Genomic DNA, 52,994 nt, shown 5'->3' with positions numbered 1-52,994 from the left:
TCAAACTCTCCATAAAAGTTAAGTTTAAATCTTGTATTGCTCAAAAAACTAATAATTGACGTTTACTTCATGTTTTGTTTAGTTTTCAAAGTTCACCTTGTCGCTCTGAGGCGACTTAAACATCTTAACATTTTCTTTCGAATGTTGTCAATGTTTTTTTAAAAGTTTTTTTCGTTGTTGTTTCGTATTAACGTGACAACGTTTAATAATATACCACCTATAAAAACAAAATACAATAGGTAAATTTAAATTCTTTTTATTCTGATATTTATAATCAGATTCCAATAAATAAATGATGTCCTTATTCTTCTAAAAAGATACATCAAAACGTAAAAAAAGCTGGCTTAAAAGTACTCTTTTAGCCAGCTTTTCAACTTATTTATTTATGTCTCATTAACGGGAATAATAGAACGTCACGAATTGAAGGAGAGTTAGTTAATAACATAACTAATCTGTCTATACCAATTCCTAGACCTCCAGTTGGTGGCATACCATGCTCTAATGCTTCGATGTAATCATCATCCATCATATGAGCTTCGTCATTACCAAGTTCACGTTCTTTAAGCTGTGCTTCAAAACGTTCTTTTTGATCAATTGGATCGTTTAACTCTGTAAATGCATTAGCATGTTCACGTGCTACGATAAACAATTCAAAACGATCAGTAAAACGTGGATCTTCTGCGTTCTTTTTCGCTAACGGTGAAATTTCAACTGGGTGGCCGTAAATGAAAGTTGGTTGAATTAACGTTTCTTCTACTTTTTGCTCAAAGAATTCGTTAATAATATGACCTACAGACATATTCGCATTAATTTCTACATTTTGTTCTTTAGCATATGCTCTCGCTTGTTCAACTGACATTTCAGGCCAGAAATCTACTCCACAAGCTTCTTTAATCGCGTCTACCATATGAAGTCTAGTCCATTTTGGCTCTAAGTTTACAGTGTACTCGCCATATGGAATAGTAGTAGTACCTAAAACTTCTTTAGCTATATGAGCAATTAAATTTTCAGTTAGTTCCATAATATCAGCATAATCAGCATAAGCTTCATATAACTCAATCATCGTAAACTCCGGGTTATGACGAGTAGAAATACCTTCATTACGGAATACACGACCGATTTCATAAACCTTTTCTAATCCACCAACGATTAATCGTTTTAAGTGTAACTCAATAGCAATACGCATATATAATTCCATATCAAGCGCGTTATGATGTGTAATAAACGGTCTTGCAGAAGCTCCACCTGCAATTGCATGTAGCATAGGTGTTTCTACTTCTAAATAACCTTGGTCATCTAAATAGCGTCTCATAGATTGGATAATCTTGCTACGTGCAATAAAAGTCTGACGGCTATCCATATTCATTAAGTCTAAGTATCTTTGGCGGTAGCGTTGTTCTACATCTTGTAGACCATGGAATTTATCAGGAAGTGGTAATAACGCTTTCGATAGGAAAGTATATTCTTTAACTTTAATAGATAATTCCCCTACATTTGTTTTAAATACCACACCAGAAACCCCAACAATATCACCTAAGTCAGTAATATCAAAGATTTCATATTGCTCTTCGCCTACAGCATCTTTACGTACATAGATTTGAACTTGTCCATTTAAATCTTGAACATGTGCAAATCCAGCTTTACCTTTTCCACGTTTAGTCATTACTCGACCTGCAAAAGATACAACAATTGCTTTTTCTTCTAATTCTTCTTTAGAAAATTGATCAAATTGTGCTAATAAATCATTTGATGAATGTGTGCGCACAAATTTTTTACCGAATGGATCGATACCTTTTCCTTCAAGTGTTTTTAATTTCTCCCTACGTATTAGGGCTTGATCATTTAATTCTTCGTGACTCATTTTCTCAACTCCACGCTATTTTAAGTATTTAAATACAATATGAACTTAATAGAAAAACTGCCAGTAATTCGATCTGGCAGTTTTGTTTACTATAACTTATTATATTTTGTCAAGCGAAACCTGTCAAACTTACAAAGCTTGGGCAGCTTTCATTTTTGTTTCAACTTCATTTACGTACGTCATTAATAGTTCAACCATTTGAGCACGAGTGCTAGCCTCGTTAATTTGGTTGCGTACTAATGCAGTACCTTTCAAACCTTTTAAATACCAAGCTGCATGTTTTCTCATTTCCAATACAGCAACATGTTCATTTTTCAAGTCAATTAATCGATCTAAATGCAATAAACATACATCAATTTTTTCACGCGCGGCTGGTTCTGGCATTAATATACCTGATTCCAAATACTTAACAGTACGGTAAATCATCCATGGGTTTCCTAACGCAGCGCGACCGATCATTACACCATCGCAGCCTGTTTCATCTAACATACGTTTAGCATCCTGAGGAGTCTCTACATCACCATTACCGATTACAGGAATCGAAACCTGATTTTTAACTTCTTTAATCCAGCTCCAATCAGATTTTCCTTCGTACATTTGGTAGCGTGTGCGACCATGAACGGCTACAGCTTTACCGCCCGCTGCTTCTACTGCTTTTGCATTGTCTACAACGTAAATGTGGTCGTCGTCCCAACCAAGACGCATTTTAACCGTAACTGGCTTACTTACATTCTGTGCTACAGCATAGACCATCTCATGAATCTTATTTGGGTCTAATAGCCATTTAGCTCCAGCGTCTACTTTTGTAATCTTTGGGACAGGACACCCCATGTTAATATCTATAATATCTGCATTCGTGTTTTCATCAACGTACTTAGCAGCTTCAACTAGTGAAGATTTTTCGCCACCAAAAATTTGTAAGCTTAATGGCTTTTCTCGCTCATCCATATAAAGCATCTCTAACGTCCTTTTGTTATTGTTAAGAATTGCTTTATCACTTACCATTTCTGCGCATACTAAACCTGCACCAAACTCTTTTACAGTTAGACGGAAGGCTGAATTACAAACTCCGGCCATCGGCGCTAATACGACGGGATTTTTCATCTCGATGTCACCAATTTTTAGCACATCCCATCCTCCTTCTTACAATACTTTAACCATCTATATTGATAATTCCTCAACACTTACTTTTAACTGTTTTGCGCAATCATGCAAAAACTGTTCAGTTGGCATACGATTTCCTCGCTCTACTTCACCTAGTACCGAAACAGAAACGCCAAGATCTTTCGCAAAGCCTTCTTGGGTGTAACCTTTTAATTTTCTAAAAGCCCTAATCCGTCTCCCCCACTTTTCAGCTTCCATAATCGAACTCCTTTATCCTCTAAAAATTTAGTTTCAATCTCCAATGATTGGTTTATTTCGTTTAAAGGGATTAATACAAAGCTTCTTTCAAACATTCTAGGGTGCGGTATTCTTAGGTTCTCAACTTCTATATTCTCGTGATTATAGAGTAAAATGTCAAGGTCTATAGTCCTAGGACCCCAACGTAATTCCCTTTTTCTACCAAGACTATTTTCGATTCCTTGAGTAACATCAAGTAATTGTAGTGGAGTCAAATTGGTAGAAATTTTAATGACTAGATTTAAAAACGGATCTTGGTCTACGTAACCAACCGGGTCCGTTTCGTATATAGAAGATATTTGTTCTACTTGAATATCGGAATGCTCAACTAATTCCTTAATGGCCTTTGTAAGAAATCCTTCTCGATCGCCTATATTCGTTCCTAAACTTAAATACGACTCATTTTTCATATGCGACCTCTTGTTATCTCAACTGCTACGAAATCATAATGTCCTGGTATTGGCGGGTCTGGTTTTATCACTTTTACAGTACATTGTTGGATTAATTCGTATGTATTTAATATTTGTTTAGCAATTTCTTCAGCTACAGATTCAACCAAATCATAAGACTTACCTTGAACAACTTCCTCACATGTTTTAAATAAATCTGCGTAACTTACTGAATACGCCAAATCATCTGTTTCTCCTGCTTTTTTTGTATCTAATTCGACAATTAAATCAACATTAAATCGTTGGCCCAATGTTTTCTCTTCTTTAAAGACACCATGGTATCCATAAAATTTCATACCAGTTACATAAATTTTATCCATTATTTACTCCAATCTTTAACATTGCATCCATCATTTTAGTCATACGAGAAATTGCTAGTACATCATGTACTCGTACAATTTCGCATCCTTTCGTAATGCCTAAACAAACTGTTGCACCCGTTCCTTCCATCCGCTCATGCACATCCGTACCAAGAACTTCTCCAATAAATCTTTTTCGTGACGTACCAAGTAACACCGGATAATCCAATGCTTTGATTTGTTCCATCTGATTTAACACTTCTAAGTTTTGCTCAGCAGACTTCGCGAAACCAACACCAGGATCCAATATAATCATTTCATCCTTTACACCTGCGCGCTTTGCAATTTGAATACTTTCAACTAGATCACAGACAACATCGCTCATCAAACTATAATAATTTTCGTCAGTTCGATTATGCATTAAGCAAATTGGAACATTGTATGCTGCCGCAACTTCTACGATTTTAGGGTCTTTCTTCGCACCCCAAACATCATTAATGATTGTAGCTCCTGCTTCAACAGCTTGTTTAGCTACTTCAGATTTATATGTATCTATTGAAATCGGAACATTAATTTCCGTCGACAAAGCTTTAATAATAGGAACTACCCTTTTTAATTCTTCTTCCTCATCAACTATAGCAGCTCCAGGTCTTGTTGATTCTCCACCAACATCAATAATTTTTGCTCCATCTGCAATTAATTTCTTTGCATGCTTTATCGCTAATTCAATTTCATTATATCGACCACCATCAGAAAAAGAGTCTGGTGTCATATTTAAAATACCCATTACAATCGTCTCATTCTGAATTGGTAATGAATAGTTTCCACAAATCAACGGTTTCGTTGCTCTTCTCAAGTTAGTTCACTTCTTTCCATTTCATTCATACTGAATAAAGAATTACGATAAGATTGATAATCCTTCTGCAAATCTCTAATGATATTACTTTCACTAACATTATAAAAACGCTCACCAATTACTGTAACAGGAATAATTTCTTGAATCGAGTTTGAGATGAATATTTCATCCGCTTCATTCAACTCTTGCTCTGTAAAATACCCTTCCTCAACCGAAACGCCTTTTAATTGTGCCCAGTGGATTACAAATTGCCTCGTTATACCATTCAATATTCCCGTATCAACATGTGGCGTGTATAGTTTATTTTGTTTAATAAAGAACAAATTTGAGACAATTCCTTCTGAAAGATAACCATCTTTATTTAAGAAAATTCCTTCTATGCTAGGTGAATTGCCGATTTCTTTTTTCCCAATAATATTATTTAAATAATGATGCGACTTTAAACGTTCCTTGCCCTCGGGAGAGTTTCGAGGGGTATTTAAAATTACCCCTTCCTTCTCCACTATCTTACTTTCATGCATCAGTTTAATAAAAATAATCGTATTTGGATTTGTATAATTCCCCGTATATAGACCGATTTCTCCTGCCCCCGCTGAAACATTCAAACGGATATAAGCATCTTTTAATTTATTTAACTCCATTAACCTATTCAAAATCGACTGGATTTCCTCATCCGATAAATTCCATTCAATATTTAAGTTCAATAACGAATTTCTTAAGCGGTTTAAATGGTCAAACAACAAGAATGGATGTCCATTATAGATTCGAAATGTTTCAAATACACCTAAGCCATATAAAAAACCATGATCATATGGAGAAATCTTCACTTCATTGTCATTTAAGAATTCTCCATTATAATAAATTTTCATATTGTACTCCTAGAAGGTTTGTATGCATTTAGGAAGTTTCTAAGCATTTCTTTACCGAACTGCGACATAATTGATTCCGGATGAAACTGTACGCCTTCTATTGGTAATGACTTATGTTTTAAAGCCATGATTTCTCCTTCATTCGTCCATGCAGTTACTTCAAGTTCTTTAGGGAATGTCTCTTTCTTAACAATTAAAGAGTGGTATCTCGTCACATCAATCGGTGATGGTAAGTCACTAAATAACCCTAGACCTTCGTGCGTAATCGCCGATGTTTTTCCGTGCATTAAGCGTTCAGCACGTACTACATCTCCACCAAATACTTGAGCAATTGCTTGATGACCTAAACAAACACCTAAAATTGGAATTTTTCCAGCAAAGTGTTCAATTGCTTTTAAACTGATTCCAGCTTCATTCGGTGTACAAGGACCAGGTGAAATCATTAAGTAAGAAGGATTTAGCTCTTCAATTTCATCCAATGTAATTTCGTCATTTCGCTTTACAAGTAACTCTTCTCCTAATTCACCTAAATATTGAACAAGATTATAGGTAAATGAATCATAATTATCAATCATTAATATCATTTTACATTCCCACCTAACTTAGCTTTTTCTTCACTTACTTTCTTAGCTGTCCATAAAGCTTGAGCTTTTTTTAGGCTTTCTAAATACTCATGTTTTGGATTAGAATCGATTACGATACCAGCGCCTGCTTGTACATACGCCTGCTCGTCTTTTGTAATCATCGTTCGAATCGTAATATTTAGTTCCATATCACCAGTAAAACCGATCCATCCAACCGACCCTGTATAAATACCGCGTTTAGTCGGCTCTAGTTCCTCGATGATTTCCATTGTTCGTATTTTAGGTGCCCCAGTAATTGTACCTCCTGGGAATACTGCTTTTAATAAATCAAATGAATCCTTGTCCTTTTGCAGATTTCCTCTTACATTTGAAACAAGGTGCATTACGTGTGAATATTTTTCAATTACTAATAATTCGTCTACTTCAACTGTTCCATATTCACATACTCTACCTAAGTCATTACGCTCTAAATCAACTAGCATGATATGCTCAGCTTGTTCTTTTTCATTTGAACGTAATTCTTCCATTAACTGTTGCTCTTCTTCGATTGTATTACCACGTGATCTAGTACCCGCAATCGGTCTTGTCCAAACTTCTTGATCACGCTTTGCGACTAATAACTCAGGTGAGCAACTTACGATTTGAAATTCTTCAAAGTCTAAATACGACATATATGGTGATGGGTTAATCTCTCTCAGCTGTTCATAGATATAAAGAGGATCTGTAACCAATGTCTCAGACTGCAGTACAGATAAATTCACTTGGAATACATCCCCTGCACTGATATATTCTTTTACATTTCCAACTGCATCTGTAAATTTTTGTTCAGACATGTAAATTGTTTTTTCCACTTCCGTTTTCGAAGTTTGTTTGGTTATATCTATATTTTCCACTTCATTTATGAAGAATTCTTCAAGTGACTCTAAACGACCCTGTGCTTTTTGTGCATTTTCCGATTCATCTAATACGATAAAATATAGTTCATTTTTTTGATGGTCAAAAATAATTACTTCATGAAAAATTAAAAGATACACATCTGGTATGTTATATACATCTTCGGCTAACGATGGTAGTTCCTCGATATAGTGATTACAATCATATGTGAAATAACCAATCGCCCCGCCTTGAAATGGTGGTAGGTCATCTCTTTTTTTCACTGTGTAATTAGATAAATACTTTTTAGCTAAGTCGATTGGATTTCCTGTATATTCGACTTTCCCCTTTTCTTCTTCAATGATTAATTTATTATTCTTACCGTATAACTTCGCAACAGGATTTGATGCCATGATTGAATATTGCCCGTCTCGTCCACTTTCAAGTAGCACGGCATTCTTTTTCTCTTTTGCCGTTTCTACAAAGTGTTTAAAGAAAGGTGTTGTATAATTGATTACTTTTGAAAAGATTTCATAATTCACGTAAATATCCCCCTCTGATAGCGCTTCTTTTTTCATTTTACACAAAAAGTAAGAACTATACATCAAAGCATTTTATGGAAAAATAAAAAATCCCTTGCACAAATCAAAGGGATTTTAAAAAATGATCGTATTATTTATTCAAATTGAAATAAAGCTGTACTTAAGTAACGTTCCCCATTACTCGGAATAATCGCAAGTACCTTTTTACCTTTTCCAAGTTTTTTAGCAGCTTGCAGCGCAGCACTAATTGCAGCACCTGATGATATTCCTACAAGTAACCCTTCTGCTTTTGCTACATTTCTAGCTGTCTCCATTGCATCATCATTATTAATTTGAATGATTTCATCATAAACTTCAGTATCAAGAGTTTCAGGAATAAATCCTGCTCCAATACCTTGAATTTTATGTGGACCCGGTTTACCTCCAGATAGTACAGGAGAATCTACAGGCTCAACAGCAATAATATTAATGCCAGGATAAGCTTCTTTTAAAACAGATCCTGCACCAGAAATTGTTCCTCCAGTACCAACACCTGAAACAAACGCATCAAGCTGATCTCCCATTTGTTCAACGATTTCTGGACCAGTTGTTAAACGGTGAACTTCTGGGTTTGCAGCATTATTAAATTGTTGTGGAACGAAGTAGCCATTTTCTTTTGCTAGTTCGTCTGCTTTACGAATCGCACCGCCCATTCCTTCAGGTCCGGGGGTTAACACTAGTTCGGCACCGTAAGCACGTAAAAGATTTCTTCTTTCAATACTCATTGTTTCAGGCATTACTAGTATTGATTTATATCCTTTTGCAGCTGCTACCATCGCTAAACCAATTCCAGTGTTCCCACTAGTTGGTTCGATAATTGTATCGCCAGGTTTAATTAAACCCTTTTTCTCAGAATCCTCAATCATAGCAAGAGCAATACGATCTTTAACACTACTACCAGGATTCATAAACTCTAATTTTAAGTAAACATCCGCGCTGTTTTCATCTACTAATCTGTTAAGTTTAACGATTGGAGTTCTACCGATTAATTCGTATACTGAATTTGCAACTTTCATTTCATCCACTCCTAATTCCTAGTATATTGACCTGTTTAATATACATTATGTTAAAAACAAAAGAATCTGTCAATTACTTTCTTCTATACATAACTTGTATGAATATCTTCATTAATTATGAAAAGAAAGTTCGACAAATTCTTCGTTCTTCACCTACAATTGGTTAATTAATCCTTGTATTTGCTCGCCAGTGAAGTGATAAGGCTCATTACAAAAATGACACTTAACTTCTGCCTCTCCGTCCTCTTCTAGCATTAATTGTAATTCATGTTTTCCTACACTTAAAAGAGCACCTTCAATTCTTTCTCTTGAACATTGGCATTGGAATTTAACATCCATTGTCTCCAATACTTTAACTTCTTCCTTCCCTAATACTTCATATAGTATTTCTTCCGGAGAAAGCCCCTCTTCAATTAGTGTAGACACTGGCTTAATTGATTTTAATCGGTTTTCTATCTTTGTGATACATTCATCACTAGCACCTGGTAGGATTTGAATAATAAACCCACCACTTGCTAAAATTGAATGATCTGGATTTACTAATACACCTACACCTACAGATGAAGGAGTTTGTTCAGATACAGCAAAATAATAAGTAAAGTCTTCACCAAGTTCACCTGACACAATCGGCACTGCCCCTGTGAATGGCTCTCTCATACCAATATCTTTAGCAACAGAGATTGTACCTACAGTACCAACAGCTTTAGCAACGTCAATTTTTCCGTGTTTGTTACGTTCGGATTGAACATGAGGATTCAATACGAATCCACGGACTTCACCTTTTGCATTACTGTCAGCAAGAATATAGCCAAGGGGGCCATTCCCCTCAACCTTTAATGTTAATTTTTCCTCACCCTTTAACATTGCACCCATCATCGCGGCAGCCGTTAGGGTACGACCTAGTGCAGCCGAAGCATCTTTCCATGTATCATGACGCTCCTGAGCTTCTCTTACGATATTAGTTGATCTCACACTATATGCACGGACTTCACCGTTAAAAGCTAATGCTTTTACTAAATAATCTTTCATGATATACCCCTTTTTAAGAATTTCGTTTATATATTAAATGCAGACCTTTTAACGTAAGATACGGGTCCATTATATCAATAATATCTGATTCCTTAGATATTAATGATGCTAGGCCACCTGTCGCTATAACAGTAGGTTCTACTTTCGCTTGAGCTTTCATTCGCTTTACAATACCTTCAACTTGTCCTACGTAACCATAAAGAATTCCTACTTGCATTGCCTCTACAGTTGTACGTCCTACAATATTAGACGGTCTCGAAAGTTCAATACGAGGTAATTTTGAAGCCTTTGTATAAAGTGCCTCTGTTGAAATATTAATCCCTGGTGCTATGGCACCGCCGATATAATTTTTATTTTCATCTATATAACAATATGTAGTAGCAGTTCCGAAGTCTACAATGATAAGCGGACTTCCGTATTGTGCTATACCAGCAACCGCGTTAACAATTCGGTCAGCTCCTACTTCTTTCGGATTATCATATTTTATGTTTAAACCTGTTTTTATACCTGGGCCTACGATTAATGGTTTTTGTTTGAAATACTTTGTAGCCATTCTCTCCAATGAAAACATAATTGGTGGAACAACTGATGAAATAATGACTGCATGAAACTCATCGAATTCGATCCCTGCATATTCAAGTAAGGAACCAATCATCATACCATACTCATCTTCTGTTTTATATCGGTTCGTTTCAATTCTCCAGTGATGTATTAACTCATCTTCTTGGTAAACACCTAAAACGGTATTTGTATTACCTACATCGATTACAAATAACATAATCCATCGTCTCTCCATTTCGAAAATTAAACTTTTTATATTTTTAGTTTCAAGTACATTTTTTATCACTATAAAAATAATGATAACACAAGTTGTTCTTAGTTTAAAAATAGATGACTCCTATTTCAGAGCTGGATTAATGAAAGCCTGAAATGAAATCGAAAGAGCTTTTATAACGCTATTAATACCGATAAACAAAAGAAAGAGTGTCTTGGAAGACACTCTTTACTATTATTCAGTGATTTTCGGTTCAGTTGGTTGATCATCTTTTTTAGAGATGTTGACCTTAATCTCATCATTTGAAGTTGGAGATGGAGGAAGTGTACCTTGGTTCCAAAGACTATTAATTCCTTTTGCATCTAATGTTTCAACTTCTAATAATGTGTTTGCAAGCAGATCCAGTTTATCGCGGTTTTCCTTGATAATATCCGTCGCTTTTGCATAACACTCTTTAATAATTCTTTGGATTTCCACATCGATTTCATAAGCAATCTTATCACTGTAATTTTGCTCATTGTTAAAGTCTCTACCAAGGAATACATTTCCACCTTGAGATTGACCAAATTGAAGTGGACCTAATTTATCACTCATACCAAACTCTGTAACCATTCGGCGAGCAATACCTGTCGCACGTTGGAAATCGTTATGAGCTCCAGTACTTACTTCACCAAATACTACTTCTTCAGCTACACGTCCACCAAGTAGACCTGCAATTTTATCAAGTAATTCTGGTTTCGTCATAAAGTATCGATCTTCTTTTGGAAGCATGACTGCATAACCGCCAGCTTGACCACGAGGTACGATTGTAACTTTGTGCACCACTTCAGCATCGTCTAATACTTGACCTATAACCACGTGTCCAGCTTCATGGAATGCAACAATTTTACGTTCTTTTTCAGATATAACTTTATTTTTCTTAGCAGGACCAGCAATTACACGATCCGTTGCTTCATCAATATCAAGCATATCGATTTTCTTTTTATCACGACGAGCAGCTACTAATGCCGCTTCGTTTAATAAATTCTCTAAGTCTGCACCAGAGAATCCAGGTGTTCTTTGAGCGATAGCCTTCAAGTCTACCTCTTGTGATAATGGTTTATTTCTTGAATGTACTTTTAATACCGCTTCACGTCCGATTACATCAGGGCGATCAACAGTGATTTGTCGGTCAAAACGACCCGGACGTAATAACGCTGGGTCTAATACATCAGCACGGTTTGTTGCAGCGATGATAATAATACCTTCGTTAGCACCGAAACCATCCATTTCAACAAGTAATTGGTTTAATGTTTGTTCACGCTCATCGTGACCTCCACCTAAACCAGCACCACGTTGACGACCTACAGCATCGATTTCATCTATAAATATGATACATGGAGCGTTTTTCTTCGCATTTTCGAATAAATCACGAACACGAGAAGCACCAACCCCAACAAACATTTCAACGAAATCAGAACCACTGATTGAGAAGAATGGAACTCCAGCTTCCCCAGCAACAGCTCTTGCTAATAATGTTTTACCTGTTCCAGGAGGTCCTACTAAAAGTACCCCTTTAGGTATTCTTGCACCTAACTCAGCAAATTTACGAGGATCTTTTAAGAACTCTACAACTTCAACAAGTTCTTGTTTCTCTTCATCTGCACCTGCAACATCTTTAAATCGTACTTTCTTTTTCTCATCATTATAAAGACGAGCTTTGCTCTTCCCAAAGTTCATAACACGGCTTCCGCCACCTTGTGCTTGATTCATTAAGAAGAAGAATAGAATGAAAATAATTACAAATGGAATGAGTGAAGTGAAGATTTGCACCCATGCACTTGTCGTTTCAGCTGGATCCCAATTAGCCTTGATTTTATAGTCAGCAACCGCTTTGTTAACTATTTTTGTCGTTTCGTCACTAATTGGTACTTGAGTTTGGAAAGATTCGCCTTTTTTTACATCTGTAAAGTGACCTCTTACTATGTACACTCCATTTTTAGGTTGGATAGATGTTAAACTGCTAACATCTCCACTTTGCAACTTAGTATAAAATGTATCGTAACTTACTTTCTTAACTTGAGATTCTGGCCCATTGAAATATGTAACAACACCGATCACAACTAAGAAGATTAATATGTAAAAGACTGTATTACGGAAAATTCGATTCAATTCCAAACCTCCTCTCTTTCAATTTAATTACTTTATATAGTAGCATAGTTATACTATGTAAACAAACGAATAAAACTTGACTTATTTCGTGTATACCTCAGGCTTTAAAACGCCAACATACGGCAGATTTCGATAACGTTCAATATAATCTAAACCATATCCTACTACGAAAGCATCAGGTACTTCGAAGCCAACTAAATCAGCCTCAATATTTGCTTTACGTCCACTTGGCTTATCTAATAAAGTTACGATTTTAACTGTATTAGCTTTTCGATGTTTAAATAGTTCAACTAAATAGTTTAAAGTAAGACCGCTATCAATAATATCTTCTAGAATGATGACATCTCTTCCTTCTACAGAAGTATTTAAATCTTTTACAATTTTAACTTCACCAGAAGAAACTGTGCTATGTCCATAACTAGAAACATCCATAAAATCAATTTCGATATATGTATCAATATGCTTGATCAGATCAGACATGAACGGAAGAGCTCCTTTTAAAACACCTACTACTAATGGAAAGCGTTCTTTGTACTCTTCTGTTAGTACTGCGCCTAATTCTATTACCTTTTGTTGAATTGCCTCTTCACTTACTAATACTTGTTGAATGTCTTGTTTCATCTTTTCCTCCTAGAAACTCTTAGAAACCACCTGTATTGCAATGAGTGACTCATCTGTCGAAAAATTTCTTTCAAATACAGATTTTTTTACGAAAGGTACCCATAATATATTATTTTGACTATCCGTAATTATTGGCCATTCATCACGTAATGATTGTTTCATTTTTTCATCAATAAATATATCTTTTAACTTTTTTGACCCATTCATACCCTTTAATGACATTCGATCACCATTCTTTCGATTCCGAACAACGAGTGGAAAGGAAACATCCTTGGCAGAACAAATAAACGTGTCGTTTTTTGGTTCAAGACATTGATTGTTTAATTCAACTTTTATCGAAAAACCATTTGGTAGTTCATATACGCCTGGCTCATTAATAGAAATAGTATAATACTTCACATTCACTTGCTCGAATGTAAATGTGCATTCATTATATGAGCGTTTGACAAAAAGTCCTTCAGGTAAATGCTGTTCCCATGTGGATTTCTCATTTTGTAATAAAGTCAGAATTGAATTAAGATGCCCTTGTGTCAAGCCTTCAGGTATAGATAGGTAGACATATTCTAATATTAGTTGAATACATCTTCTTTGTAAAGATATAGGCACATTTAAAAACTGTTTAACATCAATCGTGACTGCTTGTTTTTGTTTATGTTTTATAACTGTATTCATTACATCTTCAGTTAATTCCATTAAATATAGTTCATCTTCTATCTGTTGTCTACTAAAGTGTTGGAATCGCTTATGTGCAGTTGGATTTTCTTCAAAAATAAAAGGTAATAGATGATGTCTAAATCGGTTTCTAGTGTATACGTCTTTCTCGTTACTTGGATCTTGTCTTGGAATTATATTTTTTTCGTGACAATATGTAATTAAGTCGTGTTTCCTCAGTTCTAAAAATGGACGAATAATTTCACCAGTACTAAACGGCCGTTTTTCTCTAATTCCCGCGTAGCCCATCGGTGAGCTACCTCTTACTAATCGCATTAAAATTGTTTCGACTTGGTCTTCCCCATGATGACCGAGTGCTAAATAATCTGCTTGGTATTTCATCATAATCTCTTCAAAAAAACGATATCGACATTCCCTCGCTGCTAATTGGCTACTTAATCCCGTTTCTTCGATATATTGATTTACATTTATGCTCTTACCTTCAAAATGTACGTTATTCAAAACACACCAATTCTTGACGTATTCCATATCATCTAGAGACTCTTGTCCTCTAAACATATGATCTACATGTGTAAGAATAATTGTAAAATCGTATTCATCTCTGACTGATAAAAAAGCATGAGCCAACGCCATCGAGTCTGGCCCCCCGGAAACACCAATGACAATTTTACCGCTACTAATAATATTGTTTTTCTTTATAAATTCCTTTAATTGATTAATTACCATTTACCCATACTCCTAAATGAAAGTATAATTCATACCTATATGTTAACATTCCCATCCATGGAGTACTATGATTTAAAGCTGATAGTAAAAATATAAAACATATGCTAGTCCCATTAATAATAGAATTGTAGATGTTTCGAACCAATGACTTCTTTTTTTCTTTTTCTTCACGTACACATTGTTCGCCGATCTTGACTGCGTTGATTGGTTAGGCATTTGATTCTGATTTTTTGATTGCGTAGTTTGATTTGTTGCTTGGTTATGTTTTTTGGAGTGCCTTGATTGATTTGTAGCTTGGTTTTGCTGTTTTGACTGTCTCGTTTGGTGGACCGAGTTGTTTTGTGCCGCTGTAGCTTGTTGCGCTTTATTTTTCTTTTTTGTAGCATTTATCTTTTGTTCATACATCAGCAACGCCTGTTTCATTGCGTTTGCACTGACATACTCACCTTTTAACCCTCTCATCAGAAACTCTTTATATGGAGTAAGGGCTTGTGTTTGATCGATCACCTGTTCAATTTGCTTTATGCCTTGGCCGTTCTTTAGGAACTGTTTTTTACAATGCAGGTGAATAAAAATCATTGTCACAGCAAATAAGTCATAGGAGATTTCTGCTTTTCTAGATCCCAAGCCCCAGTAACCACGATCAAAGAACTCAGTAAACTCTTTAACCGCTCGTCCGATTTGGGTAACTCCTCCAAAGTCAATCCACTGGATTCTATTTGGTTCTTTCGTTACTAGAAGATTATCAGTTTTTAAATCCCCAAATATATACCCCTTATGGTGCAATTTATCTAATAGAGATAGCACTTGAATGATAAATATACTACTCCACTCAATTCCATTTCTCTCTATAAATTTTGGTAAACTAACTCCATTTACGTACTCCATTACATAAAAGTAGTAGCATTCTCTTGATACAGAATCTATATAATCGTCTACATCGATAAAAGAAGGCCCAAGGAAAGTATCCTGGACCTGTGTGATTTTTTTTAGTACATTCACTTCATTCGTAATATTAGTGGAATCCTTACTCAGCTTAAGGGCAACATTGCCATTTTTCCCAGAAGCAAGATAAACTGTACCGTTAGCGCCATTTCCAAGTAAACTTTTAATTTCGTATTGGTTTTTATTCCACTTTCCAGTAATGAAAGTCCCAGGTGCTAGACTAATCTGCCCATTCAATTGATTGTTCATCATCACCATTATTACCTCTATCATAATTTTGTTCGTTGAAATAATTCAATGCTTCGCGTAACGCAGGACCAGTTGGGGTCATGCCACCCATTGTTAATTTAGGAAAGATCGTATTGAGCTTTTCTAATTTAGGTGTCCAGTCTAACAACTTGTCAACATCGTCACGTTTCCCGGGAAATATAAATAACGAGTAGGCATTTTCGCCTGTTCTAGAGTTTAAACTTATTTGCAGATCAAATAATGATTCTTTAACAGTCTCTAGCTTATCTTTCATACTAGCACTCGTATCTACTAAAATAATAACTTCTAAACCTACAGTTTCTCCAATATCCTCTACAACCTCATAAACTTCTTCTCGCTTTGAAGGAGGAAGTGATTCAATTGAATTACTTGAGCCTAAAATTTGCTTTAATTCCTTATTAACAAACCCTTGAATTGTTTGTGTCATTGCTTTTCTAGTAACCATTTGGACAGTTTGAGAGAGTTGTTTTGTATAAACAACCTGACTTATTCCTCCACCTGCTCTAGCAATTTCTTCAATTTCCTTCAATCCATCGCCGTTTTGGACATTTTCATCTAAAATTCCAATTACATTGACAGTAATACCATATTCTTGCGCCAAGCTTGAAACAGCTAGTGGATCTTCTCCATGATTTGAATAACCATCTGTAATTAATAAAATTTGCTTTAATTTTCCCTTATACATACTAAATCCCCTCCGCATAAAAGTTGTTACCATTTTGTCCAAATACGGGAGGGGATAAACCTTTATTTAATTTATTTTACTAAGCCATCGCACTATATGATGCGATTGATGACCACTCAGGCATATTTCGTTTTACAACAGCAACTACGACTGTCATATCATCATTAATATCGCCTGTATTTGTTCGAATTACTTCTTCAAGTAATAATTCTGCTACTGCTTGCGGATCATCCGTTTCAAATTCACTAATTTTACGTTTCATCCACATTTCATAGTTTTCGACGTGTCTAGGACCTTCAAAAATTCCATCACTCATCATAATCAATAAATCACCGGCTTTAAGTTGTTCACTTACAACTTCTACGTCAAATTCATCAATGATGCCGATTGGTAAATTACTGCCTTCTATTTTTATAACTTGCTTTCCTCGTTTAACAAAACTTGGAGAAGAGCCAATTTTTAAGAATTTCGCTGAGGCATCATGTAAATCTACCATTGCCAAATCTAGCGTAGCAAATACCTCTTCAGTAGTACGTAAGGAAAGAATCGAATTAATCGATTTAATTGCGACTGTTTCCTCTATGCCTGAATTTAATATCTTTTGAAGTAGTTTTAGTGTCTCATTACTTTCAATATGAGCGCGTTCACCATTACCCATTCCATCACTAATTGCAATGGCTTGTTTTCCTGCTCCTACATCCATTATTTTAAAAGCATCACCAGATATAAATCCGCCACCTTTAGCTGCTGTCGCTACTCCGGTCTCAATAACAAATGCCTTATCGGAACCAAATGTAACTAAGTAATTCCCTCCGTTTGGAATTGTTGCCGATTCTTCTTTTAAAACGACAATTGTCTCCTTTAAAATATCAGATAGTATTGGCGCAATTAACTTTTGACACTCTCCATATTCATTTTCAAAAGGAATTAAAATATCAATATCAATGTTTCCTTGTTCTAGGTTATAGATTTCAACTTGGCTAACATCAATACCAAAGTTTAATAAAGCCTGTAGAATTTGATCCTCTTGCAATTGATGATTCTCTTTTTCTCGTTGAATCTCTTTTGCAAAATCAACCATTACTTTCGATACCCCACGCAATTGCTCTGCTACTAATCTTCTGCTCTCCTGAACTTGTTTTTTTAGTCTTTGGTTTGCACGGAAATAGAAAACCTCTTGCTTCATTAAATCCGCCATTTTAGAAGAACGCTGGCAATATTTTTCCCATTCTCTCATAAACTGACCGTTCTTAATAAGCTGATCCTTTTCTACTAAATGCATCATATTCTCCATGTATTGATATGTTCGGTCTCCATTATTAGACCAGCAATGATCTTTTTTCATACAACTACTACAGCATTTATTGGAAATGCTACAAATAAATAGTTCTTCATCAGTCAATTCGTCTTCAATTTGTGCAAATTGACTAGGCTGTGAAAAGCTCGCAGACAATGCTTCAAACACATTTGAGAATTGTGTAATACGATTAGCAGTCAAATCTCTGATTTTACGCAAATATTGCTGCTGATCTGTAGAATGCTCCTCTGTTCCCGGGACTAGTTTAGCTAATTGCTTTAATAGGAAAGATGGCGTTAGTAAGAATAATACAATCGCAATGACAGATTCAATAATTGAAAAGATAATATCAGACTGCTTTTCTGCATAGAAACTTATTAAGCACGTCCCAATTAATAGTCCAGCCGCTGCACCTAATCTCTTGCCTTCTTTTAATAAGCCTCCTAGCAATCCAGAGAATGCTAATAAGCTCATTTGGTATAAGCTCGAAACACTCGCTAGACTTAATATTAGGCCCGTTACAACTCCTACTGTACACCCTACCGTTCCTCCCGCTACGAAGGCGAATAGTAAAACAATATATCTAGTAACGATATGCTGAATTGATAAATCTTGAATATACCAGTCAGTTGTCCCCGTCACAACTGAAGCTAAAAGAATAACTAAACACACGATTTCTTCAACACCTAAAAGCTGTTTTCTCTTAGGAATCGCTAGTAAAGGTACACTTTGGAAAAAAATCATTGTTAGGATAAAACTTAATCCTGCTTCTACAGAAGCCATTAAAACATCATACATTAGAACTTCTTGTTGGAAAGCATAAGCGATTAATAAGTGACTAATGAATACTGATAAAAATACTTGAAAAGGTACTAGACCTATATAATGTCGTTTAACTCTAGCAAAGAATATATTGAGGATAAAAAATAAGATAACAGTGGCAAAAGCATAACTAACGGTTTCAATCGACACCGTTAGTGAACCAATCATAAGAGCGACAAACGCTACTCCAGTCCGTTCTCTTTTCATCATATAAACAGAAGCAAAAAATGGTAAGACAAACGGAAGAATATGCGATAAGATCAACGCTCTCCCTAATAAAAATCCCGTCAAAAAGATTAGAAGACCCCAATCAAAAAATGCTTTTTCTAGTTTAGTCTTGATTGATTTAGAAGATTGCCGAAAAACTGATTGAAACCCGTTAGTAGGGACCAAGCTAGCTGAAGAATTTGAAGATCCTCTTTCCAGTTTCGTCATATTTCCACCTCATCCGATTTGGTTTATTGAACATATTTTAACTTGTCCATTTGAAGGAATATGTCAAAATGACAAAGGTAAAAAAAAGTTTTCTTCGACGGAAAAAGCTTTTACGTACAACTGTTTTACAAAATATGAGAAAAGCTAGCAGCATAATTTCTCTAATAGGGTAAAAGAAACGCAATTATTAAATTTTATGTCAATCGAAATGTGGGATAGAAAGGTTTAAGAGCGAAAGTGGCAGTTTTTAAGAGCTAGTAAGGTCATGATTAAAAATCAGGTTAAGAGTGGCAATAGATTTAAATAGTTTAGATTTGGAAAGCTTAATTGATTTGAGATTCATTTTTAGAAGTTAAGTGGGATTGAAAAGAAAAAAACGCCTAGCCTCTTTTAAAGAGACCAGGCGTTTTTGATGATGACCCGTACGGGACTCGAACCCGTGTTACCGCCGTGAAAGGGCGGTGTCTTAACCGCTTGACCAACGGGCCGTCAAAGGGAATGGTAGCGGCGGAGGGAGTCGAACCCACGACCTCACGGGTATGAACCGTACGCTCTAGCCAGCTGAGCTACACCGCCATTATCTTTAAACGACAAGATTTATCTTACCATGGTACAAATTGACCGTCAACAGTTTTTTTATATTTTATTTTATAGTTTTTTTCATACAAAAAACGCACTCATTAAGAGTGCGTGTTCTATATAAGCATTTATGTCCAAACAAGGTAGTAAATTAACCTCGACGAGCTCCGCGGCCACCACGCTTAGATTCTGTGTTGCGTTTTAAAGAAGCTAGACGATCTTCACTGTCTTTTAAAAATTTACTCATTTTTTGATCAAATGTTTCTTTGACTGGACGTTGATCTGAACGGTTTTGGCTTCTACCACGATTTCCACCATTGTTTCCTCCATATGAAGGTCTGCTAGTGCGAGGTCTTTGCTCACGTTCTCCCTCTTTAACCGGTGGACGTTCTTTTGCTTTTTTAATTGAAAGGCCGATTTTACCGTCTTTCTCAACATTGATTACTTTTACTTCGACTTCATCGCCAACTTTTAAATGTTCGTTAATATCTTTAACATAGTTGTCAGCTACTTCACTAATGTGAACAAGTCCAGTTACTCCTTCTGGTAGCTCTACAAAAGCACCAAAATTTGTAATACCTGTAACTTTCCCACTAACTTTGCTGCCTACCTCAATTGACATAAAAAAAATGCTCCTCCTTAAAATGTTTAACTGGATTTACTATATTATATAAAATTATAAAAACAAGTGTCAATGAAACGATAATTACTTAATATTTGGGAAAATTATTTCTCCTTTTTTAGAAAAAAATAAGTTTTTCCTAGCAAGCTCAATAATATATTGATCATCGTTCAATTGGTCAATCATGCGTTTTGAATCTTCTACCGTAACTTTTGTTTTCTTTAAATCAACCTTTGCTAGTTTTAATTGCTTTACTTTAGAAGAATAGACGTGCTGCTGCGCTACGTAGTGAGATTGTAATAAAAAGTATACGGGCACTGTTAAAAAACAAAATAATGACATACGTATTAAAAACTTTTTAAAACTTCTTCTCTTAGGTTTAATCCCCTGTTCTTCAACTAAAGTAATATTTTGTTTATCCTGAACTTGTCTACTTAGGTCCAACTGTCTCGCATGTTCCACCTATCTCTTCCTCCTATCTAAAAAATCTTTTACTTTTTTAATAGTAGTAAGGAAGATATTCTTGAATTTTCCGAAAACTCCTTTAAATTGTATTAAATAGTTTTTGACTCGTTTTGGCACAAAAAACCAACATACTCTGCCGAAAAACAAAAGAATAGATAAGACAACGTTGTAAAGTAATCGGATCAGTCGAATAAGGAGACCATAAATAAACAAAAGTATCACAATTATTAGCTGAATAATACCCTTTATAGGTTTAAAAATAAATATTATGATTAATTTTACTATAATGCGGTAGATTCTAATAACTAGCTGAATACTAAATTCTAAAACTTTTTTATAAATAGTTCGCAGTAGACTTTGGTATGCTGCATAACCGCATAGTAGAGCTAACAGGAGATAAAACCTTAGTGCACCTTCGTTAACTAAGTATAAAACATAAAACACTAGTAGAGCCTGAAATACCCAAAATAAAATATCGGTAGCGAACACAATCAGTCGATTACGAGTACCTCGATATAAAAAACGATGGTATGTATCTAGTGCCATACCAAGATAAGCACCCATACCGACCATCGCTATCATTGAGTAGAACTGAACGTTTAAGCTCATTTAAATAGCTTGCTAAAGATCCCTTTAGCTTTCCCTGAGTTGTACTCGTCAATATAACAAAGTTCATTAATTTTTCCCTTTATTGCTACATGACCTTTTTCTACATCGAGGTTTTTCATTTGTAAATTATGACCTTTAATATGCAAAAAGCCTAAAGCTGTTTCTAAAAGGAATTCTTCACTATCAAAGCTCTCTACCTGCTTAACTCCAGTAATTTCAAGATACCTTCTACTTTTTAAGGACAAATCCTGCTCGATTATTTGGCTTGTATTTTTCGCATTTAAGTCATACGGATTATTCATACTAGTCCCTCCATTTACATAAACTGTATCTCTTTATAACAAGTTCTTAATACAGTGTTATTTGTAAAAGTATATGAAGGGACAACTTTTTTAGAACAAGCTATCTGACAGTTTTTCCTCGCTTATGATTGTATACATTGCATCTGCTTCTTCTTTTCGTACAGTTTCTTTAAGTAGATTGATCTTTGCCGTCACAATTTTCTGTCCGAAGCGAATTTTTAATTCATCATTTACTTTTACTTCTGTAGATGCTTTTGCTACCGCTCCATTTATTGTTATTCTTCCTTGATCAGCCACTTCTTTAGCAAGTGTTCGACGCTTAATAATTCTCGATACTTTTAAAAATTTATCAAGTCTCATAATTTATTCTCCTTAATTCTCATTGATCATTCGAATTTCTTAGCTTCATTCCATATCTCATCCATTTCTTCTAGAGATACGTCTGAAAAGGTTTTATTAATTTCATTAAGTCTTGATTCAATATATTGAAAACGTTTAGTAAATTTCATATTCGTTTTTAAGATTGCTTCTTCAGGGTTTACATCAATAAAACGAGCTAAATTAACAATACTAAATAATAAATCACCTAGTTCTGCTTCAATTTTAGACTGTTCTTTTGATTCAATTGCATCAAGAACTTCAGTTAGTTCTTCTCTAACTTTATCCACTACTGGAGGTAATTCTTTCCAATCAAATCCCACTTTTGCCGCTTTACTTTGAAGTTTTTCTGCTTTTAATAATCCAGAAAGTTCCTTTGGAATTCCTGAAAGAACAGATTCAACTACATGGCCCTTTTCAGCTTGCTTTAATTCCTGCCAATTTTTTAATACTTCCTCTTCGTTATTAACATGAACAGTTGAAAAGACATGAGGGTGACGATAAATCAGCTTACTTACTAACCCTTGAATAACATCTTGAATTGAGAAATAACCTTCATCCTCACCTATTTGAGCGTGTAGCATCACTTGAAGTAATACATCACCAAGTTCTTCAATAATATGATCGTCATCCTCTTCGTCGATTGCTTCAATCAGCTCATACGCCTCTTCTAATAGGTATTTCTTTAATGATACATGTGTTTGCTTCTGATCCCATGGACAACCATCAGGGCCTCTTAAAGTAGCAATAACAGAGCGAAGAGTCTCAAATTGGTGATATAGATCCTCTTCATTTTTAACAGGCGGTACATACACACTTGTTAAATTATTGATAGACGTATTGCGGTCCAACTCATATAAAGGCACTCTACTTATTTGCTCATCTGCACTACCCGCTGCTGTCACAATTACTACATCATAATCATCAGGAAGCTGCTCCATTAATTTTAATTTCGTATGTGAAGCAGTCATTTGGTCGTAAACTTGGCATATGATCAAATGCTGCCTAAATGTAATTTGCTCTTGCTCTAAATCTGTTGCATCCACAAACTGGAATCCTTCGATTGGATCAATTTTCAAGCTAGTAAACATCGCATCTAAAAAGCTCTGTCCACCTTTAATATCTAGCTGGATAGTGCCCTTATTCGCAAGTTCGATTAATAGCTGAACTGTCTTTTCCGCTACAAGAGGATGTCCTGGTACAGCGTATGTAATGGATTCCACTTCAGAAGCTTTCACTAACGCTTGTACAATTTCTTGATAGACTTCTTCAAAACGGTCATGTTTTTCATATATTTCGTCAAATGATTGAAAAGTTAGACCTTCTTTTTCTAATTCGCTTATAACAGGGTGGTCTTTTGTACGTAAATAAAGATTGTCAGTTTTTTGTAACACTTTATAAATTCCAAATGGAAGCTGATTAAGGTCTCCTGCTCCTAAACCTAAAACTGTAATCTTGTTCATTTTCCTCCTCCTGTTCTTTTAAGAGAGCCACTTTAGTAATTTTTCACTTTTCACTAATGAGCTTAGCTCTTCTACTGTAAATAACTTAATTTTAATTAAAACAATTCCAAACGCAATTGCTCCTACAACCGCTGATGATAATGCCTCCACTAACATTCTTAATCGAAGTGGATTAATAAACATTGCATACTTTTCAAAAACATGCTCATATCCATATACACAACCATACATAACTGCTAGGGCAACTAGTAATTTCGCAATAAACTTAAAGCCAAAAAATGTCGTTTTCGACAATTTATAAATATAAGCTAAATTCAATATCGTAACAATAATTAGAGCAATCACCGTTGAATAGGCTGCCCCTTTTGATCCTATTTGCTCCATTAAAATAACATTACCAACAAATTTCACACAACCACCTGCTAACACATTTAAAGCAGGAATTAAACTTTTGCCTAACCCTTGTGCTATTGAAGATGTCGTAATGGATACCCCCGCAAAGAAAATCGATGCACATAACACCGTTAGGACATCTGTTCCTAAATCATTTCGGTAAAGCATAATATTTGTCGGATGGATAATTGAAATTAGGCCGATTGTTGCAGCAGCTCCTACTACAATACTCACCCTAATAGCACCTGAAATACGATTATTTATAGAATTATGTTCTTTACGAACTAATTCACTAGATAAATAAGGAATTAAGGCAAGCGAAAAGGATGAAGCAATGACAGAACCTAATTGAATTAAAGGAAATCCACGGTCATAAATACCTTTCACAAGTTTAGCACCTTCAACATGATACCCATATTGTACTAATAAAGGGTAAAAAGAGATTGAATCGATAAACTGAATAAATACAAGTACTAAGCTACTTAAACTGAGTAATATCCCTTGATATAAAATCGTTTTTAATTCTAAACGATAGGTTTTAATTAAACCAAATGATGGGATTGTTAAACCGGAGCCGCGAAAAGAAACCCAATAAAAGAAGTAAAGTATCGCTGCTATACTACCTAGTATTGAACCTGAAACAGCACCCGCACCTACAATATAAAGATTATCAGTCGTTTCCATTAAATAAAGTGACAGTACTAAAATCGTGATTACTCGAATAAACTGTTCAATTACCTGGCTGACTGATGTAGGTCCCATATCTCCTAAACCTTGGTAATATCCACGAAACGCTGAAGTTATTGGAACAAATAAAAAGCCAACACTGACTACACGAATTAGCATCGCTAGATGATCATCCCGCATAAACTTTGCTATACTATTACTGCCTATGTATAAAGTTAAAAAACATAATATCCCAATGACTAACAACATCATAAATGTTGCATAAACTAAATCTTTAGCTCCCTTATCATCTTTTTTCGCCAATCTTTCAGCCACATAAGACGATAAAACTAAAGGAAAGCCGTATGTAGAAAAAGCTAAAGCAATTGCGTAAACAGGGTAAACCTGTTGGTAAATATAGTAACCTAAATCACCCGCAATATTTTGATATGGTATTTTATAAAATGCACTCAATACTTTTGATAATAATGATGCTATTGTTATGAATAATGCGCCTTGTAAGGCTGCTTTTTGTTTAGCATTTTGCAAAAGGATTACAACTCCTTTGATAGACGGTTCACCCTTTAATGTATTACATTAGTAGGTCGTATGTAAAGAGTTGCTGAAAGAAAAAACTACTCTTTTCCATTTTTGGTAACAGTAACCTTTATTTTTAGCGAAAAAATAATAAAAACACAAAGACCAGTAGAGGTATAAATTAACCTTTACTGGTCTTTGTTTACTAAATGTATGATTATTGCTCCATTTGTCTAGCTAAGAAGTTAGTAGCAGTGTCGATTGCTTTCTTTTCAACTTCAGAAATAGTTTTATCTTTTGAAAAGATTACTACAGCCCCAATCGGGTCCCCACTAGCAATAATTGCTCCAACTGCATAGGATTGATATTTTTCAATTACACTTTCGATAAATGAAGCTTCCCCTGGCTCAGCAACAACTTTTGAGTTACGCTCCGCCATCGTTTTTTCGATAATATCACCAATATTTTTGTTTAAGTATTCTTTCTTCGAAGCACCTGCAACTGCTACAACTGAATCACGGTCACTTATAATGACTGTGTGTCCAAGTGTGTCATATAGTGCATCTGCGTATTCCTTTGCGAAATCACTTAACTCGCTAATCGGTGAATATTTCTTTAAAATAACTTCTCCATCTCGGTCAACAAATATTTCTAATGGATCACCTTCACGAATCCGTAAAGTTCTCCTAATTTCCTTTGGTATTACTACTCGACCTAAATCGTCAATTCGACGGACAATACCTGTTGCTTTCATACTTGTAAAGCGCCTCCTCACTTACTTGCATGTCTACGTTGATAAAGATACCCGAGTGACAATGAGGTAAGGTCACCCTTAATTAATGATAGTATCCTACACAACGAAAGTTCTATACAAAATAAGTGAGATTTTTTAACACCTTTACTAAAAATATAGTATTGTAAGCACTTTTTGGTAACTTTTATTTTAATTTACGATAAAATACAGAAAAATTTAGATTTATTTCATTAGACCATAATCAAATGTATTTTCTATCCTTTAAGCATTAACGCTCTCTTTTTTTACATTTTTTAATCCGTTAATTAAACCTTCCAGTGTAGTTAGCCATTCCGCTGGAGTCTTTCCTTTTACGTCTAGCGTAACTTTTAATTTCGACCCATCCATTCCTAGGCCGATTCCTCTACCAAAGGAATTACATAATTGGAATAGCTTCCCACCGTCAATATTTGTACTTGCCACTTCAGAGAAATAAACACTCACTTCTGACTTAACTTGCTTGATCAGTTCAATCTTTTCGGCAATGGCTAAAAGCTTAATATGAGCTACTTGGCATAGGTAGCCTACTTCCACCGGGAAATCCCCAAAGCGGTCCATTAATTCATCTTGAAGGTCATTTAACTCTTCAAACGTTTCAATTCTTCTAAATTGCTTGTACATCTCTATTTTTTGCTTACTATCTTGAATATACGTATCAGGTAAATAAGCATCTACTTCAATGTCAATTTCGATTGAAATTAAATCTTCTTTCTTAACTCCTCTACGCTGTTCGATTGCATCTTTTAACATTTGAGAATATAAATCGAATCCAACCGAATCAATAAATCCATGTTGCTGTGCACCAAGTAGATTCCCTGCACCTCGTATTGACAAGTCACGCATAGCAATTTTGAAACCGGAACCTAGTTCTGTAAACTCTTTAATTGCCTGTAAACGCTTCTCGGCAACTTCAGTTAATACTTTATCCTGCTTATAGGTGAAATAGGCATAAGCTACACGATTTGAGCGTCCTACACGCCCTCTTAATTGATAAAGTGTTGAAAGACCCATTCGGTCCGCATCATACACAATCAATGTATTAACATTTGGAATGTCCACACCTGTTTCGATAATCGTTGTACTGACTAATACATCATATTGCCCATCTAAGAAGGCATACATAACTGATTCCAGTTCTCCTTCATTCATTCGACCATGTGCGACGGCTACCTTCGCATCTGGTACAAGCATTGAGATTTGCTCAGCCATACGTTCGATATCTTCTACACGATTGTATAAGAAGTAAATTTGTCCATCACGAGCAAGCTCCCTTTCAATCGCCTCCCTTACTAATGCAGCGTTATATTCGACTACATATGTTTGAACTGGAAAACGATTTTCTGGAGGCGTTTCAATAACTGACAAGTCTCTTACTCCTAACATTGACATATGCAATGTACGAGGAATCGGAGTTGCAGTTAGCGTTAAAACATCTATATTTGCTTTTAACTGTTTAATTTTTTCTTTATGAGATACACCAAATCGTTGCTCTTCATCAATAACTAAAAGGCCCAAATCTTTATAAATAATATCCTTTGATAATAAACGATGAGTTCCAACTACTATATCAACAGAGCCCTCTTTTAACCCCTTCATCGTCTCAAGCTGCTGCTTACGAGATCGAAAACGATTTAAAAGGCCGATATTAATTGCGTGATCCTGAAATCTTTCTCTCAATGTTTCGAAATGCTGTTGTGCTAAAATTGTAGTAGGAACTAAAATAGCCACCTGCTTACCTTCAACAATTGCTTTAAAGGCAGCACGAATAGCAACTTCAGTTTTTCCATATCCAACGTCTCCACAAAGCAGTCGATCCATTGGACGTTCTCTTTCCATATCCTTTTTAATTTCATGAATTGATCTAAGCTGATCGTCAGTTTCCTGGTATGGAAACGAAGACTCGAATTCTTGTTGCTCTAGCCCGTCAGGAGAAAATGCATAACCTTTTGATGCTTCACGCTCTGCGTAAAGCTTAATTAAATCATCAGCAATATCCTGTACTGAGCCCTCAACTTTCTTCTTAACCTTTTTCCAATCAGTCCCGCCAAGTTTATAAATCTTCGGTTCCTTACCTTCAGATCCCACATACTTTTGTACTTGGTCAATTTGTTCGATCGGTACGAATAATTTATCGTCACCATGATATCGAATATGTAAATAATCTTTATGGATTCCATTAATCTCTAATGTTTCAATTCCTAAAAATTTACCAATACCATGATTAACATGAACGACATAATCTCCGACTTTTAATTCTGAGTAATTTTTTATTCGTTCTGCATTTGATAACTTTGTATTAATTCTCTTTTTCTTCTTAGCTTTTTTAGTAAATAGCTCTCGCTCCGTAATGAGAACAAATTTCTCTAACGGAAGTTCAAATCCAGAACGAAGATCACCCTTCATGATGTATACTTCACCATTTTTGATTTGCTCAATAGAAGAGATAATTTTACCTTCTATTTTGTAATCTGCTAATATATTTTCAATTTTGTTTGTTCTTTCATCACTTTCACCAAGCATAACGATTGTGTATTTATTTTTCTTCCAACGATCTAGTTCATTTTTTAATAGACCCATTTGTCCATGAAACTCTTGCATCGATTTACATTGTACCGACACCACCTGTTCAGGATGCGTATGAGGAACTCTTCTTGGAAAAAGACTCGTATGAATTTGTTGGCGCTTTCTTGATTGTAATAATTCGAAAAAATCATGCGAAAACGTTACGCCCTGTAAAGCATTTCCTTCTGCCAATAAAGATGTATACCACTCTGCTTCATCTTTTTTAAGCTGTTCAACAATTTCATGAACCCTGGAAATCTCATCGATTACAACAATAGCTTCTTTTGGAACATAATCTAGTAAACTAAATTGGTTTTCATAGATTAGGCCAAAATATTTATATATTTGATCAATTAACTGCCCTTGTTTTAACTGTTCAAGATCATAGGTTACCTTTTCAGCTAAAGATTCTTTTAATTGTTGATCTTTTACTTTTGATAGAGTTGTTTTAAAAGCTTGCTCTATACGTTGAACACCTAATTGTAAATCAGTCTTAGAGATAATTCTTTCTGTCGCCGGACCAATATGCACAATTTCAAATTTTGTAATCGATCTTTGAGAATCTGGAGAAAACGAACGAATTGAATCGATTTCTGTATCAAAGAGCTCTATACGAATAGGGTCTTCATATGTAAGTGGATAAATATCAAGAATTCCACCACGCACACTAAATTCTCCCTTACTTTCTACCATACCAACACGCTCATAGCCCATTTGGACAAATTTTGATATCAAATTCGGTAAATCGATTTCTTCGCCGATTTCAAAATTAATTTGATTGATAGCCCATAATTCAGGAGATGGTAAATATCCGATTAATCCAGAGACTGGTGTAACTACAATCGCTGGTTTTTCTGACATCAAACTGTTTAATGCGATTAGTCTTTGTGATCTGAGCTCTGGACTGGATACCGCAATCTCTGATGCAATTAATTCATTTGCAGGATATAGGAATACCTTTTCTTCACCTACAGCCGCTCTCAAATCTTCCGCTACCTTCTGAGCTTGAAGAAGATTATTCGTTACGATTAACTGTGTTTGTCCAGTTTCTTTAAAAATAGCACCCGCTAGCAATGTTTTTGCAGACCCAGTTAAGTTTGTAACCAACTGTTCTTTCAACCCGCTTTTAAGGCCCTGTATTATCTTTTTAATATCTTTATAATGGTTAAATTGTTCAATCAAACCAATCACGAAGTCAATCTCCCCTAACAGTCAATCTAAGTAAACAATACCCTTAGTTGAAGTTTATATTTATAGTTTTTTTAAAATTAGGCCTGTAGATGAAAAGTGTAAAAAATAAAGATTACTTAAATCACATTTCACAAATGTTTTGTTTTACGTTTTGATCAAAACACCTTAACAGTGAGCCTAGAAAAAACAGAAAAACGCCTCAGTTATTAACCAAAGGCACTTTAGTTTATAAAATTTTTATATTCATGGTAATGCGGAAACTCTGATAGGGTCATTTCGCAATCCTCACACACGATATAAATTACTTGATTAGGAGATTGAATAAAATTTACAAAATCACTTAGCTCCTCGTCAAATGAATGACAATAAGAAGATGACACTTGTAAAAGTTGATCCTTTTCAATACTACCCATGCATTTGCTGCAATATCGACACTGACATTCTAATAATTCCATTACTGCCTCCATACTACAAAAATTCATATATACAGTATGGTTTGTACTAACTATACTTATTCAATATGAAGGCGTAAATTCCTGTTTTTTATTTTTTATTATATTGATTCATCACGTCTACAAAAGAATGATTTAAAAAGTATTCACATGCATCCGCTGATTTTTTTACACCATCAACTACTTCAGCAATTTCCTCTTCAAAAAAGTTTGAGAGCACATGATTTACAACGCTCATCCCATTAGAAGGGCGGTCTACTCCGATGCGAATACGTTGGAATTCTTGTGTTCCTAAATGCTGAATTAAGGACTTGATCCCATTATGACCACCAGCACTTCCTTTAGTGCGCAAACGTAGCTTACCAGTTGGAATATCCATTTCATCATAAAGTACAACAAGGTCTTCGATATCAATATTAAAATAATCCATGAACGGCCTTACACTTTCACCTGATAAATTCATGTATGTTAAAGGTTTTAACAAAAAGACTTTTTCACCATTTACAATCCCAGAAGAATAAATACCATTAAATTTTTGTTGGTTTAATGAAATACCCCAACGGTGAGCCAATTCATCGATCGCAATGAAACCTATATTATGTCGCGTTCTTTCATATTCTCTACCCGGATTGCCTAATCCTACAAACAACTTCATTATATTCCTCCATTCTTAATCTCTGGTTATATTGCGAAAAGACGTAACCACATCGGGTTACGTCCTCTTATAAGTTTTAAAGCAAAGATGTAAATTTTACTATTAATCAAATAATGTACTTACTGATTGCTCTTCATAAACACGAATAATCGCTTCACCTAACAAGCCTGCAACTGATAATTCAACAAGTTTCTCAGTTCTTTTATCATCAGTAAGACAAATTGAATTTGTTACAACTAATTCTTTAATACAAGAGTTTTCGATACGATCAATTGCCGGTCCAGACAATACAGGGTGTGTACAACATGCATATACTTCTTTTGCACCGTGCTCTACTAATGCATTAGCAGCAAGTGTAATTGTACCCGCTGTATCAATAATATCATCAATTAGAATAGCTGTTTTACCTTCAATATTACCGATGATGTTCATAACTTCAGCAACATTTGGTTTTGGACGACGCTTATCAATGATAGCAATTGGAGCTTTAAGTCGATCTGCCATTTTACGAGCTCTTGTTACTCCACCATGGTCAGGAGAAACAATGACAATATCTTCAAGCTGTTTTTTTCTAAAATAATCAGAAAGGATAGGTACACCTAATAAATGATCAATTGGAATATCAAAGAATCCTTGAATTTGTGGCGCATGTAAATCAAGTGTAATCACTCGAGTAGAACCAGCAGTCTCAAGAAGATTTGCAACTAACTTAGATGTAATTGGCTCACGTGAACGAGCTTTACGATCTTGACGAGCATAACCGTAGTAAGGAATTACGATGTTAATTGTTTTCGCTGATGCACGTTTTAAAGCATCAATCATGATTAACAATTCCATAATACTTTCGTTTACTGGGAAACTTGTTGATTGAATGATAAATACATCACAACCACGAATACTTTCCTCAATGTTAATTTGCACTTCTCCATCGCTAAAACGAGAAACCGAACATTTACCAAGCTCTACACCAATATGCTTTGCAATTTCTTCCGCCAATTTAGGATTTGAGTTTAGAGTAAATACTTTTAAATGCTTGTCTGGATAATGATTAGGCATGTTTCGTGTACCCTCCGCTTTTTTCTTTTCTTTTTATTTATCTATAATTAATTTTTATAGTAACCTTCTTTTGTCACTTGCCTTGCTCTCGCAATTGCCAGTGAGTCTTCTGGAACTTCATCAGTAATTGTTGAACCAGCTGCAATGTATGAACCTTTTTTCACAGTTACAGGTGCAATTAAGTTTGAATTACAACCAACAAAAACATTGTCCTCAATCGTTGTTTTAAACTTGTTTTTACCGTCGTAATTTACAGTGATTGAGCCACAACCAAGATTAACATCTTGACCTACTTCCGCATCACCAATATAGCTTAAGTGAGAAGCTTTACTTCTATTACCAAAAGTAACTTTCTTAGTCTCAACAAAATTACCAATTCGAACTTCATCACCTAATGTTGACGCAGGGCGAATATGAGCAAAAGGCCCAACTGATGTTGAATGACCAATCTTACTCTCATGTACAACCGATTGCTTAATGATAGTATCATTACCAATTACACTATCGATAATTTCTGTATTCGGGCCAATTGTACTATCAGACCCTATTATACTATTCCCATAGATCATTGTACCAGGGTAAATAATAGTATCCGAACCAATAATTGCATCTGCTGAAATGTATGTGCTTGATGAATCGATAATCGTTACTCCATTCAACATATGCTTTTTATTTATATTTTTTTGCATTAATGATTCCGCAATCGATAAAGCATATCGATCATTTACACCTAATGTTTCATCAAAGTTCGCTGTTTTATATGCAGCTACGATTTCACCTTTTGCTTTTAGTATCTCAATAACATCCGGTAAATAGTACTCACCTTGAGAATTATCATTATTCACTTCGCTTAGTGCATCAAATAATGCCTTATTATCAAAACAATATGTACCTGTATTAATTTCTTTCACTGCAAGCTCTTCCAGATTTGCATCCTTATGCTCAACAATTTTTAATACAGATCCATTTTCGCCCCTAATTATTCTACCATAACCAGTTGAATCCTCAATATGAGCTGTTAAAATGGTAGCTTTTGCCTGTAATCGATCATGTTCAGCAAATAAAGCTTCAATTGTTTCTGGGGAGATTAATGGTGTGTCACCACAGATTACTAAAGTGGTTCCTTCTTTATCTTTTAAAGTTGGCGCTGCTTGAATTACAGCATGTGCAGTACCTAATTGCTCAGCCTGAAGAGCATATTCGCTATCGTCACCTAATTGTGTTTTAACTAATTCTGCTCCGTGACCTACAACAGTTACAATATTTTGTACACCAACTGATTTTACGTGGTCTACAACATGCTGAACCATAGGTTTTCCACAGACAGGGTGAAGTACTTTATATAATTTTGATTTCATTCTAGTACCTTTTCCTGCAGCTAGAACAATCGCATATTTATTTGACATAGTCATCCTCCATCAATCTAAATACCAATACCTGTTAGGTCAATTTGCTAATTTTTTTATTTTTTTACAAAATACATCCATTTTATTATACCATAAAAAAAGAACCCATTATACATTAATGGGTTCTTTTTGGTCATATTTTTAAGAAGCACCTGCTTCTTCAAAGTCTTCTTCCAGCTCACCTACACGGTGATATTCAGCTAATACAGAGTCTTGTATTTTGCTACGAGTTGAAGAGTTAATCGGATGAGCGATATCACGGAACTCTCCATCCGGAGTACGTTTACTTGGCATTGCTACAAATAATCCGTTGTTACCATCGATTACACGAATATCATGAACGACAAATTCATGATCTAAAGTAATTGATGCAATAGCTCTCATACGACCCTCCGTGTTTACGCGGCGTAGTCTTACGTCTGTCACTTCCATCTTGTTCACCACCTTTTTCAACTTAAACCATAATTAGTAAGTTTCAACAATTATCAATAATTTCCTTCTTTTTGGAAAATTTTTTATGTAAATTATTTAATTTTTAAAAATGTTTACTAAATTTAAGGCCTCAACTAATTTATCGGAATTTTTTAATTAGTTTTTAATGAAAATAAAAAAAACCTGAAATATTTTCAGGTTTTTTTTATAAGTATATATAGTTAATTTTCATTCCAACTACTAACTTAGTCGGATATTCTTTAAATAACTGCGATGCACTCAATTTCCACTAGTACATCTTTAGGCAATCTTGCAACTTCAACGCAGCTTCTTGCAGGTTTATGTCCGTTGAAATATTCTTCATAAATAGCGTTAAAATCAACGAAAGTAGTTAAATCCTTCAAAAAGACTGTTGTTTTAATAACTTTAGATAAATCTGTACCTGCTTCTTCTAGAACGGCTTTAAGGTTCGCAAACACTTGTTTAGTTTGTTCCTCAATTCCACCTTCAACGAGATTCCCGTCTGCAGTTAATGGGATTTGTCCAGAAGTGTACAGTAAGCCATTAGCGATTATTGCTTGAGAATATGGTCCAATTGCTTTTGGTGCATTATTCGTATGAATTAATTGCATTATGTATCTTCCCCTTCTTTATTATGACAAAATAGCTTATCTATATTATGATTATAAGCTTTCAGTTTTAATAAATGATTCTTCTTGGTAATTGCCTCGTTCAACTCTTATAAGTTGTTCTCTTTCATTCACCTCAGATAATTTTACAAGCGAAATATAATCTTCAACTAATCTTTCTTCAATATTTACTGCCTCAACTAATACACCAATTCCTGCCACATTTGCCTGGAATTCCTTAAGCAAGTTTTTCATACCAGTAATCGTACCACCGGCTTTCATAAAATCATCGATAATTAATACATTTGAACCGGCCTCGATGCTTCTTTTAGCCAATGACATTGTCTGTATACGCTTTGAAGAACCAGAAACATAGTTAATACTCACAGTCGATCCTTCTGTAACTTTATTATCCTGACGAACAATTACAACTGGTACATTTAAAAAGTTTGCAACTGCATATGCTAACGGAATCCCTTTTGTTGCAATTGTCATTACGATATCAACTTTTTGATTACCGAATATTGATGCAAACATACGACCTACACTATTAACATAGTTAGGATTACTTAAAATATCTGTCATATATAAATATCCACCAGGTAATACTCGGTCTGGCTTTTGAAGTAAATCACAAAGCTCTTCAATCAATGTGTTTACTTCTTGATTACTAATACTAGGAATATACTTTACACCACCAGCCGCTCCTGGTACAGTCATCAGAGTTCCAATTCCTTGCTGTTCAAATGTCTGTTTAATGATTCCTAAATCCTCACTAACTGATGATTTAGCAGAAGCATATAATTCAGCAAAAAATGTTAATGATACTAACTGTTGTGGATGATGCAACAAATAGTGTGTCATACCTACAAGACGAGAGCTTCTTCTAATTTTCATGCAGCACCTCAAATCACGAATGTTTTATAAAAATTTTATAATAATATTCGTTTTTAATCAAGTTTTTCCCTTTCACCTAACATCCGAACAGCGTATACTTGATCGCAGAAACCTTTTAATCCGTTATAAACACGATTCATTCTAGAATCATGTCGAACTAATCCAAATACTGTAGGACCACTTCCGCTCATTAAAACAGCGTCAGCACCAAAACGTTTCATTTGGTCCTTAAGCATTGCAACTTCTGGATGTAAATGCAGTGTAACCGTTTCTAATACATTCCCTAAGGACATGCATATATCATCATAATTTTTATTTGAAATGGCACTGACCATACGGTCTACATCAGGATGTTGAACATTATCCAATTTAAGCTTTTGGTAAACAGTTGCAGTTGACACTCCTTGCGTTGGTTTCGCTAAAATTACCCAACAAGGCGGTGGTGTATCGATATGTTCGATTTTTTCTCCACGACCTGTCGCAATAGCTGTTCCACCGTACACACAAAATGATACGTCTGATCCAATTTTAGACCCTATCACTGCTAATTCATCTAAAGTACAATTTAAATTCCAAAGCTTATTTAGCCCTCTCAACACTGCAGCCGCATCTGAACTACCACCTGCTAAACCGGCAGCAACAGGTATATTTTTTGTAATAAAAATATGCGCTCCTAATTTAACTCCGAACATTTCCTTCAAAAGCATTGCAGCTTGATATGCTAAATTGCGTTGATCATCTGGCACATAACGATTATGTGATGTAACAACAATCTTATCTTCTTGAATAAGCTCTAACTCAATTCGATCTGCTAAATCAATTGTTGTCATGATCATTTTTACATCATGATAACCGTCGCCTCTCTTTCCAACAACGTCTAATGAAAGATTAATTTTCGCAGGAGCCTTCACCATTAATTTCATATTCTCACCTTCTTATGAACACTTACTTTTTTGCTATTGTATCATAATTACCTCATAAGAAAAATGTACCCCATTGAAAGTGACCAATATATTAGAATTTCTTTATGATAATTCACAAAAACCGAAGCATTTTGCTTCGGTTTTTGTGAAGATAAATTTATTTGTCGAAGTGAAGATTGTTATTGTTGCTTATTAGATAATTGTAACTCAGCTAATTCGATTGCTCTTTTAACCATGTTGCCGGCATCCTTCGCTCGAATGCCTCCCCAGCCTTCTTTTTGAACAACGTCATAGAAACCTAGATCTTTTGCAAGTTCCTCTTTAAAGCTCTGTGACATCATACTTCTTCTTCTACCCAAATAAAGCAACCCCCTTTTACTACTTCGACATTTTTAGTATGTGTAAATTTTTTAATTTTATGAATACTAATATAAAGAAAAGGGACAGTAGATAATTCTACTGTCCATTCGCCATCAGTCCACTTGTATGGTCATCACAGAAAAACAATTCAACTGTTTCTGTTAAAATATCTGCATAACTAAAAGATAAGCGTTCAAATGCGTTCTCTTCTTGATCTAATTGTACTACGAATATGGATGGATATGTTTCTGCTAATACACCGGAACGTTCTACAGTCTTTCTGCGCCCGCTGTTTGCCTTCAATGTAAGTCGTTGTCCAACATGACTATCTAAAGTATCCTTTATTTCAGATAATTTTTTTGCCATTTCATACCACCTCACTATGACAAGTATACCATCTTATGTAAACTAAGTCAAAAAAGATAAAATTATACCAACGATATAGGATACCTGTCAACGTTTTTTTACAATACCCGTCTATTATTTGTAGAAAATCGAAATTTATGTATCATAATAAAAAAAGATTTTCTACAAACGAAACAATTCATTTCGTTCATGTAGAAAATCTCTTTTCTATTCCTCATCCATTGATTGAAACGGAAGCCCAGTTCTTAGTATTCCTTTTGTTTCTACTCCTCCTAGACCTTTTTCACCCGTAATTGTATTACGTACCACTTCGTAAACATTTACCCTATCCATAAAGGATGTAAAGCTTATTTTTCCGACTACATAAACTGGATCTAAAGCGTGTATATTGACCCTAGTTGGTGAGCTTGCAAAGTTTGCTCCAGCACGTATAATCGCTTCAAAATGCGATTGGCACGCACCAGCAAAAATAACAAGCTGATCTAAGGAAGGTACTTTTTTTCTTGCTTCTTTTACAGCATCAACAAAATATCTTGAATGTCGGTATGCTTCTAAATCAGTCACAACACCTTTTGCCTTTGTATATGCGTCATGACCAGTAATAACTAAAATATCAGGACGATAATGATCTATATAATGACCGATTTTCGTCGGTAATTCTGTTTCCTTACAATAGATCCCTTCAACTGGAACGCCCATCTTATTATACATTTCAAGACATTTTTTTAAGTAAACTGGATCTCCATCAATGTGAAGAACCCGACCTGGAATTTGAAAAAGATTTACATCTGTTCGAAATCCATTAGTTGCTTGAAACCGTCTTTTCTCTTTTTGTTCTTGATTTTCTTTCTTAAACAATTTATAGTTTTCTTCAATTTGAACAGATGATCTTTTGCCTTTTTCTCGATATTCTGATTCAATAATTACTCGCAGGTCGGATAAAGGCGCATCAGCTATTAAACGAAAATCGTCACCATATAAAATAGCAGTGACTTCATCTCCGATTTGTTTTACCTCTACTACTCGAAAAACTAAGTCATATTTATAAGATGCTCGTTCTACAATATCTCCTATATTAATATTCACATGCCTTCCCCTCCAAAATTGCTTAAATACACACCACGAGTTAGCTTTCTTTTTTTAGATTATGTATGGACAAAAAAAAGGGTGAAAAGAAGCTTTATCAAACGAAACGAATTTAAACTATTACATAAAAAATAGGATTATAAACAATAGAAAAAATTGTTCATAATCCTCATCTTTTTATTTTAAATGTTTGTATAGAATATTACTTAATGTACCAAATTCTTGAATTGATAATGTTTCCCCTCTTCTAGTTCCTTCGATACCCGCTTCTAAAAGACAAGCTTCAAGAATCGATTTATCCTTCTTCAGTTGAGAGAAATTATTTAATAAATTATTATTTAACGTTTTTCTTCTTTGGGCAAAGCTCGCTCTGACTACCTCAAAAAAGAATGATTCATCTACAACCTCTGCTGCTGGTTTGTCACGTTTTATTAGCTTAATAACAGCGGAATCAACGTTTGGCTGTGGCATGAATACCGTTCTAGGTACAGTCATAACTGTTGAAGCTTGTGTATAGAACTGAATCGCAATTGATAATGATCCATAATCTTTTGTTCCTGGTTTTGCAGCGATACGATCTGCTACTTCTTTTTGTAGCATACATACAATCCCTCTAATTGGTAAACCTTCTGTTAATAGCTTCATGATAATTGGCGTTGTTACATAATATGGCAAGTTTGCGACTACCATAATATCATTCTCATTTGGTAAATATTCATTGATTGCCTTCTCAACATCCGCCTTTAATACATCTTCGTTAATGATTTGTATATTATCGTACGGTGAAAGGGTATCTTCTAAGATTGGAATTAATCTATTATCTATTTCAAAGGCTAATACTTTTTTAGCGCGTTTAGCAATCTGCTCAGTTAATGCTCCAATTCCCGGTCCAATTTCAATTGCACAACTTTCTTCTGTTAAATCTGCATAACTTACAATGTTCTCAAGTATATTTGTATCAATTAGGAAATTTTGTCCAAAGCTCTTCTTAAAGAAGAAATCGTACTTTGCTAATATCTCTTTCGTACGACTAGGAGTTGCGATATCCTTCATTACTTTTCCTCCATTAAAACTTTTTTTACTGCTTGTCCAAATTCGTCTTTTGAAATTTGAAACATTTGCAGTCTTTTCTCTAGTTGTTTTCCGTTTGTATAGCCTATATTAAGAATTTTACCAAGTTTATCTCGTCTTATGCTTGATGAAGGATGTCCAATTAATCCTGCATCGATTAAATCTTCTTTCGTAATTTCAGATTCAACTTCGATAAATTCTTGCTTAACATGAATTAAGGCATTTCGAATAGATTCTCTAGTAGCGTGCTCGATTCCTAATCCTTTTTTACCTGAACGAACAGCTTCTTCCTTTGGTAAAAATGCATGCTTACATCCTGGTACATGTTCTTTAATAATCGAACGTATTCGTTGGCCAGGATAATCGGGATCTGTAAATACAATCACTCCCCTAGTCTCCTGAGCATGCTTTATTAATTTTAAAGTATCCTTATTTATAGCAGAACCACTTGTTTCAATTGTATCTGCATCCACAGCTCTTTTAATTGCCGCTGTATCATCTTTACCTTCAACAACAATGATTTCTTTAATTTTCATTTGTTCCTCCAACCATTACAAGTATATGTAATCATACCATATGGATAAAAAAACTTCATACTCTGTTAAAAATAGTTTTAAAGAAAACTCCCGAATCGGAGAAGACAGAGTTGTAGCTGCACCTAAATTTGGAATGAACGGCAACTCTCCACTATTGCCAATCTATATTTTCTTAATATGAAAAAAAGCAGAAGGATTTATCCTTCCACTTTTCTTTTATCTTCTATATTATTTTTAAAATGATTAATGAATGATACGAATTTTTACAGTACGTCGACCAAAATTAAAACACTCATTTTTTGTAGGCATTAAAATATCAATTCTTTTCCCTTTAATTGCACCACCAGTATCACCAGCAATCGCAACACCATATCCTTCAACCCAAACTTTAGATCCTAATGGAATAACGTTTGGATCGACGGCAATTAGCTTCGTATTAGGATTTTTGCGAACATTAATACCTAAAGCTGTTGTACCTGACATACCAGCATCATAAGGCGAATATGCAGTTGCTTCAACATACATTTCTTTTACCTTACTATTTGATTTTGGAGCACTAGATTTTACTAATGCACTAGATGACGGTACAGTCTTTGTTCCAACTGCAACTACACGATCAACTGGATCCTTTAATAGAGTTTCGTCAACAAGTGTTTTAGAAACTACTTTACCATTTTCCTTAATTAATTCGAAGTTACGTTTAACAAGACCTTTTACACCTTCTGAAATGACCGAAGATTCACCTTTATGCATAGAAGAATCCTCTTTTTCTTTAACTTTAAAATCTACAGGCTCTTCCACCACATCGTTGACTTTTTCGACACGTATAACTCGAACTGTATCGTTTTGTTTGATCATTTCTCCAGCACCTGGTTCAACTCGGTCAAATTCGTTTAAAGTAATGTTCTGCTTTTCTAAAAAGTCAGCGACAGTAGTCGAAGTTGCAAAAACTTTTTTAGAAACTCCTCCGTCATTTAAAACCATAGGGAATGCTTTCTCGTAAGATACCTTACCATTTTCCTCTAACGGTGTCGAAAGTGCAGGCATTATTACATCATCAGGCTTAATATTAATATTTTGTTCTTTTAATAATTCTTTTACCGTTTGAGCAGTTGTCATAATGACTTGTTCCTGCCCGTCGATCGTAAGTTTAACAGGTTTTGCTAGATGTACTGTAATATCCATATCATCTGATATTTTCGTTTTGGCTGACGGATATACTTCATCTTCATTTGTAATTTTAAAATTTTGTTCTTTCAATAATTCAGCCACAGTACTTGCATGTGTTTGAATAACCTGTTTATTCCCGTCTACCTCAAGAGTTACTTGTTCTTTAAGTCCCTCATATGCTCCTGTACCTACTGATCCAGTGAAAACTAAAGCTCCTGCAAGTTGTACTGCTAGTTTTTTACTACTCCCAAGTCTAGAAAGTAACCTATTCGCGTCTATCACGATTTTACTCCTCCTTTTTGCCTGAGAAAAAAGATTGACTAGCTCCAAACCTATTAACTAGTGCTTCTACTCTACTGAATGTATGTTTACTAGATTTAGAAGTAGAAGAGTTTTCTTTCGACAAATTCTTCAACTCTTCATACGCGAACTGTGACGAATAATATGTATTCGTACTAGTTCATGAAATCATTTGTTAATCTGAAAAATATTACACGCATTTTCGAAAGTTATTTTTTGAACTTCCTCGACTGATATATTCTTTAAACGTGCAATTTCCTCAGCAACAAGTGATACATAGCTAGGTTCGTTTCTTTTTCCTCTATACGGATGTGGTGTTAAGTATGGACAATCCGTTTCGATTAATAGATTTTCTAACGGAATTTCTGTCGCAACTTCTTTAGGCTTTTTTGCATTTTTAAATGTAACTGGTCCTCCTAATGAAATATAGAAGTTCATATTAATACATTCTTTTGCTGTTTCCACACTTCCGCCGAAGCAGTGCATTATTCCGCCTACTTCTGATGCATTTTCTTCTTTTAAAATAGTTACAATGTCTTCTGTTGCGTCACGATTGTGAATAACAATCGGTAGTCCGCATTCTTTTGCTAATTGAATTTGTTTACGAAATACTTCTTTTTGAATTTCTTTTGGAGACTTATCCCAGTAGTAATCTAATCCTGTTTCACCAATCGCTACTACTTTTGGATGCTTTGAAAGTTCTTTAATCCAATTAAAATCTTCTTCAGTTGCATCAATCGCATCGACTGGATGCCAGCCAATTGCCGCATAAAGAAAGTCATATTTCTCAATTAATTCCATAGCCTTCGTAATTGTCGGTCGATCAAAACCAACAACTACTTGATGAACAACTCCTGCTTCAAGAGCTCTACTAATTACATCTTCAAGGTCTTCTTTGTATTGATCTGCATTTAAATGTACATGTGTATCAAAAAGCATTTTTACTTCCCCTTTGCTCATCTGAGATTTAGTCTAGCATAACCTAAAATTTCTTACCTAACGCGCAGTTAACAATTCCGTTACAAAAAGAAACAGGCAAATTTAAGTGATTTCTAATAAATTTTTAAAGGTCTTTTAAATAAATCCCATGCAATAACAGGACTTTCTGTCACTTTAAAATTAAAATCAGATAATTTTTTTAGTTTACCGCTGTAATCTATCTGTAATATTTTCTTCATATAATGACATTTTTTAACAATGTCTTGTTAATACCTGCCATAATTCAACAAAATATTATCATATTTGTGATTCCTATGATATTTTTACAATTTTCAGCATCATCCAACAATTATTTCAGTAAAATAAAACAAAAAAAGAAAAGTACTTCATGCTAGTTTTTACACGAAGTACTTTTCTTAGTAACACTATTTAATAATCGTACCGTTCGGTAATGATTGGTCAATTGTTGCAAGTGATAGTTTACCTTCAATACTTCCCGCAAGAATCATTCCTTCAGAAAGTTCGCCTCTAAGCTTTACAGGTTTTAAATTCGTTACACAAATCACTTTTTTACCAATTAAGTCTTCTGGTTTATAGTGTTCAGCTATACCTGAAACAACTTGTCTTGATTCATTTCCTAAATCTAATTGAAGTTTAAGAAGTTTTTTTGCCCCTTTTACTGAACCAGCTTCTTTTACTTCAGCAACCTTTAGTTGAACTTTGAAAAATTCATCAATTGTGATCTCTGGAATAGCTTCTTCTTCAACTTTCTCTTCTTCCACAGGTTTTACAGTACCTTGCATTTGCTCTTTAATATATGCAACTTCAACTTCTGTCTCTAAACGAGGGAAAATTGGGTCACCCTTTTGGACTTTTGTTCCTTCGCTAATTGCTCCAAACTCATTTAGGCTATCCCATGATAATATTCCTTCTTCAGTTAGTCCTAACTGAGTGAATACTTTTGTTGGTGTTTGAGTTAAGAAAGGTTTTAATAAAATTCCAACATGACGTAAAGATTCAGCTAAATGCGCCATTACAGAAGCTAGCTCTTGTACACGGCTTTCATCCTTTGCTAGCACCCATGGTTGCGTCTCATCAATATATTTATTCGTACGGCTAACAAACTGCCAAATATTTGTTAATGCAACTGAGAATTCCATGTTATCCATTGCAGCTTCCACAGATTCTTTTGTGCTCTTCGCCATTTGTTGAAGACTCTCATCAAAGTCCGTAACTGTTCCATTTACTGAAGGAATCTTTCCATTAAAATACTTTTCAATCATTGCAATTGTTCTATTTAATAAGTTACCTAAATCATTTGCTAAGTCAAAATTAATTCTGTCAACGAAACCTTCCGGCGTAAATATTCCATCTGATCCAAAAGGAACTTCGCGTAATAAGTAATATCTTAACGCATCTAAGCCATATCGGTCGATTAGTACTACTGGGTCTACAACATTCCCTTTTGACTTACTCATCTTACCGTCTTTCATTAATAACCATCCATGAGCAAATACCTTTTTAGGTAATGGTAAATCTAATGCCATTAGCATAATTGGCCAATAAATCGTATGGAAACGAACAATCTCTTTACCAACTAAGTGTACATTCGCTGGCCAATACTTTTTATAGTTTTCTTCTTGGTCTGATCCATATCCTAGTGCTGTAATATAGTTAGATAACGCATCAATCCAAACATAAATAACATGTTTAGCATTACCAGGTACTTTTACACCCCAGTCAAATGAAGTACGAGAAACAGCTAGATCCTCTAAACCTGGTTTAATGAAATTATTGATCATTTCGTTTTTTCTTGATTCAGGTTGAATAAATTCTGGGTTCTCTTCATAATACTTCAATAATCGGTCGGCATATTTACTCATTTTAAAGAAGTATGACTCTTCCTTAACTAACTCTACTGGATGGCCACTATCAGGACTCTTTCCACCAACAATTTTTCCTTCTTCATTATGAATAGGATCAACTATCTGTGTCTCAGTATAGAATGTCTCATCTGGAACTGAATACCATCCTTCGTACTCGTCCAAATAAATATCACCTTGATCAAGTAATTGTTTGAAAATCTTTTCAACAACTTCTTTATGTCTGTTTTCTGTTGTACGAATAAAATCGTCGTATGAGATATCTAATTTGGTCCAAAGGTCTTTAATACCAACAACAATATTATCCAAGTATTCTTGAGGCGATACATTTAACTCCTCAGCTTTACGTTGAATTTTTTGACCATGTTCATCTGTACCCGTTAAATAAAAAACATCGAAGCCTTGAAGTCTTTTATATCTAGCCATTGCATCCCCAGCAACAGTTGTATACGCATGACCTATATGTAGTTTTCCGCTCGGATAATAAATTGGGGTTGTAATATAAAAAGTTTTATTACTCATTTACCAATACTCCTCCTTCAAAAATTTCTAAATATTGACACTAAATTATTCGCATGATTTTGCATTTCATTATAAAATGAAAAATGAGTTATCTGCATATTCCATCTACTATTACAACTTCACACTTATTTTACAAGTTAAATTTTACACAATAGTAACATCTATTTCTATTATTTCTCTTAAATATACATATATTTTCTCGTTTATTAGCCCATTTAGTTAGAGTAGTTCCAAAACAATCTAATCATTTAATTTTTATAAACAATTAATAGGAGGATTAATGATGAAATCTACAGGAATTGTCCGTAAGGTAGACGAGCTTGGTCGCGTAGTAATCCCAATTGAACTTAGAAGAACATTAAACATCACTGAAAGAGACACACTTGAAATATTTGTTCAAGATGATCGAATTATCCTAAAAAAATATGAGCCTAATATGACTTGTATGATGACTGGAGAAATATCTAAAAATAATCTTGAGGTTGCTGATGGCAAAATTGTATTAAGTAAAAAAGGAGCAGAGCTCTTAAAATTCGAAATTGAACAATTTATAGCTGATCATAATTAAACAAAATAGGCTGCCCGTTTAAATTGCATTCTTTAGCTAATCAATTAATTAAAATCATGATTAGAGAATTTCACATTTAAATACGGCAGCCTAACTTTATATTTATTAAATTTCGTGATATTCTGCATAAACATCTCTTTTATTTAATGAGCGATCTTTTGCCACAAGTTTTATTGCATCTTTACTTTTTTCCTTTTTCTCATTTATGTACCAATCAACATGTTGGTTTATAGTCAGTTCTTCCCACCAACAGTCCTCACTATTTTTCACGTCTTCCTCGGAGGCACCTTCTAAAATAACAACAAACTCTCCACGTACTTCTTCATTAGTTGACCACTCAATTGCATCACTAACGGTTCCACGCAAAAATTCTTCAAATTTCTTTGTAAGTTCTCTGCAAAGTACAATTTTTCTGTCACCTAGTATTTCGAGAATGACTTGTAATGTTTCTTTTAACCGATGTGGTGACTCATATAGAATGACTGTACTTCGTTGACCTTTTAGCGGTTCAAGTTGTTTTTTCTTATCTCTTTTTTGGCGCGATAAGAATCCTATATATAAAAATGAATCTGTAGGGAGTCCAGATGAAATTAAGGAAGTTAAAGCAGCATTTGCACCTGGTAAAGGTATAACGGATATTCCTGCATCTAAACAAAGCTGTACAAGCTCATAGCCTGGATCGTTAATACATGGCATACCTGCGTCACTAACTAACCCAACTTTCAACCCTTGTTTTAGATCTTCAATGATTTTTAATCCTGCTTTTTCTTTGTTATGTTCATGATAGCTTACTAATGGTGTAGAAATTTCAAAGTGATTACAGAGCTTTTTAGAGTTCCGAGTATCTTCCGCTGCAATATAATCTACTTCTTTTAGTATTCGTACTGCCCTAAACGTCATATCTTCTAAATTACCAATAGGAGTTGGTATTAAATAAAGACAGCCTAATTCTTCATTTAAAAAGCTCTTTTGGCTTTTTATCATTGCACGTTCCTTCTCTCATATATCGTACTTTATTTTCTCTTGATAATTGCTTAAATGCATATTCAGCTTGCATTGCTTCTCGCTTAGTTGAGTACTCCTTAAAAAATATGCATTTTACAGGTACTCTGCCTCTAGTATACTTTGCACCTTTTCCATCATTATGTTGCTTAATTCTACGCTCAATATTAGTCGTATAGCCTGCATAAAAGGTTGCATCAGCGCATTCTAACACATATAAATAATGCTTATTTTCCATATAGAATTTCCTTTAGTGCTGGCGTGTACTCATTATTTTCCTCATATACATAAATCGGTGGCAAAATCTTTAGGTCTGCTTTGCCTCCTTTTATTCCTTCTATTAGAAGTGTATTTGCTTCCTTCCCTACTTTCGGATAGACGAATTGAATTCTCTTCGGTTCAATGCCGTGCTTTCGCATCAAAGTAACAATATCCAGCATTCGACCCGGACGATGAACCATCGCTAATTTTCCTCCATGCTTCAAAAGCAGCTTGCTTGCAATGATTACTTCTTCTAAATTCGTTTTGATTTCATGTCTCGCGATTGCATAATGCTCATTAATATTCTGTTCAGATGTAGGAATATCTTGAAAATATGGTGGATTACACGTAACAACATCCACGAATTCTCTACCGATTTTGTCTGGTGCATTTTTTAAATCGTCATGGATCATTAATATTTTTTCTTCTAGCTTGTTGTATTCAATACTTCTTTTAGCCATATCGTACAATCGTTCTTGTATTTCTACCCCAATAATATTTGCCTTTGATCTTCGATGTAGCATCAAAGGAATAACGCCATTTCCAGAGCACAAGTCAACAATTGTGCCTTTTTGAATTGGAACATATGTAAAGTTTGATAAAAGAACCGCATCTAATGAAAATGAAAAAACTGAAGGACTTTGAATAATCCTCATATCATCAGTTAATAAGTAATCTAAACGTTCGTCACCTTTAAGCATATTTTTTTCCTTTCAATATATCTCAGGCATTATTTATCTCTTATCATTGCCTAATTGCCATTTAATTAACTAAGATTGCATAAAAAGAAGCTATTACCATTGGAATTACGCCAAATTACCTTTCAATCCAGCTCACATAATAGCCGTTATTAAGGTAATCGTTCGCTTCTTAGGGAATAGCCTACCGTTACTTTTTATCAAAGAAGGATAAACAAAACAGACAGTCTTCACCATGACGTACGCTTCCATAATGTAGATTACAAATATGGAAACCTTCTTGGTAAAGTCTCGCTAGGTTATCGTAGCCTTCACCAAGATCCTTATCCTTTTGTACCTTTTTCTTCTTTGAATCTTTTATTTGTTCTTTTTCTTCTACACGCTTTTCTAGACCTAATCGTTCACGTAAGTGGTCATTTTCAATTTTCGTATAGTGGTTTTCTTCTAGAAGCTCAGCAATATATTGTTTTAAGTCACTAAGCTGTGTTGATAAATCTTGAATTTGTTCTTCCATATTGGAAAGAGATAAGAATATATTCTTCTTGTCCAATCTTACCACCTCTTAATCTGTGGTTTGTATTGACACAACTCCCTCATGAATTAAATCATCCAGGGTATACTCCACAACGCGTTCTTTTTTGATCAATTCTACTTGAATAACTCGTTCTAGGATGTTCAATCCTACTACCTTTCCAGGTCCTTCTGTTGTTTCAATGATATCCTCTAAGTCTGGAAGTTGCTCCTTTGCAGCCTCATATTCATCATTTTCATATTTTAAGCAGCACATTAGGCGGCCACAAAGTCCTGAAATTTTTGCTGGGTTAAGGGAAAGATTTTGATCTTTAGCCATTTTTATAGATACAGGTTCAAAATCACCTAAAAATGTAGAACAACACAACATTCTACCACAAGGGCCTATTCCACCAAGCATTTTTGCTTCATCTCGTACACCTATTTGTCTTAATTCAATTCGAGTACGAAATACTGCAGCTAAATCCTTAACTAATTCTCTAAAGTCTATTCTACCATCTGCTGTAAAATAAAAGATGACTTTATTTCGGTCAAACGTATATTCGACATCAACTAATTTCATATCTAGTTCATGTTGCATAACTTTACTAGAACAAACCTCATAAGCTTCTTTAGCTGAATGTTTATTCTCTTCTACAATCATACGATCATGCTCATCAGCTAATCGCATAACTTTCTTTAATGGAAGGACTACGTCATTTTCTCCGACCTTTTTATTTGGAACAACTACTTTTCCAAATTCAATCCCTCTCACCGTCTCAACGATGACAAATGTATCTTTAGGGATTGCTAATCCATTTGGGTCGAAATAATAGATTTTACCTGCTTTTTTAAAACGTACTCCGACTACTTCGTACACAATCTACAATCCCTCCTGTAGCTCTATAGTCATTTGCTCTAAAACCATTAACATATTTGCGTTTGATGTTAGTCGTTTTTTAGCATCAAGAATGATCTCTAAACAAGTAGTTATTTTCTCTAATGAAATGCGGTTTATTGCTTGTCTCATTAATGATTCTTCATTTTTAAAAACAACGTTTTGATCTTGTTCAGCATATATATATAGCATATCTTTAAAGGCTAATACAAGCATATCAAGCACCATTTGTAACTGTTCCTTCGTATTGAAATGACGAGTCACATTTTGTTGTATAATCAAAAGACTATCTTTTTTCGTCGTTAATAATGCTTCATATAATTCTATCACTAAATCTCTAGCTTGTGCAAACCATTCTTCTTCAACAATTTGAACTGCCTCAGTTTCACTGTTTGTGATTCTTGCTAATAAAGGGATTAAATTTGATTGTAGTTCTATTTTTGTTAAATGTTCCTCAAAATACTTTGTTGGCAGTGGATTAAAATGAATTGATTGGCATCTAGATTGTATTGTTGGCAAAATTTGTTGTACTTGCTCAGTTAATAAAAACGCGGTTGTAATTGAAACAGGCTCCTCTAAAAATTTTAATAATGAATTTGCTGCATTCGTAGTCATTCGATCAGCGTGGTCTATTATATAAATTTTTCGATTCGATTCAACAGCAGTTTTAGAGAATTCCTCTTGTAGTTGTTGAATTTGATGTTTTTTTATAGAGGTTTCCTCGGGTTCGATTAAGTAAACATTCGGGTGATTACCGGAATCGACACGCTTACAATTACGACAAGTTCCACAAGGTGTAGCGTCACTTACATTCTCACATAGTAATACTTTTGTGTAATATAATGCAAGTTCTCGTTTGCCAGTTCCTCTTGGGCCCTCAAATAAGTAAGCATGAGCCACTCTGTTCTTAATAACAGCATTTTTTAACATTTTTTTAGCAACTGGCTGACGCTCGGTTAATTCCTCCCAAGATGTGCTCATGTTTACACCTTCTCATATCTATAAATTGAATAAAAACGCTTCTTTGTTTCCGACTGTTTCGTGTTCTAAATTACTTAACTATAATCTTATAAATACAATTTATTAAGTTCATATACAAGTTCCAGTAAATTTACAAAACTTATTCTCATTCTATTATACCAGTTCATTAAATTTATTGGTCATGGAATCAACTCTTGTTAATAATTAAATTTGTTCAATCTTTTCTAAAATGACTTCTAAAGTGTCTTTGAATACTTGATCGATTGAGTTAGATGCATCAACTTTTTTGAAGCGTCCTGGTTCCCTTTTCATTATTTCAGCATATCCGCTTTGAACCTTTAAATGAAAATCTAGCTCTTCTAAATCGAGTCGATTGACTTCTCTCTCATTCGCTTGGTGAACTCTATTCAGTCCAACTTTGGGATCTAAATCAAAATAAATTGTTAAATCCGGCATTAATCCATCGATTGCAAACTGATTTATATTATAAATTTCATCTATACCGATCCCTCTGCCGACTCCTTGATATGCAAGTGAGCTATCTAAGAATCGGTCACATAATACAATTTTTCCTTCTTCTAATGCCGGAATTACCTTTTCCGCCAAATGTTGTCTCCTCGCTGCGGCGTATAACAATGCCTCCGTACGCTTATCCATTTCAACATTTTCAGTGTTTAAAATAATATTTCTTATACTTTCAGCTATTCGGATTCCACCAGGTTCACGAGTAGATATAAAATTTACGCCCTTATTTCGAAGTTCTTCTGACACCATATTAATAATTGTTGTTTTACCAGCACCCTCTGGTCCCTCAAATGTAATAAATAAAGATTTCAACCTATTTCCTCCTAAATCAATACTTCAATTTGTAAATTTTTATTTTCAATTAAGTTATGGATTGTCATTCCATATTGATGTATATCGTGAATATAATCAACATGCTTAGTAGTGATCAGTTCACCTTTTAATAAAATTGGTACTCCTGGTGGATATGGAACAATATTTTCTGCCGAAATATCTCCAACAGAATCTGCCAAATCTTTTACCATCTTTCTTTTTTTCTTTAAACCCGAGTAACTATAAGAAACTGTACTAGAAAAATTAGGTACGGTAAGCTTAGGCACTTTATTTTCAATAAAATCTATATCATCAATTGCTTTTTTTATACGACTAATCAGACCACTAAAATCATATTTTTCATCTAGAGGTAAAATAAATAGAACATGTCCCCAATCTGAAAGTTCCGTATAGATCCCCTCAGTTTCAAATAGATCCTGTAATTGCTTACCGGTATGTCCTTTTTCGCTTTTTACGATTAATTTTAATAGATCCTGCTTATAGTTTAAATGATCTGTAGTAACAATGTTTAAACCAGCTAAATCTTTTACCTCTTCAATAAACTGTTCAATTTTCTTCTTAAGATCTATCACTTTACTAGAAGAAAATGTTTCGACAAAGTTCCTTGCGTAGTCTAAAGAAGCCATAATCGGATAAGAAGGGCTACTGCTTTGTAGCATTCTCAGCATTTCTTTTATCTTTTCTTTACGAACCAAATTTGATTTTATGTGTAGATATGAGCCCATTGTCATTGCAGGTAAGGTTTTATGGGCTGACTGTATGACGATATCCGCACCCATAGAAAGCGCGTCTTCCGGAAATGGCGCCCCAATGATAAAATGTGCTCCATGGGCTTCATCAACTATTGTAGGGATTCCCATACTATGGGCGAATTCAATTATATTTCCTAAAGACTGAGACATTCCATAGTAGTTAGGATTCGTTAAAATCATTGCCTTTGCATTAGGATAGTCTTTTATTACTTCCAGTGATTGTTCAATGTTAATCCCAAGCGGTTGTCCTAACTCTTCATCAATATCTAAAGGCAAGAATATCGGCTTTGCTCCAGCAAGTAATAGACCATGAAAAATCGATTTATGACAATTACGTTGAACAAATACTTCCTCATTTTCACTACATAAAGCTAAAATAGCGGCTAAATTACCTACAGTTGATCCATTCACCAAAAAGAAACTTTCTTCTGCATTATATACTTTGGCTAAAATGTTTTGAGCCTCACTAATCGCCTCTGAAGGATAATGTAAGTCATCTAGTCCATTTAATTCTGTCACATCATAACTTAATATACTTGGTAATTCTAAATCCTTTATGTATGTATGCTTTCCATTTTTATGTCCTGGTACATGTAGAGATATTGTTTCTTTATTAACAAACTCTCTCAGTGCATTTAGTAATGGCATTTTATTCATGATTAACGCTTCCTTTGATTACACAAGTTATTTGCATATCGTTATATTAGTATATTTTTTTAGTGATAATTTTAAATAAAAATAATCAAAATGCTGTCCAACATTTAAAGACAATCGATTGATTCCAAACTACTTCTCGCAGCACTTAATTACTAAGTTTTAATAAATAAGCAATATAAAAACCGATTACATTTACAAGCTCTCTCCATTACTTAAAAAGTCTAGTCACTTAAGAGTGACCAACAAGTAATTTATTATGGCAGAGGTCCTTGTATACAGTAATCGGTCCTTCATTTTATACTTTATTTTATCTTACAACAACTTATAAAACTACTATCTTTATGTTAATCTTTAAGTTGCAATTTCTTCTTTCACCGTAATAATACTTCTTAACTTCTCTACAAAGGAATTGTATAGAGGTGCATCTGTTTCTGTTGTTACGATTTTCTTTTCACATTCTTCACATACAAATGCCTCGATAATATGAATTCCTTGCTCCTTTTTCTCTTCACAAACTATACACTTTGAAGATTTCATTGTATTTCCTCCTCTAAATATAGTTACGACTAAATTTTCATATTGATTAAACAATTTCATTTATTATTTAGTTTTGCAAATTAAAAACTTTTTATACAATTTAGTGCCTATTTTTTTGTAATATATGAAAATAATTCTAATTTTGTGCTTTACTAAAAAAGATTTTTTCCTAGATTTTACAGTTTTCTCTTTAAACCACTAAAAAAGGACTACAAGTAAATGTAGTCTCAGTGTATAGACAAAGTCCATAAAACTTGATTTTTGGGCGCTCGCGCTTACATTTGAGTCGTAAAGCCTTATTAGAAGAAATATTGCTCTGAACAGTAATGAGAAAAGCTAAAAAAAAGCGATCCTTTAGCGAGCACTCTTGAATTTCGAATAAATGCAGTCATTTTCGTATATAAGTAACTCTTGAAAAAGCTGAAACTAAAAAAGGTGTTATCATTCATAATTCATCAGCCACTCCTTTACTTGCTTATACTATTTCAAATACATTTAGTATGGTGTGTTCTCTTGGTAGCGTGACCTGCCAAATTTAAATATCCATTATAATATGATTTACTTTCCTTTTACTCATCTTGATTTATGTCTTTGGTATCCGGCAAGCAGAATTTGATAAGTCTTATTAAAGGAAAACTATTAAACTCTACAATTTAATCGAAATTAAGGATACATGATTACATACAAAAAAACATCAGCCAAATAGCTGATGTTTTTTTTTAACCAGGCGACGTTCTACTCTCACAGGGGGAAACCCCCAACTACCATCGACGCAAAAGAGCTTAACTGCCGTGTTCGGTATGGGAACGGGT

Annotated in this window: 53 protein-coding genes, 2 tRNA genes and 1 rRNA gene; 1 reads left to right on the top strand and 55 read right to left on the bottom strand. The window is 34.5% G+C overall.

Features of this window, described 5'->3' with window-relative positions:
• Positions 1–379: 379 nt before the first annotated feature.
• The 45 genes from lysS to metG all read right to left on the bottom strand — a co-directional run bounded on the left by lysS (position 380) and on the right by metG (position 44,460).
• Positions 380–1,861, bottom strand: a complete 1,482-nt coding sequence (lysS, locus tag ACFCYN_RS18445) for a lysine--tRNA ligase (RefSeq protein ID WP_098117927.1) — start codon at positions 1,859–1,861, stop codon at positions 380–382.
• Positions 1,862–1,990: 129 nt separating this feature from the next.
• Entirely contained in the window at positions 1,991–2,989 is a 999-nt protein-coding gene (gene dusB, locus ACFCYN_RS18440) for a tRNA dihydrouridine synthase DusB (RefSeq protein ID WP_172446617.1), read from the bottom strand.
• A 33-nt stretch (positions 2,990–3,022) separates the two neighbouring features.
• On the bottom strand, positions 3,023–3,223 hold the full coding sequence (locus tag ACFCYN_RS18435) for a helix-turn-helix domain-containing protein (protein ID WP_098117925.1): 201 nt from the start codon (positions 3,221–3,223) through the stop codon (positions 3,023–3,025).
• Positions 3,175–3,672, bottom strand: a complete 498-nt coding sequence (gene folK / locus ACFCYN_RS18430; protein ID WP_172446616.1) for a 2-amino-4-hydroxy-6-hydroxymethyldihydropteridine diphosphokinase — start codon at positions 3,670–3,672, stop codon at positions 3,175–3,177. The genes ACFCYN_RS18435 and folK overlap by 49 nt, the downstream gene beginning before the upstream one ends.
• A complete protein-coding gene (gene folB / locus ACFCYN_RS18425; RefSeq protein ID WP_098117923.1) occupies positions 3,669–4,031 on the bottom strand; it encodes a dihydroneopterin aldolase in 363 nt (120 codons plus the stop codon). Before folB ends, folK begins: the two co-directional genes overlap by 4 nt.
• Positions 4,024–4,797: a dihydropteroate synthase gene (gene folP, locus ACFCYN_RS18420; protein WP_172447756.1), complete on the bottom strand. Its 774-nt coding sequence runs from the start codon at positions 4,795–4,797 to the stop codon at positions 4,024–4,026. Before folP ends, folB begins: the two co-directional genes overlap by 8 nt.
• 65 nt (positions 4,798–4,862) lie before the next feature.
• The gene (pabC, locus tag ACFCYN_RS18415; protein ID WP_375950868.1) at positions 4,863–5,735 is read right to left on the bottom strand and encodes an aminodeoxychorismate lyase; all 873 of its coding nucleotides are present in this window, start codon (positions 5,733–5,735) and stop codon (positions 4,863–4,865) included.
• On the bottom strand, positions 5,732–6,319 hold the full coding sequence (pabA, locus tag ACFCYN_RS18410; RefSeq protein WP_172446614.1) for an aminodeoxychorismate/anthranilate synthase component II: 588 nt from the start codon (positions 6,317–6,319) through the stop codon (positions 5,732–5,734). The genes pabC and pabA overlap by 4 nt, the downstream gene beginning before the upstream one ends.
• Positions 6,316–7,734, bottom strand: coding sequence for an anthranilate synthase component I family protein (locus tag ACFCYN_RS18405; protein WP_375950867.1), 1,419 nt, complete (start codon positions 7,732–7,734; stop codon positions 6,316–6,318). The genes pabA and ACFCYN_RS18405 overlap by 4 nt, the downstream gene beginning before the upstream one ends.
• A 134-nt stretch (positions 7,735–7,868) precedes the next feature.
• A complete protein-coding gene (gene cysK / locus ACFCYN_RS18400) occupies positions 7,869–8,789 on the bottom strand; it encodes a cysteine synthase A (protein WP_172446612.1) in 921 nt (306 codons plus the stop codon).
• Positions 8,790–8,942: 153 nt separating this feature from the next.
• A complete protein-coding gene (hslO, locus tag ACFCYN_RS18395; protein WP_172446611.1) occupies positions 8,943–9,818 on the bottom strand; it encodes an Hsp33 family molecular chaperone HslO in 876 nt (291 codons plus the stop codon).
• Positions 9,819–9,831: 13 nt separating this feature from the next.
• On the bottom strand, positions 9,832–10,596 hold the full coding sequence (locus ACFCYN_RS18390; protein WP_098117918.1) for a type III pantothenate kinase: 765 nt from the start codon (positions 10,594–10,596) through the stop codon (positions 9,832–9,834).
• Positions 10,597–10,827: 231 nt separating this feature from the next.
• On the bottom strand, positions 10,828–12,744 hold the full coding sequence (gene ftsH / locus ACFCYN_RS18385) for an ATP-dependent zinc metalloprotease FtsH (protein WP_375950865.1): 1,917 nt from the start codon (positions 12,742–12,744) through the stop codon (positions 10,828–10,830).
• A gap of 81 nt (positions 12,745–12,825) precedes the next feature.
• Entirely contained in the window at positions 12,826–13,365 is a 540-nt protein-coding gene (gene hpt / locus ACFCYN_RS18380) for a hypoxanthine phosphoribosyltransferase (protein ID WP_098117916.1), read from the bottom strand.
• A 9-nt stretch (positions 13,366–13,374) separates the two neighbouring features.
• On the bottom strand, positions 13,375–14,763 hold the full coding sequence (gene tilS / locus ACFCYN_RS18375; protein WP_375950862.1) for a tRNA lysidine(34) synthetase TilS: 1,389 nt from the start codon (positions 14,761–14,763) through the stop codon (positions 13,375–13,377).
• 72 nt (positions 14,764–14,835) lie between these two features.
• The gene (locus ACFCYN_RS18370; RefSeq protein WP_375950861.1) at positions 14,836–15,960 is read right to left on the bottom strand and encodes a protein kinase domain-containing protein; all 1,125 of its coding nucleotides are present in this window, start codon (positions 15,958–15,960) and stop codon (positions 14,836–14,838) included.
• Positions 15,929–16,681, bottom strand: coding sequence for a VWA domain-containing protein (locus ACFCYN_RS18365; RefSeq protein WP_483867243.1), 753 nt, complete (start codon positions 16,679–16,681; stop codon positions 15,929–15,931). Before ACFCYN_RS18365 ends, ACFCYN_RS18370 begins: the two co-directional genes overlap by 32 nt.
• Before the next feature lie 61 nt (positions 16,682–16,742).
• Positions 16,743–19,217, bottom strand: coding sequence for a stage II sporulation protein E (gene spoIIE / locus ACFCYN_RS18360; RefSeq protein WP_172446606.1), 2,475 nt, complete (start codon positions 19,215–19,217; stop codon positions 16,743–16,745).
• A 416-nt stretch (positions 19,218–19,633) separates the two neighbouring features.
• A tRNA-Glu gene (locus ACFCYN_RS18355) sits at positions 19,634–19,705 on the bottom strand.
• An 11-nt stretch (positions 19,706–19,716) separates the two neighbouring features.
• Positions 19,717–19,793: transfer RNA gene (locus ACFCYN_RS18350), tRNA-Met, on the bottom strand.
• A 154-nt stretch (positions 19,794–19,947) separates the two neighbouring features.
• Complete coding sequence (locus tag ACFCYN_RS18345; protein ID WP_098117912.1) at positions 19,948–20,418, bottom strand: S1 domain-containing RNA-binding protein; 471 nt, start codon at positions 20,416–20,418, stop codon at positions 19,948–19,950.
• A gap of 84 nt (positions 20,419–20,502) precedes the next feature.
• The gene (locus tag ACFCYN_RS18340) at positions 20,503–20,880 is read right to left on the bottom strand and encodes an FtsB family cell division protein (protein ID WP_375950859.1); all 378 of its coding nucleotides are present in this window, start codon (positions 20,878–20,880) and stop codon (positions 20,503–20,505) included.
• Positions 20,881–21,492, bottom strand: coding sequence for a spore cortex biosynthesis protein YabQ (yabQ, locus tag ACFCYN_RS18335; protein ID WP_375950857.1), 612 nt, complete (start codon positions 21,490–21,492; stop codon positions 20,881–20,883).
• A complete protein-coding gene (yabP, locus tag ACFCYN_RS18330; protein ID WP_098171395.1) occupies positions 21,489–21,794 on the bottom strand; it encodes a sporulation protein YabP in 306 nt (101 codons plus the stop codon). The genes yabQ and yabP overlap by 4 nt, the downstream gene beginning before the upstream one ends.
• Positions 21,795–21,884: 90 nt before the next feature.
• Entirely contained in the window at positions 21,885–22,154 is a 270-nt protein-coding gene (locus ACFCYN_RS18325; RefSeq protein WP_088067097.1) for an RNA-binding S4 domain-containing protein, read from the bottom strand.
• 26 nt (positions 22,155–22,180) lie between these two features.
• Positions 22,181–23,635: a bifunctional methyltransferase/pyrophosphohydrolase YabN gene (gene yabN / locus ACFCYN_RS18320; protein ID WP_375950855.1), complete on the bottom strand. Its 1,455-nt coding sequence runs from the start codon at positions 23,633–23,635 to the stop codon at positions 22,181–22,183.
• A gap of 18 nt (positions 23,636–23,653) precedes the next feature.
• Positions 23,654–25,243, bottom strand: a complete 1,590-nt coding sequence (locus ACFCYN_RS18315) for a putative polysaccharide biosynthesis protein (protein ID WP_375950853.1) — start codon at positions 25,241–25,243, stop codon at positions 23,654–23,656.
• A gap of 205 nt (positions 25,244–25,448) precedes the next feature.
• On the bottom strand, positions 25,449–25,985 hold the full coding sequence (gene spoVT, locus ACFCYN_RS18310) for a stage V sporulation protein T (protein WP_375950851.1): 537 nt from the start codon (positions 25,983–25,985) through the stop codon (positions 25,449–25,451).
• A 261-nt stretch (positions 25,986–26,246) separates the two neighbouring features.
• Positions 26,247–29,777 (bottom strand): transcription-repair coupling factor, encoded by a 3,531-nt coding sequence (gene mfd / locus ACFCYN_RS18305; protein WP_375950850.1) that lies wholly within the window; start codon positions 29,775–29,777, stop codon positions 26,247–26,249.
• A 221-nt stretch (positions 29,778–29,998) separates the two neighbouring features.
• Positions 29,999–30,232: an anti-sigma-F factor Fin gene (locus tag ACFCYN_RS18300; protein ID WP_172446599.1), complete on the bottom strand. Its 234-nt coding sequence runs from the start codon at positions 30,230–30,232 to the stop codon at positions 29,999–30,001.
• 88 nt (positions 30,233–30,320) lie between these two features.
• A complete protein-coding gene (pth, locus tag ACFCYN_RS18295) occupies positions 30,321–30,884 on the bottom strand; it encodes an aminoacyl-tRNA hydrolase (protein ID WP_375950847.1) in 564 nt (187 codons plus the stop codon).
• 102 nt (positions 30,885–30,986) lie between these two features.
• The gene (locus tag ACFCYN_RS18290) at positions 30,987–31,940 is read right to left on the bottom strand and encodes a ribose-phosphate diphosphokinase (protein WP_172446598.1); all 954 of its coding nucleotides are present in this window, start codon (positions 31,938–31,940) and stop codon (positions 30,987–30,989) included.
• A 47-nt stretch (positions 31,941–31,987) separates the two neighbouring features.
• A complete protein-coding gene (gene glmU / locus ACFCYN_RS18285) occupies positions 31,988–33,346 on the bottom strand; it encodes a bifunctional UDP-N-acetylglucosamine diphosphorylase/glucosamine-1-phosphate N-acetyltransferase GlmU (protein WP_172446597.1) in 1,359 nt (452 codons plus the stop codon).
• Between the two features lie 141 nt (positions 33,347–33,487).
• Entirely contained in the window at positions 33,488–33,778 is a 291-nt protein-coding gene (spoVG, locus tag ACFCYN_RS18280; RefSeq protein ID WP_056474486.1) for a septation regulator SpoVG, read from the bottom strand.
• A gap of 260 nt (positions 33,779–34,038) precedes the next feature.
• Positions 34,039–34,410: a RidA family protein gene (locus ACFCYN_RS18275; protein ID WP_098117900.1), complete on the bottom strand. Its 372-nt coding sequence runs from the start codon at positions 34,408–34,410 to the stop codon at positions 34,039–34,041.
• Between the two features lie 51 nt (positions 34,411–34,461).
• Positions 34,462–35,304 carry a pur operon repressor gene (purR, locus tag ACFCYN_RS18270; RefSeq protein WP_172446596.1) on the bottom strand — a complete coding sequence of 281 codons (843 nt, stop codon included), beginning with the start codon at positions 35,302–35,304 and terminating at the stop codon, positions 34,462–34,464.
• A gap of 53 nt (positions 35,305–35,357) precedes the next feature.
• Positions 35,358–36,227, bottom strand: coding sequence for a 4-(cytidine 5'-diphospho)-2-C-methyl-D-erythritol kinase (gene ispE / locus ACFCYN_RS18265; protein ID WP_098171388.1), 870 nt, complete (start codon positions 36,225–36,227; stop codon positions 35,358–35,360).
• 179 nt (positions 36,228–36,406) lie between these two features.
• Positions 36,407–36,586, bottom strand: coding sequence for a small, acid-soluble spore protein, alpha/beta type (locus tag ACFCYN_RS18260; protein WP_098117897.1), 180 nt, complete (start codon positions 36,584–36,586; stop codon positions 36,407–36,409).
• A 97-nt stretch (positions 36,587–36,683) separates the two neighbouring features.
• Positions 36,684–36,953 (bottom strand): biofilm formation stimulator Veg, encoded by a 270-nt coding sequence (gene veg / locus ACFCYN_RS18255; RefSeq protein ID WP_069033953.1) that lies wholly within the window; start codon positions 36,951–36,953, stop codon positions 36,684–36,686.
• A gap of 207 nt (positions 36,954–37,160) precedes the next feature.
• Complete coding sequence (gene yabG / locus ACFCYN_RS18250) at positions 37,161–38,039, bottom strand: sporulation peptidase YabG (RefSeq protein WP_375950843.1); 879 nt, start codon at positions 38,037–38,039, stop codon at positions 37,161–37,163.
• 177 nt (positions 38,040–38,216) lie between these two features.
• A complete protein-coding gene (gene rsmA / locus ACFCYN_RS18245) occupies positions 38,217–39,092 on the bottom strand; it encodes a 16S rRNA (adenine(1518)-N(6)/adenine(1519)-N(6))-dimethyltransferase RsmA (RefSeq protein WP_375950841.1) in 876 nt (291 codons plus the stop codon).
• Complete coding sequence (rnmV, locus tag ACFCYN_RS18240) at positions 39,092–39,646, bottom strand: ribonuclease M5 (protein WP_098117894.1); 555 nt, start codon at positions 39,644–39,646, stop codon at positions 39,092–39,094. The genes rsmA and rnmV overlap by 1 nt, the downstream gene beginning before the upstream one ends.
• Positions 39,647–39,889: 243 nt before the next feature.
• Positions 39,890–41,098, bottom strand: coding sequence for a ubiquitin-like domain-containing protein (locus tag ACFCYN_RS18235; protein WP_375950839.1), 1,209 nt, complete (start codon positions 41,096–41,098; stop codon positions 39,890–39,892).
• 186 nt (positions 41,099–41,284) lie between these two features.
• A complete protein-coding gene (locus ACFCYN_RS18230) occupies positions 41,285–42,055 on the bottom strand; it encodes a TatD family hydrolase (RefSeq protein ID WP_172446592.1) in 771 nt (256 codons plus the stop codon).
• A gap of 425 nt (positions 42,056–42,480) precedes the next feature.
• Positions 42,481–44,460 (bottom strand): methionine--tRNA ligase, encoded by a 1,980-nt coding sequence (metG, locus tag ACFCYN_RS18225; protein ID WP_375950837.1) that lies wholly within the window; start codon positions 44,458–44,460, stop codon positions 42,481–42,483.
• Positions 44,461–44,743: 283 nt separating this feature from the next.
• Between metG and ACFCYN_RS18220 the strand changes: the two genes are divergently transcribed.
• Complete coding sequence (locus ACFCYN_RS18220; protein WP_098171383.1) at positions 44,744–45,028, top strand: transition state genes transcriptional regulator AbrB; 285 nt, start codon at positions 44,744–44,746, stop codon at positions 45,026–45,028.
• Positions 45,029–45,133: 105 nt separating this feature from the next.
• On the opposite strand, the gene rsmI is transcribed toward ACFCYN_RS18220, so the two are convergent.
• The 10 genes from rsmI to rrf all read right to left on the bottom strand — a co-directional run.
• On the bottom strand, positions 45,134–46,009 hold the full coding sequence (gene rsmI, locus ACFCYN_RS18215; protein WP_172447755.1) for a 16S rRNA (cytidine(1402)-2'-O)-methyltransferase: 876 nt from the start codon (positions 46,007–46,009) through the stop codon (positions 45,134–45,136).
• Positions 45,981–46,268 (bottom strand): GIY-YIG nuclease family protein, encoded by a 288-nt coding sequence (locus tag ACFCYN_RS18210; protein ID WP_098117889.1) that lies wholly within the window; start codon positions 46,266–46,268, stop codon positions 45,981–45,983. Before ACFCYN_RS18210 ends, rsmI begins: the two co-directional genes overlap by 29 nt.
• The gene (locus tag ACFCYN_RS18205) at positions 46,258–46,992 is read right to left on the bottom strand and encodes a tRNA1(Val) (adenine(37)-N6)-methyltransferase (RefSeq protein ID WP_172446590.1); all 735 of its coding nucleotides are present in this window, start codon (positions 46,990–46,992) and stop codon (positions 46,258–46,260) included. Before ACFCYN_RS18205 ends, ACFCYN_RS18210 begins: the two co-directional genes overlap by 11 nt.
• 187 nt (positions 46,993–47,179) lie before the next feature.
• Positions 47,180–47,539, bottom strand: a complete 360-nt coding sequence (gene yabA / locus ACFCYN_RS18200; protein ID WP_142317352.1) for a DNA replication initiation control protein YabA — start codon at positions 47,537–47,539, stop codon at positions 47,180–47,182.
• 12 nt (positions 47,540–47,551) lie between these two features.
• On the bottom strand, positions 47,552–48,379 hold the full coding sequence (locus ACFCYN_RS18195; protein ID WP_172446589.1) for a PSP1 domain-containing protein: 828 nt from the start codon (positions 48,377–48,379) through the stop codon (positions 47,552–47,554).
• 3 nt (positions 48,380–48,382) lie between these two features.
• Complete coding sequence (gene holB, locus ACFCYN_RS18190) at positions 48,383–49,378, bottom strand: DNA polymerase III subunit delta' (protein WP_375950835.1); 996 nt, start codon at positions 49,376–49,378, stop codon at positions 48,383–48,385.
• A gap of 204 nt (positions 49,379–49,582) precedes the next feature.
• Entirely contained in the window at positions 49,583–50,215 is a 633-nt protein-coding gene (gene tmk / locus ACFCYN_RS18185) for a dTMP kinase (RefSeq protein WP_172446587.1), read from the bottom strand.
• Between the two features lie 11 nt (positions 50,216–50,226).
• Positions 50,227–51,645 (bottom strand): aminotransferase class I/II-fold pyridoxal phosphate-dependent enzyme, encoded by a 1,419-nt coding sequence (locus ACFCYN_RS18180; RefSeq protein ID WP_375950832.1) that lies wholly within the window; start codon positions 51,643–51,645, stop codon positions 50,227–50,229.
• Positions 51,646–51,996: 351 nt separating this feature from the next.
• Positions 51,997–52,182, bottom strand: coding sequence for a sigma factor G inhibitor Gin (locus ACFCYN_RS18175; RefSeq protein ID WP_375950830.1), 186 nt, complete (start codon positions 52,180–52,182; stop codon positions 51,997–51,999).
• A gap of 722 nt (positions 52,183–52,904) precedes the next feature.
• Positions 52,905–52,994: ribosomal RNA gene (rrf, locus tag ACFCYN_RS18170) — 5S ribosomal RNA — on the bottom strand; the annotation flags it as partial.

Origin of the sequence: Gottfriedia sp. NPDC056225 (assembly GCF_042267765.1) — a bacterium.
Lineage (GTDB): Bacteria > Bacillota > Bacilli > Bacillales > Bacillaceae_G > Gottfriedia.
This window is presented reverse-complemented; position numbering and strand designations above follow the sequence as displayed.

Coding starts and splice junctions, on each gene's coding strand:
- ACFCYN_RS18210 (WP_098117889.1), bottom strand. CDS start 46,268: ATGGAAAATAAGCATTATTTATATGTGTTAGAATGCGCTGATGCAACC.
- lysS (WP_098117927.1), bottom strand. CDS start 1,861: ATGAGTCACGAAGAATTAAATGATCAAGCCCTAATACGTAGGGAGAAA.
- ACFCYN_RS18205 (WP_172446590.1), bottom strand. CDS start 46,992: ATGCTTAAAGGTGACGAACGTTTAGATTACTTATTAACTGATGATATG.
- tilS (WP_375950862.1), bottom strand. CDS start 14,763: ATGGTAATTAATCAATTAAAGGAATTTATAAAGAAAAACAATATTATT.
- ACFCYN_RS18175 (WP_375950830.1), bottom strand. CDS start 52,182: ATGAAATCTTCAAAGTGTATAGTTTGTGAAGAGAAAAAGGAGCAAGGA.
- folP (WP_172447756.1), bottom strand. CDS start 4,797: ATGGGTATTTTAAATATGACACCAGACTCTTTTTCTGATGGTGGTCGA.
- ACFCYN_RS18390 (WP_098117918.1), bottom strand. CDS start 10,596: ATGTTATTTGTAATCGATGTAGGTAATACAAATACCGTTTTAGGTGTT.
- ACFCYN_RS18275 (WP_098117900.1), bottom strand. CDS start 34,410: ATGCAATTAATTCATACGAATAATGCACCAAAAGCAATTGGACCATAT.
- hslO (WP_172446611.1), bottom strand. CDS start 9,818: ATGAAAGATTATTTAGTAAAAGCATTAGCTTTTAACGGTGAAGTCCGT.
- ACFCYN_RS18345 (WP_098117912.1), bottom strand. CDS start 20,418: ATGTCAATTGAGGTAGGCAGCAAAGTTAGTGGGAAAGTTACAGGTATT.
- ACFCYN_RS18300 (WP_172446599.1), bottom strand. CDS start 30,232: ATGGAATTATTAGAATGTCAGTGTCGATATTGCAGCAAATGCATGGGT.
- rsmA (WP_375950841.1), bottom strand. CDS start 39,092: ATGAAGGATATCGCAACTCCTAGTCGTACGAAAGAGATATTAGCAAAG.
- folK (WP_172446616.1), bottom strand. CDS start 3,672: ATGAAAAATGAGTCGTATTTAAGTTTAGGAACGAATATAGGCGATCGA.
- ACFCYN_RS18180 (WP_375950832.1), bottom strand. CDS start 51,645: ATGAATAAAATGCCATTACTAAATGCACTGAGAGAGTTTGTTAATAAA.
- folB (WP_098117923.1), bottom strand. CDS start 4,031: ATGGATAAAATTTATGTAACTGGTATGAAATTTTATGGATACCATGGT.
- ACFCYN_RS18365 (WP_483867243.1), bottom strand. CDS start 16,681: ATGCGGAGGGGATTTAGTATGTATAAGGGAAAATTAAAGCAAATTTTA.
- yabP (WP_098171395.1), bottom strand. CDS start 21,794: ATGAATAATCCGTATGACTTAAATGCGAAAAATACAAGCCAAATAATC.
- purR (WP_172446596.1), bottom strand. CDS start 35,304: ATGAAAATTAGAAGAAGCTCTCGTCTTGTAGGTATGACACACTATTTG.
- ACFCYN_RS18290 (WP_172446598.1), bottom strand. CDS start 31,940: ATGCCTAATCATTATCCAGACAAGCATTTAAAAGTATTTACTCTAAAC.
- spoVT (WP_375950851.1), bottom strand. CDS start 25,985: ATGAAAGCAACAGGTATTGTCCGTCGAATTGACGATTTAGGTCGAGTA.
- ispE (WP_098171388.1), bottom strand. CDS start 36,227: ATGAAATTAATGGTGAAGGCTCCTGCGAAAATTAATCTTTCATTAGAC.
- hpt (WP_098117916.1), bottom strand. CDS start 13,365: ATGAAACAAGACATTCAACAAGTATTAGTAAGTGAAGAGGCAATTCAA.
- holB (WP_375950835.1), bottom strand. CDS start 49,378: ATGAGCACATCTTGGGAGGAATTAACCGAGCGTCAGCCAGTTGCTAAA.
- ACFCYN_RS18230 (WP_172446592.1), bottom strand. CDS start 42,055: ATGCTTTTTGATACACATGTACATTTAAATGCAGATCAATACAAAGAA.
- metG (WP_375950837.1), bottom strand. CDS start 44,460: ATGAGTAATAAAACTTTTTATATTACAACCCCAATTTATTATCCGAGC.
- yabQ (WP_375950857.1), bottom strand. CDS start 21,492: ATGAGCTTAAACGTTCAGTTCTACTCAATGATAGCGATGGTCGGTATG.
- ACFCYN_RS18325 (WP_088067097.1), bottom strand. CDS start 22,154: ATGAGACTTGATAAATTTTTAAAAGTATCGAGAATTATTAAGCGTCGA.
- cysK (WP_172446612.1), bottom strand. CDS start 8,789: ATGAAAGTTGCAAATTCAGTATACGAATTAATCGGTAGAACTCCAATC.
- pabA (WP_172446614.1), bottom strand. CDS start 6,319: ATGATATTAATGATTGATAATTATGATTCATTTACCTATAATCTTGTT.
- veg (WP_069033953.1), bottom strand. CDS start 36,953: ATGGCAAAAAAATTATCTGAAATAAAGGATACTTTAGATAGTCATGTT.
- spoVG (WP_056474486.1), bottom strand. CDS start 33,778: ATGGAAGTGACAGACGTAAGACTACGCCGCGTAAACACGGAGGGTCGT.
- ACFCYN_RS18435 (WP_098117925.1), bottom strand. CDS start 3,223: ATGGAAGCTGAAAAGTGGGGGAGACGGATTAGGGCTTTTAGAAAATTA.
- glmU (WP_172446597.1), bottom strand. CDS start 33,346: ATGTCAAATAAATATGCGATTGTTCTAGCTGCAGGAAAAGGTACTAGA.
- pabC (WP_375950868.1), bottom strand. CDS start 5,735: ATGAAAATTTATTATAATGGAGAATTCTTAAATGACAATGAAGTGAAG.
- yabN (WP_375950855.1), bottom strand. CDS start 23,635: ATGAACAAGATTACAGTTTTAGGTTTAGGAGCAGGAGACCTTAATCAG.
- rnmV (WP_098117894.1), bottom strand. CDS start 39,646: ATGAAAATTAAAGAAATCATTGTTGTTGAAGGTAAAGATGATACAGCG.
- ACFCYN_RS18370 (WP_375950861.1), bottom strand. CDS start 15,960: ATGATGAACAATCAATTGAATGGGCAGATTAGTCTAGCACCTGGGACT.
- pth (WP_375950847.1), bottom strand. CDS start 30,884: ATGAAGTTGTTTGTAGGATTAGGCAATCCGGGTAGAGAATATGAAAGA.
- spoIIE (WP_172446606.1), bottom strand. CDS start 19,217: ATGACGAAACTGGAAAGAGGATCTTCAAATTCTTCAGCTAGCTTGGTC.
- ACFCYN_RS18220 (WP_098171383.1), top strand. CDS start 44,744: ATGAAATCTACAGGAATTGTCCGTAAGGTAGACGAGCTTGGTCGCGTA.